The 55,720-nt window shown below is 58.2% G+C and carries 56 protein-coding genes, 1 tRNA gene and 1 pseudogene (2 of these 58 running past the window's edge); 28 read left to right on the forward strand and 30 right to left on the reverse strand.

Going from position 1 to position 55,720, the window contains the following annotated elements; translation table 11 throughout:
* On the reverse strand, positions 1-1,370 hold the 5' portion of the coding sequence (locus DXT96_RS08670) for a circularly permuted type 2 ATP-grasp protein (protein ID WP_153514317.1). The gene continues 1,036 nt to the left of window position 1, outside the view; the window shows 1,370 of its 2,406 coding nt (coding positions 1-1,370); it begins with the start codon at positions 1,368-1,370; its stop codon lies beyond the left edge, outside the window.
* 1 nt (position 1,371) lies between these two features.
* Complete coding sequence (locus DXT96_RS08675) at positions 1,372-4,698, reverse strand: DUF2126 domain-containing protein (RefSeq protein WP_153514318.1); 3,327 nt, start codon at positions 4,696-4,698, stop codon at positions 1,372-1,374.
* Positions 4,699-4,769: 71 nt separating this feature from the next.
* Between DXT96_RS08675 and DXT96_RS08680 the strand changes: the two genes are divergently transcribed.
* Together DXT96_RS08680 and DXT96_RS08685 are read left to right on the forward strand one after the other, a co-directional pair.
* Complete coding sequence (locus tag DXT96_RS08680; protein ID WP_153514319.1) at positions 4,770-5,006, forward strand: hypothetical protein; 237 nt, start codon at positions 4,770-4,772, stop codon at positions 5,004-5,006.
* Positions 4,991-6,799 (forward strand): ABC transporter ATP-binding protein/permease, encoded by a 1,809-nt coding sequence (locus DXT96_RS08685; protein ID WP_153514320.1) that lies wholly within the window; start codon positions 4,991-4,993, stop codon positions 6,797-6,799. Before DXT96_RS08680 ends, DXT96_RS08685 begins: the two co-directional genes overlap by 16 nt.
* A gap of 39 nt (positions 6,800-6,838) precedes the next feature.
* On the opposite strand, the gene DXT96_RS08690 is transcribed toward DXT96_RS08685, so the two are convergent.
* Positions 6,839-7,033, reverse strand: coding sequence for a hypothetical protein (locus DXT96_RS08690; RefSeq protein WP_174373942.1), 195 nt, complete (start codon positions 7,031-7,033; stop codon positions 6,839-6,841).
* A 173-nt stretch (positions 7,034-7,206) separates the two neighbouring features.
* Between DXT96_RS08690 and DXT96_RS08695 the strand changes: the two genes are divergently transcribed.
* From DXT96_RS08695 to DXT96_RS08710, 4 genes are all read left to right on the forward strand, one after another.
* Entirely contained in the window at positions 7,207-7,596 is a 390-nt protein-coding gene (locus DXT96_RS08695; RefSeq protein WP_153514322.1) for an acyl-CoA thioesterase, read from the forward strand.
* Between the two features lie 170 nt (positions 7,597-7,766).
* Positions 7,767-10,010, forward strand: coding sequence for a polysaccharide deacetylase family protein (locus tag DXT96_RS08700; RefSeq protein WP_153514323.1), 2,244 nt, complete (start codon positions 7,767-7,769; stop codon positions 10,008-10,010).
* A 238-nt stretch (positions 10,011-10,248) separates the two neighbouring features.
* The gene (locus tag DXT96_RS08705; RefSeq protein WP_371418816.1) at positions 10,249-11,289 is read left to right on the forward strand and encodes a four-carbon acid sugar kinase family protein; all 1,041 of its coding nucleotides are present in this window, start codon (positions 10,249-10,251) and stop codon (positions 11,287-11,289) included.
* 4 nt (positions 11,290-11,293) lie between these two features.
* A complete protein-coding gene (locus tag DXT96_RS08710) occupies positions 11,294-12,001 on the forward strand; it encodes a FadR/GntR family transcriptional regulator (RefSeq protein ID WP_149899745.1) in 708 nt (235 codons plus the stop codon).
* Between the two features lie 34 nt (positions 12,002-12,035).
* On the opposite strand, the gene DXT96_RS08715 is transcribed toward DXT96_RS08710, so the two are convergent.
* The 4 genes from DXT96_RS08715 to DXT96_RS08730 form a co-directional block, all read right to left on the reverse strand.
* A complete protein-coding gene (locus DXT96_RS08715) occupies positions 12,036-13,154 on the reverse strand; it encodes an iron-containing alcohol dehydrogenase (RefSeq protein ID WP_153514325.1) in 1,119 nt (372 codons plus the stop codon).
* A 6-nt stretch (positions 13,155-13,160) separates the two neighbouring features.
* A complete protein-coding gene (gene pdxA, locus DXT96_RS08720) occupies positions 13,161-14,117 on the reverse strand; it encodes a 4-hydroxythreonine-4-phosphate dehydrogenase PdxA (RefSeq protein ID WP_153514326.1) in 957 nt (318 codons plus the stop codon).
* Positions 14,114-15,310: an exo-alpha-sialidase gene (locus DXT96_RS08725; protein ID WP_153514327.1), complete on the reverse strand. Its 1,197-nt coding sequence runs from the start codon at positions 15,308-15,310 to the stop codon at positions 14,114-14,116. Before DXT96_RS08725 ends, pdxA begins: the two co-directional genes overlap by 4 nt.
* Before the next feature lie 87 nt (positions 15,311-15,397).
* Positions 15,398-15,646, reverse strand: coding sequence for a hypothetical protein (locus DXT96_RS08730; protein ID WP_153514328.1), 249 nt, complete (start codon positions 15,644-15,646; stop codon positions 15,398-15,400).
* On the opposite strand from DXT96_RS08730, the gene DXT96_RS08735 reads away from it, so the two are divergent.
* The 6 genes from DXT96_RS08735 (at position 15,634) to DXT96_RS08760 (ending at position 21,874) form a co-directional block, all read left to right on the forward strand.
* The gene (locus DXT96_RS08735) at positions 15,634-17,142 is read left to right on the forward strand and encodes an ABC transporter substrate-binding protein (protein WP_153514329.1); all 1,509 of its coding nucleotides are present in this window, start codon (positions 15,634-15,636) and stop codon (positions 17,140-17,142) included. The genes DXT96_RS08730 and DXT96_RS08735 overlap by 13 nt on opposite strands.
* Before the next feature lie 76 nt (positions 17,143-17,218).
* Positions 17,219-18,133, forward strand: a complete 915-nt coding sequence (locus DXT96_RS08740) for an ABC transporter permease (protein ID WP_153514330.1) — start codon at positions 17,219-17,221, stop codon at positions 18,131-18,133.
* 15 nt (positions 18,134-18,148) lie between these two features.
* On the forward strand, positions 18,149-19,072 hold the full coding sequence (locus tag DXT96_RS08745) for an ABC transporter permease (protein ID WP_153514331.1): 924 nt from the start codon (positions 18,149-18,151) through the stop codon (positions 19,070-19,072).
* A complete protein-coding gene (locus DXT96_RS08750) occupies positions 19,065-20,708 on the forward strand; it encodes an ABC transporter ATP-binding protein (protein WP_153514332.1) in 1,644 nt (547 codons plus the stop codon). Before DXT96_RS08745 ends, DXT96_RS08750 begins: the two co-directional genes overlap by 8 nt.
* The gene (locus tag DXT96_RS08755; protein WP_153514333.1) at positions 20,705-21,586 is read left to right on the forward strand and encodes a dihydrodipicolinate synthase family protein; all 882 of its coding nucleotides are present in this window, start codon (positions 20,705-20,707) and stop codon (positions 21,584-21,586) included. Before DXT96_RS08750 ends, DXT96_RS08755 begins: the two co-directional genes overlap by 4 nt.
* 198 nt (positions 21,587-21,784) lie before the next feature.
* A tRNA-Ser gene (locus DXT96_RS08760) sits at positions 21,785-21,874 on the forward strand.
* A 190-nt stretch (positions 21,875-22,064) separates the two neighbouring features.
* Here the strand turns inward: DXT96_RS08760 and DXT96_RS27175 are convergent.
* The gene (locus DXT96_RS27175; protein WP_246670547.1) at positions 22,065-22,259 is read right to left on the reverse strand and encodes a hypothetical protein; all 195 of its coding nucleotides are present in this window, start codon (positions 22,257-22,259) and stop codon (positions 22,065-22,067) included.
* Here DXT96_RS27175 and DXT96_RS27390 point away from each other — a divergent pair.
* Positions 22,183-22,425 (forward strand): helix-turn-helix domain-containing protein, encoded by a 243-nt coding sequence (locus DXT96_RS27390; RefSeq protein WP_371418838.1) that lies wholly within the window; start codon positions 22,183-22,185, stop codon positions 22,423-22,425. The two genes, DXT96_RS27175 and DXT96_RS27390, sit on opposite strands and share 77 nt — an antisense overlap.
* Positions 22,426-23,222: 797 nt before the next feature.
* On the opposite strand, the gene DXT96_RS27060 is transcribed toward DXT96_RS27390, so the two are convergent.
* Positions 23,223-23,378 carry a hypothetical protein gene (locus DXT96_RS27060; protein ID WP_210251586.1) on the reverse strand — a complete coding sequence of 52 codons (156 nt, stop codon included), beginning with the start codon at positions 23,376-23,378 and terminating at the stop codon, positions 23,223-23,225.
* Between DXT96_RS27060 and DXT96_RS26920 the strand changes: the two genes are divergently transcribed.
* The 4 genes from DXT96_RS26920 to DXT96_RS08795 all read left to right on the forward strand — a co-directional run bounded on the left by DXT96_RS26920 (position 23,377) and on the right by DXT96_RS08795 (position 27,046).
* Positions 23,377-23,610: a hypothetical protein gene (locus DXT96_RS26920; protein WP_194287607.1), complete on the forward strand. Its 234-nt coding sequence runs from the start codon at positions 23,377-23,379 to the stop codon at positions 23,608-23,610. The two genes, DXT96_RS27060 and DXT96_RS26920, sit on opposite strands and share 2 nt — an antisense overlap.
* 47 nt (positions 23,611-23,657) lie before the next feature.
* Positions 23,658-25,955: an AAA family ATPase gene (locus tag DXT96_RS08780; protein WP_194287608.1), complete on the forward strand. Its 2,298-nt coding sequence runs from the start codon at positions 23,658-23,660 to the stop codon at positions 25,953-25,955.
* 256 nt (positions 25,956-26,211) lie between these two features.
* Complete coding sequence (locus DXT96_RS26925; protein WP_194287609.1) at positions 26,212-26,733, forward strand: hypothetical protein; 522 nt, start codon at positions 26,212-26,214, stop codon at positions 26,731-26,733.
* Positions 26,734-26,743: 10 nt separating this feature from the next.
* Positions 26,744-27,046: a hypothetical protein gene (locus DXT96_RS08795; RefSeq protein ID WP_153514336.1), complete on the forward strand. Its 303-nt coding sequence runs from the start codon at positions 26,744-26,746 to the stop codon at positions 27,044-27,046.
* Positions 27,047-27,352: 306 nt separating this feature from the next.
* On the opposite strand, the gene DXT96_RS08800 is transcribed toward DXT96_RS08795, so the two are convergent.
* The 4 genes from DXT96_RS08800 to DXT96_RS08815 all read right to left on the reverse strand — a co-directional run bounded on the left by DXT96_RS08800 (position 27,353) and on the right by DXT96_RS08815 (position 29,576).
* Positions 27,353-27,646, reverse strand: coding sequence for a helix-turn-helix domain-containing protein (locus tag DXT96_RS08800; RefSeq protein ID WP_153514337.1), 294 nt, complete (start codon positions 27,644-27,646; stop codon positions 27,353-27,355).
* Positions 27,643-28,275 carry a recombinase family protein gene (locus tag DXT96_RS08805; RefSeq protein ID WP_153514338.1) on the reverse strand — a complete coding sequence of 211 codons (633 nt, stop codon included), beginning with the start codon at positions 28,273-28,275 and terminating at the stop codon, positions 27,643-27,645. The genes DXT96_RS08800 and DXT96_RS08805 overlap by 4 nt, the downstream gene beginning before the upstream one ends.
* Before the next feature lie 152 nt (positions 28,276-28,427).
* Positions 28,428-28,721 carry a hypothetical protein gene (locus tag DXT96_RS08810; protein ID WP_153514339.1) on the reverse strand — a complete coding sequence of 98 codons (294 nt, stop codon included), beginning with the start codon at positions 28,719-28,721 and terminating at the stop codon, positions 28,428-28,430.
* A gap of 579 nt (positions 28,722-29,300) precedes the next feature.
* A complete protein-coding gene (locus DXT96_RS08815; protein WP_153514340.1) occupies positions 29,301-29,576 on the reverse strand; it encodes a hypothetical protein in 276 nt (91 codons plus the stop codon).
* 68 nt (positions 29,577-29,644) lie between these two features.
* Between DXT96_RS08815 and DXT96_RS08820 the strand changes: the two genes are divergently transcribed.
* From DXT96_RS08820 to DXT96_RS08850, 7 genes are all read left to right on the forward strand, one after another.
* On the forward strand, positions 29,645-30,139 hold the full coding sequence (locus tag DXT96_RS08820) for a hypothetical protein (protein ID WP_153514341.1): 495 nt from the start codon (positions 29,645-29,647) through the stop codon (positions 30,137-30,139).
* Positions 30,140-30,185: 46 nt separating this feature from the next.
* Positions 30,186-31,613, forward strand: a complete 1,428-nt coding sequence (locus DXT96_RS08825; RefSeq protein ID WP_153514342.1) for a hypothetical protein — start codon at positions 30,186-30,188, stop codon at positions 31,611-31,613.
* Positions 31,613-33,283, forward strand: a complete 1,671-nt coding sequence (locus DXT96_RS08830; protein WP_153514343.1) for a hypothetical protein — start codon at positions 31,613-31,615, stop codon at positions 33,281-33,283. Before DXT96_RS08825 ends, DXT96_RS08830 begins: the two co-directional genes overlap by 1 nt.
* The gene (locus DXT96_RS08835; protein ID WP_194287610.1) at positions 33,280-33,792 is read left to right on the forward strand and encodes a hypothetical protein; all 513 of its coding nucleotides are present in this window, start codon (positions 33,280-33,282) and stop codon (positions 33,790-33,792) included. The genes DXT96_RS08830 and DXT96_RS08835 overlap by 4 nt, the downstream gene beginning before the upstream one ends.
* A gap of 80 nt (positions 33,793-33,872) precedes the next feature.
* Positions 33,873-34,490, forward strand: a complete 618-nt coding sequence (locus DXT96_RS08840; RefSeq protein WP_194287611.1) for a hypothetical protein — start codon at positions 33,873-33,875, stop codon at positions 34,488-34,490.
* A gap of 141 nt (positions 34,491-34,631) precedes the next feature.
* Entirely contained in the window at positions 34,632-35,651 is a 1,020-nt protein-coding gene (locus DXT96_RS08845) for a hypothetical protein (protein ID WP_153514345.1), read from the forward strand.
* A 56-nt stretch (positions 35,652-35,707) separates the two neighbouring features.
* On the forward strand, positions 35,708-36,139 hold the full coding sequence (locus DXT96_RS08850; protein WP_153514346.1) for a hypothetical protein: 432 nt from the start codon (positions 35,708-35,710) through the stop codon (positions 36,137-36,139).
* 164 nt (positions 36,140-36,303) lie between these two features.
* On the opposite strand, the gene DXT96_RS08855 is transcribed toward DXT96_RS08850, so the two are convergent.
* Positions 36,304-36,525 carry a hypothetical protein gene (locus DXT96_RS08855; RefSeq protein ID WP_153514347.1) on the reverse strand — a complete coding sequence of 74 codons (222 nt, stop codon included), beginning with the start codon at positions 36,523-36,525 and terminating at the stop codon, positions 36,304-36,306.
* Positions 36,526-36,796: 271 nt separating this feature from the next.
* Here DXT96_RS08855 and DXT96_RS08860 point away from each other — a divergent pair, with 271 nt between their 5' ends.
* Entirely contained in the window at positions 36,797-37,219 is a 423-nt protein-coding gene (locus DXT96_RS08860; protein ID WP_246670548.1) for a hypothetical protein, read from the forward strand.
* 452 nt (positions 37,220-37,671) lie between these two features.
* On the opposite strand, the pseudogene DXT96_RS08865 reads toward DXT96_RS08860, so the two are convergent.
* Positions 37,672-37,830 (reverse strand): annotated as a pseudogene (locus DXT96_RS08865) (transposase); the annotation flags it as partial.
* 29 nt (positions 37,831-37,859) lie between these two features.
* Between DXT96_RS08865 and DXT96_RS08870 the strand changes: the two are divergent.
* Entirely contained in the window at positions 37,860-38,309 is a 450-nt protein-coding gene (locus DXT96_RS08870; protein ID WP_153514349.1) for an SMI1/KNR4 family protein, read from the forward strand.
* Positions 38,310-38,387: 78 nt separating this feature from the next.
* Here the strand turns inward: DXT96_RS08870 and nadS are convergent, their stop codons facing one another.
* The 5 genes from nadS to DXT96_RS08895 form a co-directional block, all read right to left on the reverse strand.
* On the reverse strand, positions 38,388-38,681 hold the full coding sequence (gene nadS / locus DXT96_RS08875) for a NadS family protein (protein WP_153514350.1): 294 nt from the start codon (positions 38,679-38,681) through the stop codon (positions 38,388-38,390).
* A 12-nt stretch (positions 38,682-38,693) separates the two neighbouring features.
* The gene (locus DXT96_RS08880) at positions 38,694-39,104 is read right to left on the reverse strand and encodes an addiction module toxin RelE (RefSeq protein ID WP_153514351.1); all 411 of its coding nucleotides are present in this window, start codon (positions 39,102-39,104) and stop codon (positions 38,694-38,696) included.
* 405 nt (positions 39,105-39,509) lie between these two features.
* Positions 39,510-40,475 carry a DarT ssDNA thymidine ADP-ribosyltransferase family protein gene (locus DXT96_RS08885; protein WP_153514352.1) on the reverse strand — a complete coding sequence of 322 codons (966 nt, stop codon included), beginning with the start codon at positions 40,473-40,475 and terminating at the stop codon, positions 39,510-39,512.
* On the reverse strand, positions 40,460-41,440 hold the full coding sequence (locus DXT96_RS08890; RefSeq protein WP_246670549.1) for a macro domain-containing protein: 981 nt from the start codon (positions 41,438-41,440) through the stop codon (positions 40,460-40,462). The genes DXT96_RS08885 and DXT96_RS08890 overlap by 16 nt, the downstream gene beginning before the upstream one ends.
* A gap of 58 nt (positions 41,441-41,498) precedes the next feature.
* Positions 41,499-42,701: a site-specific integrase gene (locus DXT96_RS08895; protein ID WP_153514353.1), complete on the reverse strand. Its 1,203-nt coding sequence runs from the start codon at positions 42,699-42,701 to the stop codon at positions 41,499-41,501.
* Between the two features lie 505 nt (positions 42,702-43,206).
* Here DXT96_RS08895 and DXT96_RS08900 point away from each other — a divergent pair.
* Positions 43,207-43,569: a hypothetical protein gene (locus DXT96_RS08900; RefSeq protein WP_149899743.1), complete on the forward strand. Its 363-nt coding sequence runs from the start codon at positions 43,207-43,209 to the stop codon at positions 43,567-43,569.
* A gap of 123 nt (positions 43,570-43,692) precedes the next feature.
* On the opposite strand, the gene DXT96_RS08905 is transcribed toward DXT96_RS08900, so the two are convergent.
* The 8 genes from DXT96_RS08905 to DXT96_RS08940 all read right to left on the reverse strand — a co-directional run bounded on the left by DXT96_RS08905 (position 43,693) and on the right by DXT96_RS08940 (position 52,178).
* On the reverse strand, positions 43,693-44,799 hold the full coding sequence (locus DXT96_RS08905; RefSeq protein WP_153514354.1) for an agmatine/peptidylarginine deiminase: 1,107 nt from the start codon (positions 44,797-44,799) through the stop codon (positions 43,693-43,695).
* A gap of 286 nt (positions 44,800-45,085) precedes the next feature.
* Positions 45,086-46,015 (reverse strand): sugar phosphate isomerase/epimerase, encoded by a 930-nt coding sequence (locus DXT96_RS08910; protein WP_153514355.1) that lies wholly within the window; start codon positions 46,013-46,015, stop codon positions 45,086-45,088.
* Between the two features lie 53 nt (positions 46,016-46,068).
* Positions 46,069-47,010 (reverse strand): sugar phosphate isomerase/epimerase, encoded by a 942-nt coding sequence (locus DXT96_RS08915; RefSeq protein ID WP_153514356.1) that lies wholly within the window; start codon positions 47,008-47,010, stop codon positions 46,069-46,071.
* A gap of 82 nt (positions 47,011-47,092) precedes the next feature.
* The gene (locus tag DXT96_RS08920) at positions 47,093-48,265 is read right to left on the reverse strand and encodes a Gfo/Idh/MocA family protein (protein ID WP_153514357.1); all 1,173 of its coding nucleotides are present in this window, start codon (positions 48,263-48,265) and stop codon (positions 47,093-47,095) included.
* 82 nt (positions 48,266-48,347) lie between these two features.
* On the reverse strand, positions 48,348-49,250 hold the full coding sequence (locus DXT96_RS08925) for a sugar phosphate isomerase/epimerase family protein (RefSeq protein WP_153514358.1): 903 nt from the start codon (positions 49,248-49,250) through the stop codon (positions 48,348-48,350).
* A gap of 23 nt (positions 49,251-49,273) precedes the next feature.
* A complete protein-coding gene (locus DXT96_RS08930; RefSeq protein WP_149899592.1) occupies positions 49,274-50,095 on the reverse strand; it encodes an ATP-binding cassette domain-containing protein in 822 nt (273 codons plus the stop codon).
* 9 nt (positions 50,096-50,104) lie between these two features.
* A complete protein-coding gene (locus tag DXT96_RS08935; RefSeq protein ID WP_371418817.1) occupies positions 50,105-51,109 on the reverse strand; it encodes an ABC transporter permease in 1,005 nt (334 codons plus the stop codon).
* A gap of 103 nt (positions 51,110-51,212) precedes the next feature.
* The gene (locus tag DXT96_RS08940) at positions 51,213-52,178 is read right to left on the reverse strand and encodes a substrate-binding domain-containing protein (RefSeq protein WP_153514359.1); all 966 of its coding nucleotides are present in this window, start codon (positions 52,176-52,178) and stop codon (positions 51,213-51,215) included.
* A gap of 148 nt (positions 52,179-52,326) precedes the next feature.
* On the opposite strand from DXT96_RS08940, the gene DXT96_RS08945 reads away from it, so the two are divergent.
* Complete coding sequence (locus DXT96_RS08945) at positions 52,327-53,367, forward strand: LacI family DNA-binding transcriptional regulator (RefSeq protein ID WP_153514360.1); 1,041 nt, start codon at positions 52,327-52,329, stop codon at positions 53,365-53,367.
* Between the two features lie 10 nt (positions 53,368-53,377).
* On the opposite strand, the gene soxG is transcribed toward DXT96_RS08945, so the two are convergent.
* Positions 53,378-53,926 (reverse strand): sarcosine oxidase subunit gamma family protein, encoded by a 549-nt coding sequence (gene soxG, locus DXT96_RS08950; RefSeq protein WP_153514361.1) that lies wholly within the window; start codon positions 53,924-53,926, stop codon positions 53,378-53,380.
* A protein-coding gene (locus tag DXT96_RS08955; RefSeq protein ID WP_153514362.1) for a sarcosine oxidase subunit alpha crosses the window boundary here: on the reverse strand, positions 53,919-55,720 show its 3' portion. The gene runs 1,162 nt beyond the window's last position; 1,802 of the gene's 2,964 nt are visible here — the last part of the coding sequence; its start codon lies beyond the right edge, outside the window; it ends in the stop codon at positions 53,919-53,921. Before DXT96_RS08955 ends, soxG begins: the two co-directional genes overlap by 8 nt.

Consider the following 55,720-nt stretch of genomic DNA (forward strand, 5'->3'; position numbering starts at 1 on the left):
CGCGCGGCAAAAACGCGAAGGCTCATCGGGCGCGGCACGAGCTTGTTGTCGATATAGGCCGGCGTCGTTGAAAGCTTCACGACTTCCTGGCCCACCAGCCTGTGGCCGTCGGAGGCAAGCCAGTCGCTGATCGATTCCTTTGCCGTCTCGCGCAGGGAGGAGCCGAGCACGGATTGGCCGTTGTCGTCGAAAAAAGGCATGCGGGAATAGGCCGGGCCGATGACCATGCCTTCGATATTGCCGGCAACGTGGCGGCGTTCCGATTCCTGTCCGCACCACCAGGTCGCGATCGAGGGAAGTTTCAGTTCCTCGCCCAGAAGGTGGCGGCAGATGCGCGGCATGAAGGCAAGCAGTGCCCGCGTTTCGAGAATGCCGCTGCCGAGTGCGTTGACGATGGTGAGCGCTTCGTTGCGCAGCGCCTGCACCATGCCGGGCGTGCCGATATGGGATTGCTGGTTCAGTTCCAGCGGATCGGAATAGGAGGCGTCGAGACGTCGCCAAAGTACACCAATCGGCTTCAACCCGGCCACGGTTCGAACCATGACGCGGCCGTTGACGACGGTCAGGTCCTCGCCCTCCAGCAGCATGAAGCCGAGATAACGGGCGATATAGGCGTGTTCGAAATAGGTTTCGTTGGCGGGGCCGGGCGTCAGCACCGCGATGCGATCGTCCGGGTGCTTTCTGTGGGCCTGCAGCGTGTCGCGGAAAGCGCCGAAAAACGAGGCGAGACGGTGAACATGGGTTTCGGCATAGATATCGGACAGCGCGCGGGTGGTGGCTACCCGGTTTTCCAGCGCGAAGCCAGCACCAGAGGGCGCCTGAGTCCGATCGGCCAGCACCCACCAGTTTCCATCAGGTCCGCGTCCTATTTCGAATGAGCAGAAGTGCAGGTAGTGGCCGCTTGCCGGTTTTACCCCGACCATCGGCCGTAAATATTCCGGATTGGAAGCGATCAGCGCCGGCGGCACGTAACCTTCGTTCACCAGCCGGTTTTCGCCGTAAAAATCGGCAACCATGGCCTCCAGAAGATCGGCGCGCTGTTTCAGCCCTTCGGAAAGAACCGTCCATTCCCTGTCATCGATCAGCACCGGAATATGCGAGATCGGCCAGTTTCGTTCGCTGCTGCCCTTGCTGTAATCGCGGTAGAACACGCCCGCGTCGCGCAGATAGCGGTCCGTGCGGGCGAAGCGCTCGTGCAATTCGCGTTCCGACATGCGCGAGAGCGCGCCGAGCAGGTTCTTCCAGACCGGCCTGACCTTGCCGTCGGTATCGAGCATCTCGTCGGCCACCCCCGGCAGGGTGGAATAATCAAGCCCGCGCGGTGGCGCGCTCGTTTCCGTCTTGCGTTCCGTTGCCGGGGCTTTGGACAATTTAAACTCCGTATGGCCGACGCAGATCAAGCGTCAGCGGAAATTCTGGCGACATGGTTTCCGCATGAAGCGGATATTGCCCTGCCGTATGTCCCCATGGTTCGAAACGGGAGAGGCGGCGTGCCTCGGCCTCGTTGCCGTTGACGGGAAACGTCTCGTAATTGCGCCCGCCCGGATGAGCAACATGATAGATGCATCCGCCGATCGATCGCCTCGACCATGTATCATAAATGTCAAAGGTCAAGGGTGAATTGACGGGCAGAACGGGATGCAGGCCGGAGGAGGGCTGCCATGCCTTGAACCGGACACCGGCGACCGCAACGCTTCGATTTTCCGTCGGCGTCAGAGGCACCGCGCGTCCGTTGCAGGCCACGACATAACGGGACGGATTGGAGGTTTCAAGGCGCACCTGCAGACGCTCCACCGAGGAATCAACAAACCGCACAGTGCCTCCGATGGCCCCCTGTTCACCCATCACATGCCAGGGTTCGAGCGCCTGACGCAGTTCCAGTTTCGAACCTTCATATTCCACTTCGCCGAAGAACGGGAAACGGAACTCCTGCTGGGCGGTGAACCACTCGGGTTTCAGGTCGAAACCGTTTTCCCTGAGATCTGCGAGAACGTCCATAAAATCCGCCCAGACGTAATGCGGCAGCATGAAACGATCGGCAAGCGCCGTCCCCCAGCGCACGAATTTGCCGGCGGCTGGATTTTTCCAGAAGCGGGCGACAAGCGCGCGCACCAGCAATTGCTGCGCCAGCGACATGCGGGCATTCGGCGGCATTTCGAAACCGCGAAATTCCACAAGGCCGAGGCGACCGGTCGGTCCATCCGGCGAAAACAGCTTGTCGATGCAGATTTCGGCCCGGTGGGTGTTGCCCGTCACATCCGTCAACAGGTTGCGGAACAGACGGTCAACCAGCCAAGGCAGCGGTGGAGCACCCTCACTGGGGGCAGGCACCTGCGCGAGTGCGATTTCAAGTTCGTAGAGGCTGTCGTGGCGGGCCTCATCGATGCGTGGCGCCTGACTTGTCGGGCCGATGAACAGGCCGGAGAAAAGGTAGGATAGTGACGGGTGCCGCTGCCAGTGGAGAACGAGGCTTTTCAGAAGATCGGGCCGGCGCAGGAAGGGACTGTCATTCGGGTTGGCGCCGCCCACCACCACATGGTTGCCGCCGCCGGTGCCGGTGTGGCGGCCGTCGATCATGAACTTGTCGGCGCCGAGACGCGTCTGGCGCGCTTCCTCGTAAACCGCCGAGGTGATGTCGACGCAGTCTTTCCAGCTTGCGGCCGGGTGGACATTGACCTCGATGACGCCGGGATCGGGCGCGACGCGGATGACATTGATGCGCTCATCATTTGGTGGCGCATAACCCTCGATATGGACGGGCAGTCCAAGATCGGCGGCTGCGGCTTCCGCCGCGGCGATCAGCTCCAGATAATCCTCGATGCGTTCGACGGGCGGCATGAAAATGCAGAGCCGACCGTCGCGCGGTTCCACTGACATGGCGGTCCTTACCGCACCGCCGATTTCACCAATGGTCTGTTCGACACGTGCCTGGGCGGTACCTTCATCCGCATGGAACGAGGCTTCCGGCATGGCGCGGGCCGGCGCTGACGTCGGATCGGCAAGCGGGCCTCGCGGGATCGAAGGGTCGGCCTCGTGGATATAGGGGTAGGCAGATGGCGGCACATGGGGAAGGGTGCCGAGCGGCAGCCGATAACCGACCGGGCTATCGCCCGGAACAAGGAATATCTTGCCGCGCCGCGTCTTCCATCTCTCGCTGATCCAGCGTTCTCCGCCAGCACGGGCATTCCACGCCTGCACCGGCAGAATGTAACCCGTTGGTGTCGTCAATCCGCGCTCGAACACACGGGCGATACGGTTGCGCTCTTCCGGGTCTTTCAATTTCGAATTGGACGGATCGACATTTTCCGGAAGGCTTCCTTCCTTGATGATCCATTCGGCTGGATCCTCGTAAGCCGGAAGTACCAGATCCTTGTCGATACCGAGGTGGGTGGCGATGCCACCGAGGAGTTTTTGCGCATCATCGGTCTTAACGCCGGCATCCACACCTTCTTCGGCGATCAGCTCCGGTTTCTGCCAGATCGGCAGGCCGTCCTTTCGCCAGTAGAGCGAAAAGGTCCAGCGCGGCAGGCTTTCACCCGGATACCATTTGCCCTGCCCGTAATGCAGAAAGCCGCCCGGCGCGAAACGCTCGCGCAAGCGGCGGATCAGGGCATCGGCCTTTTCGCGTTTCGTCGGTCCCACCGCGCCGGTGTTCCATTCGTCGGATTCGAAATCGTCGATGGAAACGAAAGTCGGCTCGCCGCCCATGGTCAACCGGACGTCATGCGCGTTCAGCACCTGGTCGACTTTTTCACCGAGCGCGTTGAGGCTCTCCCAGCTGTCATCGGAAAAGGGCTTGGTGATACGTGGGGTTTCGGCGACGCGCCGGACCTGCATGTCGAACGCGAATTCCGTGTTGGCATGGCCGAAATAACCGCCGGAAATCGGTGCGGCGTTGCGGTAATGCGGTGTCGCCGCCAAAGGAATATGGCTTTCACCGGTCAGAAGCCCCGAGGTGGGATCGAGACCGATCCAGCCGGCGCCCGGCATATAGACTTCAGCCCAGGCGTGCAGATCGGTGAAATCCACCTCGGTGCCGGAAGGACCGTCCAGGGCCTTGAGATCGGGTGTCAGCTGGATGAGGTATCCTGACACGAAACGTGTGGCGAGACCAAGATGTCTCAGAACCTGCACGAGCAGCCAACTGGTGTCACGGCACGATCCCTTGCCGGAAGCCAGTGTTTCCTCCGGTGTCTGGACGCCCGGTTCCATGCGGATGACATAGCCGATTTCCTGTTGCAGACGGGCATTGAGGCCCACCACCATATCGACCGTCGGCTGCCCCGGCGTATGGTCCACGGTCGCCATGAAAGCGGCGAGCAGCGGGCCGGTTGGCTCCGGTTTCATGTAGATGGACAAATCGTCCCGCAATTCCTGCGGATATTCGAATGGCCATTTGGTTGCTTCTTCCTCGACGAAGAAATCGAACGGATTGTAAACCGTCATATCGGCGACAAGATCGACCTCGATCTTGAATTCCGTGGCCGGCTCGGGAAAAACGAAGCGGGCGAGGTAGTTGCCGTAAGGGTCCTGCTGAAGGTTTACGAAATGATTGGATGGCGAAACCTTGAGCGAATGGCTGATAACGTGGGTTCGGGAATGCGAGGCAGGCTTTAATCTGATGATTTGTGGTCCAAGGCGAACCGGATTGTCATATTTATAATGCGTCAGATGATAGATGCTCGCTTTGATCGCCATTAATCTGCCTTGCCCGGTTTTCCGGTCTATGCGGTTTATCCGCCCCTCTGAAATTATTCGGATTTTGTGCAATGCAGGAAAAGAAAGCAAGGATCATTTCCGGGGGCATCCGCATTGTTGGTGCAGGCCGCAATGTTTGTCCGCACGAAGATTTATCCGCGATTTTCAATCGTCGCCGCCGGGATTTCGCCGGGATTGTGGACAAGGTCGAAGGGCGTGTTATTGCTTGGCATCGCAAGGCGCAGATTCGCGACCCGCTTTCTTTGCCGACTGACGTTTCGGAATGGAATGAATGGCAACAACGGTGACCGACGACCAGCGTAAGAGCGCGGCTAACCCTGCGGGTTTTGATCTCGATTTTTCTGCGCAATTGCGCATGATGGGGAATGCCTTCTGGACGTCACCGGTGCGCAACCGGCTGATATTGCTGTCGATTGCCCTGTTGGTAGTGATATTGCTCACAGCCTACGGGCAGATCCGCCTCAACGAGTGGAACGCGCCGTTCTACAACGCGCTGGAACGGCGCGATCTCGATGCCTTCATTCACCAGCTTGAGGTCTTCGCGATCATCGCCGGGCTGTTGCTGCTCCTCAACGTCATCCAGACCTGGCTCAATCAGATGACGGCGCTGAACATGCGCGAGGGCCTTGCCAAGGATATGGTGGACCAATGGCTGAAGCCGGGCCGGGCTGCCCGTCTTGCCGGTTTCGGCACGATCGCGATCAATCCGGACCAGCGTTTGCACGACGATGTCCGCAACCTTGCCGAAAGCAGCACGGCACTGTCCATCGGTCTCGTGAACGCAACCATCCTGCTTATCAGCTTTATCGGTGTTCTCTGGGGCCTGTCGGCGGGTTTCTCCATCACCATCAATGGCGATCTTGTCCCCATTCCCGGATATATGGTTTGGGCGGCCATCCTTTATGCCGGTTCCGCGTCTTTGCTCAGCAACCTTGTCGGCTATCGTCTGGTCGGGCTGAACGCCGAACGTTATTCGAAAGAGGCCGAACTACGTTTCTCCCTGATGCGCGCCAGCGAAAATCTGGCGGCGATCGCTTTGGCGCGCGGTGAGAAAAACGAGCGGCGGCGGATCGGGGTCGATATCGATGCCGTGCTCGGTGTGATCCGGGGGCTGGCCATGGCGCTGACGCATCTGACCTGGGTTTCGTCGGGCTATGGTTGGCTGGCGGTCGTTGCGCCGATCCTGATCGCGGCCCCGGTCTATTTTTCCGGCAACCTCACCTTTGGCGGGCTGATGATGGCTGTCGGCGCCTTCAACCAGGTCAATACGGCGCTTCGCTGGTACATCGACAATTTCGGGCCGATCGCCAGCTGGAAGGCAACACTGCAGCGCGTCTCGGTGTTTCGCAACGCCTTGATCCAGATGGACAGCGTCGAACAGCACGGCCTTGCGATCGATCTGCAAAGGAGCGCGGAGAACGAAAAGATCCGTCTTCGGTCTGTCACGATCTGCCGCGATGCGGGTGGGCAGGATGTGGAACGCGGCTTCAGGCTGCGCGAGGCCGAGGTGGATATCGGGCCGGGCGAGCGACTGATGATCAATGGCGAGCAGGGCGTGAACCGGCGGCTGCTATTTGCCGCCATGGCGGGCCTTTGGCCCTGGGGGCAGGGCAGAATAGAAATGCCCGAACAATCCGACACGCTGTTCATCGCCCAGCACGGCTATCTGCCGACGGGTTCGCTACGGGAAATTCTGGCCTATCCGCGCGCGCCGCAGCGGTTTACGGAGGAAGATTATGTCGCGGCACTCACGGCATGCGGGCTTGGCGATATGGCGCCCCGCCTCGATGAAAACATCCGCTGGGACAAGAAACTGGATCCGGACGAGCAGGCCAGCATCCGTGTCGCCAATGCCCTGCTGCTGAAGCCGAAATTCGTCGTCATCGACGATTTGCTGGAAGGGCTGGAGAAACAGACGCAGGATACGCTGGCCGAGGTTCTGAACGGGATCGATGGTGCGGCGATCATCTATATTGGCCGGTCGGAGACGTTTCTATCGGTTCTTTCCCCGGCCGTGGCCCATCTCGACCACACCATGCCGAAGGAAAATATCGCCAGGCGCGATGGCAATCCGCAATAGCCGGCCTGTTATGTCATCCTTTGGTTTGATCGTGGCGGATCAAAGCCGCAAATGCCACTTTTCCAGGTCGAGCCGCTGCTGTTTGGCGAGATTTATTGTGGTCTCCGGTCCCGCCTGCAAGCGCAGGGCAATTGTTCCGGTCGCCAGACTAACGGCGATAACGCTTGCGACCACCACAATGATGCGGTCGTAACGTTGCTGTATCGTGTTGTTCCCACTCCAGTCATAGGCCATTCGCACGCCCTCGCGTTTTTTGGAATCGTGCCCCATCATGGTTAACCGAAGCTTACGATGGCTCTGTGATTCCTTGCTGTTTTGGAGGGGCTGCCGCGAAAAATCGGCTATTGGCTGATGAAGCGCGGTTGTCTAAGTCCGGCAGCGGGAGGTTTGTGAAAGGAATTTGACATATGGACCAGCAACCGCCCGCCGATATGGAAATGACCCTCAGAACGCTTGCCATGCCCGCCGACGCCAATCCGGCCGGTGACATTTTCGGTGGCTGGGTCATGTCGCAGATGGACCTTGCCGCTTTCGTCCGCGCCAATGATGTGGCCGGCGGCCGCACCGTGACCGTGGCTGTGAATGAAATCGTCTTCAAGAAACCGGTCAAGATCGGCGATACATTGTGCGTCTATACCCGGATAGAGAAGGTCGGGCGCACCTCCGTCACACTCAAGATCGAGGCCTGGACCCGAAGGCATTATCAGGATTCACGGGAAAAGGTCACGGAAGCCGTCTTCATCATGGTCGCAGTGGACGATAATGGCGAGCCGCGCGCCGTCCGCAAAGAGGCGTGACGCGGCTCCCGTTGAGTTCGAAGCAAATTCCGAAGCGCGAAAAGAAGCTCAGAGAGCAAGAAGCGCTTCGGCTCCGGCAATTCGATCGTCGGCCGCTCAATACTTTAGAAATATCCAATTTATTTATCAATTTTTGCGATCAAGGTAGGGAATAGGACGGGGATCAGGCTTTGACCATTCCAGGTGTTGTTATTGTCGGCGGCGCTCACGGCACGCTTGCCCTTGCCCGCAGCCTCGGCGCCCTGAATGTGCCTGTCTATTATCTCACCCATGATTCACCGTTGCCGGGCTGGTCGCGCTTCGTGCGGGAAACCATCCGCTGGGCCGGTCCGCACGATGCCGGGGCGTTGCCCTTTTTGCGGGAAATGGCCGAAAGGCATCATCTGAAGGGCTGTCTGCTCGTGCCATCCGGGGATGGCGAGGTTCAGCTCGTTTCGCAACATCGCGAAGAGCTTTCCGCCCTTTACAAAATCATCCTGCCGGATTGGCCATCCCTGCAATGGTTGTGTGAGAAGCCGCTGCTCTACAAACGCGCGGCGGAGCTTGGCGTCTCCTTCCCCCGGACCTATGCGCTGACATCGACCGATGACATCAATGCGCTGGACGTGACGTTTCCCGTCATTCTCAAACCGAATATGGGTGGCGGTGACACCGTGATTTCCCGCGCGAAGGTGATCCGCGCCGATGATCGGCAGGCGTTGAAAATGGCCTTTGCGGATGCGAGCGCGGAGATCGGCGCAGGCAATGTCGTGGTGCAGGAACTCATTCCCGGCGGTGGAGAAAGCCAGTTTTCCTATGCGGCGCTGTGGCACAACGGAGAACCGGTTGCCGAATTCACCGCCCGTCGCGCCCGCCAATATCCCGTCGATTTCGGATATACCAGCACCTGCGTCGAGGTTGTCGACAACCGCCAGGCCATCGATGCGGCCCGGACGATATTAAAATCGGCCGGTCACAGTGGTCTCGTCGAGGTGGAATTTAAACTCGATGGCAGGGATGGTTCGCTGAAGCTTCTCGATGTCAATCCGCGCCCCTGGTCGTGGTTCGGCCTCAGTTCGGCGGCGGGCGTCGATCTCGGCGCGTTATTATGGCAGGTTGCCAACGATGTGCCCGCCGGCCAATCCCGGGCTGCGCGACAAGGCGTGTCGTGGTCTTATCTTGTCCGTGATGCGGTTGCCGCCTTTACATTAAGCCGGCGCGGCAAGGCAAATATGGGAGACTACTTTGCGTCTCTGGGCAAAATCCGCAGCTGGGCCGCCTTTGCGCTGAATGATCCCCTGCCGGGTCTTATCGATCTGCCGCTCACCGCGTGGAGGGTCGTCAAAAAACGGGTTCTGCCTGGCCTGAAGTCAAAACAATCAGCGATGGTTTTCTCGCCGCCGGTAAAGCGTCTCTTGAAATACGGAGCCATAAGGGCCGGGCTGGAGTTAAGTTCTCTGCCGATGGTCCGCGCCGCGTTTCCGTCCCTTGCCGGGCGTGGCGTGATTTTTACGCTTCATCATGTGCGCCCCGGGGAGGCTATCTCGCCTTTTGCGCCCAATGTGCAATTGTCCGTCACGCCGCAGTTTCTGGAAGAGGCGATACAGGCCGCGCTAGAATGTGGTCTCGTTCCCGTCCATCTGCATGATTTACCGGCACTGCTTGCCGACAATAACGAAGGTCGGTCGTTCTGTGCCTTCACGCTTGATGACGGTTATCGCAACAATGCCCAACACGCCGCGCCAGTTTTCCGCAAATATGCCGTTCCCTACACGATTTTCATCACACCGGGTTTTGTTGAGCGGACGCGCAGCCTGTGGTGGGAAACCGCAGCTGCACTGACGCAGAAAGCTGCATCGTTTGACTTCGATTTCGGCTCTGGTCCGGAACATGTTGCATCCGCCACGCCTTCGCAGAAGGCGGAAGCATTCACACGCCTTGAAAATTTCGTGCAGAACTTTTCAGAGGATGAGGCAGTGGAAAGGATCGACCGCGTCGCGAGGCAACAGGGCATCGATCCCATCGCGATCGTGGGTGAACTCGTGATGGACGCGGATGAGCTCAGGGCGCTGTCGGACGATCCTCTGGTGCATCTAGGCGCACACACCATGACGCATGTGAACATGCGCAAGATCGATCTCGCGCGGCTGGCTCACGAAATCGAGGAATCGACACGTCGGGTAGAGGCTTATGTCGGCCATCGGCCGCAATCTTTTTCCTATCCCTATGGCTGGACGAAGGCCGTAGCGGAGCGTGAAGCAAAGGCGGTGCTTGAGGCGGGATTTTCCGTGGCGGTCACCACGCAGGCTGGTGTTCTTGGCCCTTATAATCTTGAAAAGCCAACGCAATTGCCCCGCGTATCACTGAACGGGCGCTTTCAGAAGAAGCGCTTTGTCAAAGCGCTTATCTCAGGGCTGCCTTTTCGGTTCATCTAGTGGCGACACCCTGTTCGTCATCTTTCGCCCGCCCTGCCGAACTGCATGTGGGCGGGCCGCGTTTGCCGCTTGTCTTCATCATTTCTGAATTCGGCGATTGGCCGGCAGGCCTCTTTGTGGCGAGTTGGGCAGTCTGAAAGTCTGCATAATAATTTTTGTTATTCACATCTGTTTATCTATTGATTATAAATAAATTTATTGAGGTAAAACATTACAACTTTTTTTGAAGGCTCCGCCCGTGCTGTTGATTTTCGCCGATGATCTGACAGGCGCTCTAGATGCGGCCGCACCCTTTGCCGGGCGCGGGCTGGCGACCGAGGTTGCGATCGGGCTTGACGGTGTACCCGCAGCCCTCGCGGATGCGCCTGCGGTCCTGAGCGTCAATCTGGGTTGTCGTGACGGTGATGCGGATGAAGCCGGTCGTCGCACGCGGTCGTTATTGGCGCTGGTTCCAGCGGATACGATCCTGTTCAAAAAGGTCGATTCCCGGCTGAAGGGGCATATTGCGGCTGAAATGGATGCGATTTCCTATCGGCACGCGCTTGTCGCGCCCGCCATTCCGGATTTTGGACGCGTTGTTACTTGCGGGGCCGTATCCGGCTTTGGCGTTGACGCCGCCATTCCGGTCCACGAAAAGCTGGGCGGGCACGCCAGTCGCTGCAAGATACCGGATACGCGATCGCAGGCCGACATCAGGGAGGCTCTCGTTGCCGCGCAGGCTAAAGGCGTCGATCTTCTGGTCGGCGCGCGGGGTCTTGCCGAAGCGCTGGCTGAGGAGATGACGGCGTGGACTGTGCTGGAGGCGGCGACCATTCCGCCCGGCAAGGGGCTATTCGTCGTCGGTTCCCGTGATCCGATTACCGTTGAGCAAATCGAAGTCCTCAAGAGCACCGGGTTTGTGTCGGTCATCGATGCACCCAATGGTGTCGTGCCTTCCCATACACAGGATGGTTCCGGCGTGACGCTGGTTCAGGCGACGCAAGGGTTAGGCGATCTTTCACCGCTTGCCGTTTCCGACCGGCTGGCGGAAGGCGTCGTGCCGCGCTTCACGGCAGGTGCTGGCAGGCTGCTTTTGTCGGGCGGGGCGACGGCCGAAGCCGTGCTGCGCGCCATGGGCATTTCGCGGCTGCGTCTTGCCGGCGAATGCCTGCCGGGTCTGGGCGTCGGCTGGTCTGGAGACCAATGCGTCATTGCGAAGTCCGGCGGTTTTGGGCAAGCTGACACGTTGAAACGGATTGCGAAAATGATGCTTGGCGTAAACGACGCTGGAGAGAGCTGACCAGATGGGGCTGATGAAAGAAACGGCGCGTAAGGCACTTCCGGACATTATTTTCGAGCGAATGCACCGGGCGATCAAATCCGGCGCCTACAAGCCGGACGAACGGCTGCCGACCGAACATGAACTCGCCATGGAATTCGAAGTATCGCGACCAGTGGTGCGCGAGGCGCTGCGGCGGCTGCGTGAGCAGGGGTTCATCTATTCCCGCAGAGGCTCCGGCAGCTACGTGCGGGCTGTCGGTATGCGTGAGCCGCTTGGTTTTGGCCAGCTGGAAAACGTCGCCGATCTTCTGAATTGTTATGAATTCCGGCTGACGCTGGAACCGGCAGCGGCTGCCGCGGCGGCTTTGCGTCACGATGGTGAGAGGCTTGCGGCGATCAAAAAGGCGCTCGAACTGATGCGCGACGCCACCAATCGCCAGTCCCACCGTGAGGACGCCGATTACCAGTTCCATCTGGCCATCGCGCGGGCGGCGAGGAACAGCTATTTCTCTACCGCGATGGAGGCCCTGAAAGATCATATCGCGATGGGAATGAAGTTCCACGGCATGTCGGTGAAGCGTGAAGCCTCTGGCCTGACACGCGTTTTTGCCGAGCATGAGGCTATTGCAAACGCTATCGCCGATGGGGATGCGGAGGCGGCCCGCGAACTGATGCTACAGCATCTGACGGGATCGCGCGAGCGCCTGTTCGAATCTTCGCACGCGGATTGAGGCCGATGCGCCCGAAGGCGCACCGGACTTTCTTTCAGAAGGCGCGGCGGTAGATGCCGAGCACGTCCTCAAGGCTCATATCGACGGGGTTATTGTCCATCAAGCGGCGGATGGCGTGTGCGTCCTCGGCATAACGGGGAAGATCGGTCTCGGTTGCTCCGTGCCTTGCCAGCGACATTTCAATGCCGAGCCCGGCACAGAAATCCGTTGCCGCCTTGCGAAGATCATCCGGCGAAAGATGCTCCCGAAGCCCGAGCGCGCCTGCCACTTCCGCCGTCTTTGCTGAAACCGCCGGCTGGTTGAAGGCCAGAACATGCGGAAAGACGATGGCATTCGCCAGCCCATGCGGTAGGTTGAGAAGCGTGCCGAGCGGATAGGCGATGGCATGACCGGCGGCCGTATTGACCGGCCCGAGGCAGATGCCGCCATAATAGGAGGCGAGCATCATGCCTTCGCGTGCTTCGGTATCCGTGCCATCGCGGACGGCGCGCGCCAGATATTTGCCGACGAGTGCAAAGCCCATGCGGGCAAAACCGTCGATCATCGGGTGGGCCTTGCGGTTGGTGAAAGCTTCCACGCAATGGGCCATGGCGTCCACACCCGTCGCCGCCGTCACGGCAGGCGGTACGGAATAGGTCAGTTCCGGATCGAGAACCGCGAAATCCGCAATCAGATAAGGGCTTTCGACCGCGATCTTGTTGCCCTTGACGGGATCGGTGATCAGCGAGCGGATGCCGGCTTCCGAGCCGGTGCCGGCGGTGGTGGCGATCTGCACCAGCCTGGTGTCGCGCCCGGCAACCCGGTTGGGTCCGGCCACATCGCCAAGCGTCTGGTCGGAATTCCACAATGCCGCCACCAGCTTTGCCACATCCATTACCGAACCGCCGCCGAGGCCGATGACGAGATCGGGTTTGGCATTGCGTGCCGCAGCCAGTGCTGCATCGAGCGTCGCCGTGTTCGGCTCGCCGGGAATGGCGTCGAATACCGTGAATGGACCCTGCAATTGCAAACGGTCGACGAATTTTGCCGTCAGCGGCGTGGCGATCACCAGCGTCGATGCGGTTTTGCCGGCGAACGCGCCAACCTGCGCTATGGTGCCAGCGCCAACGGCGAGCCTGCGCGGCTGATGGATGAGAATGGGAGCTGTGGACATGGTTGCTTACCCTTTCGCGCTCTTGCCCGCCACGAGCTTGCGGGCGTAGGCGATGGCCTCTTTCATGTTGCCGTGATTGGCGATGCCCTTGCCGGCAATGTCGAAAGCCGTGCCGTGATCGACGGACGTGCGGTCTATCGGCAGATCGACTGAAACGTTGACGGCGGTATCGAAAGCGACGAGCTTGATCGGGATATGGCCCTGATCGTGATATTGCGCGACGACGAGATCGAAAGCGCCGGAATAGGCCCGGTGGAACACGGTATCGGCGGAAATCGGTCCCTGTACCTCGATGCCTTCGGCACGCGCAGCGGCAACCGCCGGCGCAATCTGGTCGTCATCCTCCGTGCCGAACAGGCCGTTTTCGCCGCAATGGGGATTGATGCCGGCAACTGCGATGCGCGGCCGCTCGTAACCGATGCGCTTCAGATGGTCGTTGCCCGCGCGGATGGTCGCCAGCACCCGCTCCGTCGTCGCCCGACGAATGGCTTCCTGCAGGGAAACATGGGTCGAAACATGGATGACCTTCAGCCGTTCGGAGGCAAGCAGCATATAGGCCGCAGACGAGCCGGTGAGGCTGCGCAGCATGCCGGTATGGCCGTCATAATGGTGGCCCGCAAGGTTAAGCGCCTCCTTGTTGATCGGCGCGGTGACGATACAGCCGATTTCGCCCGCCTCGGCATCGCGCACGGCCTTTTCGATGAAACGGAAAGCGGCGTCACCTGCGACCGGCGACAGCGTACCCCACGGCAGCGGTGCGCCCTCGATGGGCAGATCGACCACATGCGGCGTGATATCGATGTCGACGCCGAGCGCATCCCGCGCTGCCTGAAGCGTGGCGAGGTTGCCGTAAATCCGCGTGGCGGCCTGATCCGGGGCGGACATTTCAGCAAGCGCCCTAACGGTGATCTCGGGGCCGACGCCGCAGGGGTCGCCCATGGTGATGCCAATGATGTTGCTCATCTTTTTCTCCCGTCCCTGGCCTCGGCCCAGCCGGGCGCCAGCCGGACATATTTGATTGCGCGGCGATGATAGGTGTAACTTGCGTGCAGCGTACCGTCCGGCGCTTCCAGAAGCCATGGATAGGACATTTCCAGATTGCGGCCGTCCGTCGAATCGTTCGACAGGCAGGTGCCAGGACCGTCCTCGATCAGGATACGGGTGGGGAAGCTGCGCCCATCGTCTTCGGAGATGCAGATGGACACCGGCGCGCGCGTCACGCCCCAGACAGGCACACATCCGCCTGTCGGATCGGCGTCCGGCCTGCCGTCATCTTCGCCCAATTCGTCATAAAGCGAGGCGCGCCGGTCGCTTGACTGCGCGGCATTGATGGGGTTGCAGATCATCGCCAGCCGGCCGTCACCGAGCCTGATGGCGGCGATGGAGGAATTGTTGTTCGGCACGTCGGTTGGCTGCGGCTTTGACCACGAGTGGCCGCCATCGGCGCTTTCCGTGCGGTAGACGAAGTCGGCCTGGCGGCGGCGGAAGAACGCGGAGTAGTGCGCATCATCGCCCGCAACCGGGCTCATATGCACACAGCCGGTCGAATCTTCCAGCTCCTGCAATTGCCACGTCAGGCCATTGTCCCTGGATATGCCAAGCGCTGCCGTATCGTGGCTGCCGTTCCATTTCTGGCCGGGGCGCTGGATGCAGCGGAAGATCGGCAGCAGCCAGGCGCCATCATCACGAATGCGCAGCGGCGCGCGGACAAAGCAGCCTTGCGGTAGGTCGAGGAAACGCCCTTCTTCGGAAGACAGCTTTTCCGGCGCCGCCACATCGCGGGTGACCCGCGCCATACGGATACGGCATTCATCCTGATTGCCTGATGGTTGGGCGGTGTGAAACAGCCACAAAGCGCCATCCGGCGCGGTGAAGAGAACCGGGTTCTGTTCGGAATGGTCTGGATCGTGGCTGAGGCGCTGCGGCGCTCCCCACCGGTTTGCGCCTGGCATCAGCACGGATGCGAAGATCGAAATATCCGATTTTCCCTCCAGCGTGCCGCCGAACCATGCGCAGAGCAAAGCGCCGTCATCAGCGAGATGCAGGAAGCTCGCATGGTTCTGGATCATCTGCGATGGCAGAAACGCTTCCTGCCGGCTTTCTGACGTGGCGTGGACGGCTCCGGTCATGGCGTGAGCGATGTCATCAGGGGTCATCATGGTCTCCTCTTAGCCTGATGAAAATGACATATTCGAAAAGTTGTCAAGTTTATTTCGATAAAAACAGCGACTTTGAATTTTTGATTAGTTCGAATAAATATTTGTTTTATAATGATAAAAATGAGTATTGCGACGCAAATAAAAAATGCTAAAGAAAAATAAATTGACAAAAAATGTGATAGCGTCGATGCTCTGTTCACGGGTGGAGGAGACAATCATCCGCACACCATGCTCCTCGATGCGGGGAGACGGGGATTTTTCAGAAGCCCCTTGCGGCACGCCGCCATGTTGCTGAATTTCTGATCTGGGAGGAGAACGGAATGAAGAAGTCATTGATTGCGGGCGCCCTTGTTTTGGGTTCCCTCAGCGCAGCGGTTTCGCCGGTGCTTGCGGCGTCGGGGCCGATCAAAATCGTGCTGGCGGAAGAAGCTGACCTGCTTGAGCCCTGCATGGCGACCCGCTCCAACATCGGCCGCATCATCATGGAAAATGTCAGCGAGACGCTGACCGAGCTTGATGTGCGCGGCAAAAACGGCGTTCAGCCACGGCTTGCCGAGAAATGGGAGCAGAATGCCGACGGCAGCTGGCGCTTTCATCTGCGTCAGGGTGTGAAGTTTTCCGACGGCACCACCTTTGACGCCAAGGATGTGAAGCACAGCTTCGAACGCATCATGAGCGACAAGAATGCCTGCGAATCCCGCCGTTATTTCGGCGGTATGACGGTGACCCCCACGATCGTTGACGACCAGACCATCGACTTCAAGACCGACCCGGCTCAGCCCATTTTGCCGCTGTTGATGTCGCTCGTCACCATCGTTCCCGAAGAAACCAAGATGGAGTTCATCCGCGAGCCTGTCGGCACCGGCCCTTACAAGCTGACCAACTGGACGCCGGGCCAGCAGATCGTGCTGACGGCGCGCGACGATTATTGGGGCAAGAAGCCGCAGGTGACGGAAGCGACCTATCTTTTCCGTGCCGATCCTTCGGTTCGCGCCGCCATGGTGCAGACCGGCGAGGCCGATCTTTCGCCTTCCATTTCCCAGCTCGATGCGACCAATCCGAAGACCGACTTCTCTTATCTCGACAGCGAGACGGTCTATATGCGTCTCGATCATAACATCGCGCCGCTGAACGATGTGCGGGTGCGTCGCGCGCTCAACCTCGCCATTGACAGGCAGGCCTTCCTCGGCACGCTGGTTCCTGAAGGCGCGGTGCTGGCCACGGCGCTGGTTCCGCCGACGACGCTTGGCTGGAACCCCGACGTCAAGGTCTTCCCTTACGACCCTGATGGCGCAAAGAAGCTGCTCGAGGAAGCCACGGCTGCCGGCGTGAAGGTGGACACACCGATCACCATCATTGCGCGCACCGCGAATTTCCCCAATGTCACCGAGATCATGGAGGCGATCCAGCAGCAATTGCAGGAAGTCGGCTTCAAGATCGACCTGAAATTCGTGGAAGTGGCCGAACACGAGAGCTATTATTCCAAGCCGTTCAAGGAAGGTCGCGGCCCGCAGATCGTCGCTGCCATGCACGACAATTCCAAGGGCGATCCATCCTTCACCATGTTCTTCAAATATGCCACCAAGGGCACGCAGTCCGGCTTCTCGGACCCCAAGGTGGATGACCTGATCGAACGTGCATCCGCAGCCGTCGGTGAGGAGCGCGCCAAGCTCTGGTCTGAACTCATCGCCTACCTGCATGATGATGTCGTGGCGGATGTGTTGCTGTTCCACATGGTCGGTTTCTCCCGCGTTTCCGAACGTCTGGACTTCAAGCCCACCATCGCCACCAACTCGATGCTGCAGCTTTCGGAAATCGGCATCAAATAAAGCCGGTATCTTATAAGCCAAAGAGCGGCGGCAGGGCGAAAGCCTTGCCGCCCTCGTTGAAAAACCGGAGGCAACCATGCTGAGCTTCATCCGAAAACGTTCCGTTGCGAGTCTGATCTCCCTGATCGGCCTGCTTGTGATGGTTTTCTTCCTGTCCCGCCTGACGGGAGACCCGGCGGCGCTGTTTTTGCCGGTGGAGGCTTCGGAAGAGTTGAAGCAGCAGTTTCGTGCGCTGCACGGGCTGAACGATCCGCTGATGGTGCAGTTCCTGCGTTATGCGGGCGATGTGATGACGGGTGATCTCGGAGAGTCGCTGCGAAAAGCAAGGCCTGCGCTGGATGTGGTGCGTGAGGCTTTCGTCTGGACGCTCTGGCTTGCGGTCATCACCATGTCGCTGGTCACAACCGCTGCCATCGTTGTCGGTTCGCTTGCGGCTTTCCGCTCCGGCGGCTTTTTCGACCGCATGGCCTCGACCATTTCGCTGATCGGCGCATCGGTACCGGATTTCTGGCTGGCGATCGTCGCGATCGTGCTTTTTTCCGTCAATCTCGCCTGGCTGCCGACGTCAGGCACAGGCTCGGTGCTGCACTGGATCCTGCCGATCTCGGTCCTGTTCGTGCGCCCCTTCGGTATCATTGTGCAGGTGGTGCGCGGCTCGATGATCGGCGCTTTGTCGTCGGCTTACGTCAAAACGGCGCGTGCCAAGGGCGTGAAATCCGGGCCGATCATCTTTGTCCATGCCCTGCGCAACGCCATGCTGCCGGTCATCACCGTCATCGGCGATCAGGCGGCCAGCCTTCTCAATGGCGCCGTCATCGTCGAAACCATTTTCGGCTTTCCCGGCGTCGGCAAGCTGATGATCGATTCCATTCTTCAGCGTGATTTCAATGTCGTGCTGGCCGCCATTCTCGTGACGGCGCTGGCGATCTTCCTGATGAACCTTCTGATCGATATCGCCTATGCGCTGCTCGATCCGCGTATCCGGCACTGAGGAGATCATCAAGCCATGAGCCTTTTGAACGCCGATACCCAGATCATCGATGAGCCGTCCTTCGCAACGCGCATGCTGCGCATGTTGTGGGCCGATAAATTCGCGCTCTGTGCCGCGATCTTCCTCATCATCATCGTCATACTCGCTTTCGTCGGTCCGGCCTGGCTCGGCGATCTGGCGACCAAACAGAACCTGCGCGGGCGCAATCTCGCCCCGTTCGACTGGCAGCGCGAATGGTATTTCTGGCTGGGGGCGGATGCGCTCGGGCGCTCGCTTTTGGCGCGCATCGTCGCCGCCACGCAAAATACGCTGATGATCGCCGCCGGCGCCGTGCTTCTCTCCGCCGTCACCGGCACCGTGCTCGGCTTGATCGCCGGTTTTTCATCCAACCGTGTCGGCCAGATCATCATGCGGCTGGCGGACGTGATCATGTCGTTTCCGTCGCTGCTGATCGCGGTCATCGTGCTTTTTCTGCTCGGCTCCTCCATCCTAAACCTGATGCTGGTTCTGGCGATCACCCGAATCCCGGTTTACATCCGCACCACAAGGGCGGAAGTGCTGGAGGTGCGCGAACGCATGTTCGTGCAGGCGGCAAGGGTGATGGGCGCATCGGGCAAACGCATTCTCTTCCGCCACATTCTGCCCGTGGTGCTGCCGACGCTGACGACACTTGCGACGCTCGATTTCGCCTATGTGATGCTGGCGGAAAGCGCGTTGTCCTTCCTCGGCATCGGCATTCAGCCGCCGGAAATCACCTGGGGTCTGATGATTTCGCAGGGGCGGCAATATCTCACCAATGCCTGGTGGCTATCCTTCTGGCCGGGGCTTGCCATCATCCTCACCACCCTGTCGCTCAATCTGCTGTCCAACTGGCTGCGCATCGCGCTTGACCCGGTGCAGCGCTGGCGGCTGGAAATGAAAGGCCGCAAGCATGGCTGACCATCTTCTCGACGTGCGCAACCTTTCCGTGGAATTTCACACCGCAGGCGGTGTCGTCCATGCGGTGAAGGATGTTTCCTACCATATCGACCGTGGCGAAACGCTGGCGATCCTCGGCGAAAGCGGCTCTGGCAAGTCGGTATCGTCTTCCGCCATCGTGAACCTCATCGACATGCCGCCCGGATATATCAACAGTGGCCAGATATTGCTTGAGGGTAAAGACCTTCTGACGATGCCGGCAGAAGCCCGCCGCGAGGTCAACGGCCGGCGCATCGCCATGATCTTTCAGGATCCGCTCAGCCATCTTAACCCCGTCTATACCGTCGGCTGGCAGATCCGCGAGGCCATGACTACCCATGGCATGGCCAAGACGGAAGCCGAAACGGAGGCGAGGCGCCTTGTCGCCCGTGTCGGCATTCCCGATCCCGACAGTGCATTGAAGAAATATCCGCATGAATTTTCCGGCGGCCAGCGCCAGCGCGTCATGATCGCCATGGCGTTGGCGCTGCGGCCCGACCTTTTGATCGCTGACGAACCGACCACTGCGCTTGACGTGACGGTGCAGGCCGAAGTGCTCTCACTGCTCAAGGAATTGCAGCGGGAAACCGGCATGGCCGTGCTCATCATCACCCACGATCTCGGCGTCGTCGCCGAAATAGCCGACAGGGTGGTGGTGATGGAAAAGGGCGTGCTGGTAGAGGCCGGCACCGTTCGCGACGTTTACCGTAATCCGCAGCACCCCTATACCCGCAAGCTCATCAGCGCCGCACCTGGCAGGGGCGACATGCATGAGCCGAAAGCGGCGGGCGAACCGCTGCTCAGCGTGCGCGATGTGCGCAAGCGTTACGGCGCATTCGAGGCGTTGAAGGGTGTTTCCTTCGACCTCATGGAAGGCGAAACCATCGCCGTGGTCGGCGAAAGCGGCTCCGGCAAATCGACGCTCGCCCGCATTTTGCTGCGGCTCGACGAACCGGATGCGGGCAGTGCGTTATGGAAGGGACGGGACCTCTTCAAGCTCTCGCCTGCCGAACTCTTTGCGCTGCGGCGCGATCTGCAGATGGTGTTTCAGGATCCCACCCAGTCGCTCAATCCGCGCATGACGGTGTTCCAGTTGATCTCCGAAGCCTGGGTGATCCACCCGGATATATTGCCGAAAGCAAAATGGCGCGAACGGGTTGCGGAATTATTGCAGCAGGTCGGCCTCTCGCCGGATCATGTGCGCCGTTATCCGCACCAGTTTTCCGGCGGTCAGCGGCAGAGGATCGCGATTGCCCGCGCGCTGGCGCTGGAGCCGAAGCTCATCATCTGCGACGAGGCGGTCTCGGCGCTCGACGTGTCGGTGCAGGCGCAGGTCATTGCGCTGCTGGACAAGCTGCGCCGCGAAATGGGCCTTTCCTTCATCTTCATCGCGCATGACCTGCCGGTGGTTCGGGATTTTGCCGATCACGTCATGGTCATGCAGCGCGGAGAGGTGGTGGAATTCGGCACCGTGCGGCAGGTTTTCGAGGCACCGCGTGAGGAATATACCCGCGCGCTGCTCTCAGCCAGCCTCGATCCCGACCCCGATATGCATTCTGCGCGCAGCCCGGCGGGTGCCGACCATGCCATCGGAAATTCAAGTGGAGTTCTTTCATGACCAAACAAGCCTTCGTCGCGCTCGTCACCTGTTTCAACGAGGACGAAACCATCAATTACGAGGCGACCCGCGCGCAGGTGCGCCGCCAGGTGGCGGCCGGCAACAACATCATGTGCGCCGGCACCAACGGCGATTTCACCGCGCTGACCCATGAAGAAAAAATCCGCCTGACGGAAGAGGTGGTAAACGAGGTGGCTGGCCGCGCTAAAGTCATCGTCAATGCCGGCATGCCCGCCACATTCGAGACCATACAGCTTGCCAAGGCCTTCGACCGCATCGGCGTGGACGGCATCGCCGTCATCACGCCCTTCTTCATCGCCTGCACGCAGGAAGGCCTGATCCGCCATTTCTCGACGGTGGCCGACGCCGTTGAAACACCGGTCTATCTTTACGACATTCCCGCCCGCACCCAGAACCACATAGAACCCGAAACGGCGCGCAAACTTGCGACCCATGGCAATATCGCCGGTATCAAGGATTCCGGCGGCGCGCAGCAGACGCTGGAGGCCTATCTTCAGGTGGCGAAGGAAACGCCCGGTTTCGAGGTTTATTCCGGCCCTGACCACCTCGTCTTGTGGTCGTTGCAGAACGGTGCCGCAGGCTGCATTTCCGGCCTCGGCAACGCCATGCCGGATGTGCTCGCCGGCATTCTCAACGCGTTCAACTCCGGGGATATCGCTGAAGCCGAACGCCAGCAGGCGATCTACGCGGCCTTTCGCACCGATCTCTACGCCCTCGGTTTCGCGCCCGCCATGGTCAAACGCTCGCTCTACCTCCAGGACCCCTCCGTCGGCGCCAGCCGCCAGCCGGCCCTGCTGCCGGATCAGGAACAGGACGACCGGATTGTAGAAATCCTACGTCGTTATCAATTGCTCTAACACCATTGCCGCATGTGACACGCATCGACCTCCAGCCGTGCGCGTCACATGAAAAATGCCTGTAAAAACCGCCAAAAGCCGACGCATTTCTCCAGTCTCTTCCATGACGAACAATTTGTGACACAAACGCGAAATTTCCCTTGTCAGCCCGGCCATTGATGTTTATGAGGAGCGCGCAACGCAAGCGTTCGCGCATGCGGAGAGGTGGCAGAGTGGTCGAATGCACCGCACTCGAAATGCGGCATACCTGCAAGGGTATCGTGGGTTCGAATCCCACCCTCTCCGCCATAATACACTGAAATCATTATGAAATTTTAGGAATTTAGGGCGGCGCCCTAATGATTACCCTAACGCTTGTGCGCCGTCGCTCCAAGCAGACGGTTACAAAATGTGATCGCTTTACCATAGTGCAGCATCCAGTCTCATTTTGTCTCATGCTGTCAAAAGCTTGAGCTTGTTTGGCGTATTACATAACGTATTACATACGTAATACATTGATTTTACAATGATTTTTATGTTTGACGTTCAGTGGGGCAGCAATATCCTCCGCAGCATATTCGCTAGTGGAGATATCAATGGAAAGTTTTCCTGCTGCAATGTCCGTCGCTACCGCCGCAAAATACATCGGCGTGTCGAGATCACACTTGTATCGCTTGATAAGTGGCGGTGCCATCACCGTAGCCAGACTCGGACACCGGACCATAATCCGACGAGCCGATGCTGATCGCCTTCTAGAAAATGCGTTGAAGCCTACGCCGCTAAACCTCGCATTCGTTGGTTCAGGCGGTGTCAAGGACGGGTCTACCCCGAGGGGTAAGGGTGGTGGTGTATTCGGATGACTATCACTCCGCACCAACATAGCTTTTTGGCGATCGCTTGTTTGGCACAAGAGCATTTTGAGTTCATGGACCACCGCATGTCGGTCGATGGCTCGGTTTCTCTTCCTGACGAAGCGGCTGCAGCGCGCGTCCAACGCTACTACAACGACGCCGAGGCGGATTTACACGCTGGAGCAGTATGGCTCGTACAGAGCCAGCTTGGCACGTTCGTTTCGCAAGAGGCGTTATCTGTCCCAGCAGCTCAGTCGTTTATTGCTCAGTGTGCAGACGACGTAAAAAAAGTGAACCGATACCAGCGACACCTAAGAAGCTCTCGTAAGTTTCACGATAAGGCGCCGGCAATCTCAATCGATAACACGGACCCAGATCGCCCAAGGGCGGCTTTCCGGCCAATTCGGGAAACGCAGGTGAGCATCATAATCGGTGCATACTTGTCGCTACCTGATGGTTTCAGGACATGGGCTCGGACCGCTGATCTTCTTAACAGAGGAATACCAACAGGCGATCGCGGCGGGCTGAATGACGGACATGTTCGGAATGCGCTGTACAGTGGCGTAAGGCATGCGCGAAGGCTTTTCGCCACAAATTCGGAGGCTCTGGCGTGGTCAAGGGCGCTGCTTGATTGGGCAGTGCTAGAGCACGTTTGGGCGAGGGCGCGATCCCATCAACAGCCTCGAAAAATCGACGTTGCAGGTCTGGATGCGTTGCGCGCTACCGGATTGCTAGAGGAATGGCGAGGCGAAATTGAGCGAACGGTGCAGTTGCGTGTTCCATCGAATTCCGGAAGCCTCGCCATGCTACAGATGCACATCAAAGATCTCAAAAGCCTCCAGCGAAAACTGTTGCGGAGACGCGCCAATTGATCCGCGTTTGCTTGCCTGTGACAGGCGCTTTTTTCGCGGTTCTTCAAGACGCAACATGGCAATCTGACAATGCGGAAGTTTTACGGTCATGAAAACAATGCCAGAAAAACCGACATCGAACGCCTACCCAATTAAAGAAGCAGCGAAAATCGCCGGACGGTCCATAACCTGGCTACGTCAGCAACGGCGCTTCGGCTCGCTTGTTCCAACAGAGATCAACGGTCTGCAAGCCGTAACCGCCGAGAGCCTGCACGCCCTCATCACGCGGGATAGAGCTGCGCGTGAGCCGCTGATCAGGCTCGTTATCGATAACACCAAATAAACAAGCCGGCGCACTCGTCACAGTGCAGCCGGCTGGAGATTTTCTCAATGCTTGATCATGATATCAATCGCGGTCCTTTCAGGCAACCCGCCCGGAGCTTTGCCCAGTTGCGTGCGGCGGACATCGAGCGGCGAACAACCCAGGTTTCCGCGCGCCCCAATGAGGCGCCGGCTGAAAAGCCTTCTCATAATGCAATCGAGTTTCTGAAATCTCTCGATCCTGATGGCTGGCACAATCTCACCGCATTGGACCCGAAGCGAGAGGCACCGCCGGAAGCACGGACCTTTGCACCCAATGACTGGACCGCGATGGCGGGTTGGATCGACCAGCGCGAGGGCCGACTGAACCTGTATTTCAGTGTGAACGAACCGGCAGCTATAGCGCCCAACAAGAAGCTCTCCAAATCCGATATATCGGCTGTTCGCGCGTTGTGCATCGACATCGATATTGAGAAACCTCCGTCAGGCGCGGATCTCGCGACGCACTTCGAAAACGAGCGCTCTCGCCTTCGCGGGATCGTGCGTCAGCTGCGAGCCGAGGCGTGCCCACCCACAGCCGTCCTGGATAGCGGTGGCGGTATCCAGGCGTTCTGGATCCTATCTGAAAAACTCGATGCCAAAACGCACCAGGCGGCAGCAGAGGCGCAAGGCCGCGGCCTCGTTCACCGCTTCGGTGGAGACAGCGTCGAAAACGTCGATCGCATCATGCGCCTACCAGGAACAACGAATATCCCCACCGCTGAGAAGGTGGCTCGCGGTCAGCAAACACGCCGGGCATCCGTAATGTGGTGCGGCGCGCGGTACGCTTTTCAAGAGGTAGGCAACCAATACCCTCCTGCGTCAAAAGCCGACGCTGTCGATCGAAATCCGGAAATTGAGCAGCTGAAGCAGGCGATCGACATCCACAAGGTTTCGGCCGCCGTCGGCTTTGACGAATTGCCACACGACCTTCGACAGAAATTCGAGCTAGCATGTGCCGAGCGGCCAGCGCTGGCGAGGTTATGGGCATCCGGCCAGGCCAACGGCGCAGACAAGTCGGCATCTGCTGCACGCTTCAATCTCGCGCTTCGATTGAAGACAGCATCTTTCTCGATTGATGAATTCGGCGCGCTGCTGTTCGTCTGGGAGCACGCCACGAGCCCCCACAAGGCGCGTATAGAGGAATGGGACGATCAAGAGCTCCGAAGAGAGCTTGCACGCTGCTGGGCGAACACCCGCACCGAGCCGGATCCACTCGATTTTTTCGAAGAAATCCCCGACGACATTATGGAGAGCCCGCCGAAACAGCCCAAGCCGACGAAGCTGTTGGATCTCGTTTCGTTCAACGATGCGGCCGGCTCCGCTCTCGACCATTCGACGAAACCGCTCATCAAGGGCCTATTGGACGAGGGAGCGCTTTCAGTTCTCTATGGCGAAAGCAATGTGGGCAAAACCTTTGTTGCCATGGATCTCGCATTTCATGTCGCAACGGGTATGTCTTGGGCTGACCGAAAGACGGCGCAACGAGGCGTCGTTTACGTTGCCGCCGAGGGCGGGCAAGGTGCCCGGCGCCGTGCGAGGGCTTTGCAGCAGCGGTTTCAAGGGCAATACACCGGCGACCCACGTTTTCAATTCCATCTGTCAGGCGTCAATCTCCGCAGCGCCGACGCGGATCTCGTCCCGCTGATCGAAACTGTCCGCGCGTGCGAGGGCGTCGGCCTTATCGTGATCGACACGCTGTCTCGCGCGCTCGCCGGCGGCGACGAGAATGCGTCGACGGACATGGGAGCGCTCGTAAAGCACATCGATCATTTGCGGCTGCAGACGAAGGCCCATGTGATGCTCGTCCACCACTCGGGGAAAGAAAGAGCGCGGGGTGCGCGAGGCCACTCCCTCCTGCGTGCCGCTACTGACACGGAGATCGAGATCGCGGACAACGAGATTAACGTCACCAAACAGCGTGACCTCGATGGCAACTTCCGACGCGCTTTCGTTCTCGATCGTGTCGAGCTTGGCCGAGACAACGACGGCGACGCGATAACATCGTGTGTCGTCCGTCTTGTATCACATACAGAGAAACCGGCAGGCGAGCCGACGGATGCCGAATTGGAAATTCTGGCGATCCTGAACAGCCTTCAAGACAAAGAGGCTTCGGCCAATGGTTTCAAAGAAAGCGCGATCGTCGATGCGTACGCAGCGACCTACGCTCCGTTGAGCAAGGAAGCGTTGCGGTCACGACTTCGCACCATGCTTAAAAAGCGTCTCATTGCGAAGCCGAAAACCGGTCTTTGGTGCGTGCGGCGGGACAACCTGTCCGAAAAAGAGAAGGTTGAGGCCTGGTTCGAGCCAATTAATGAAGATGACTGATGCGGTGGGTAGCGGTGCAAATCTGGTGGAATACGAAACCCAGTATTTTCAATAGGATAGCTAAATCGGTGGTGTTCGGTGGGGAGCGGTGTTTTCGTTCCGGCCCAAAACGGTGGAGCGGTGGGGGTATATATATACCCACCACCCCACCGGTCCCCGAACCACCGGTGAACCGTAGAGGTTATTTTCGCCGCGGATGGCTGCGCAGTCTAAGCGATACCTTAAGGGCGTTGAAATTGAAGTTGGGGTTTTATCTATGAAATACCCTGGACATATCGAGCAGGCGCGCGCCGCTATCCTCCGCTGGCACCGGAACCTGCGGACGACCCGTAAGCAGTGCGGCGCAAAGCGGAAACATGATGGGAAACCCTGCCAGCAGATCGCCATGGCGAACGGGCGATGCTGCTACCACGGCGGACGGACGCCGAAGGGCGATGCCTGGCACAAGCCGCGGTGGCCTAACCGCGACGCGGCAGACGCCGAAAAGAAACTGGTAGGAAAGCTCCGGGATATGGAGAAAGCGCAGCGCGCGAGAGACAAGAGGCTCGCGAACATGACGCCCGCGCAGCGAACACGTTACGATCGGTGGCTAGCCGCGCACAAGGCAGTTTCCGCGACGGGTCGGGCAGAGGTACGCAAGCGGCGGAAACAAGCGAAAGAAGCCCGAGCCTTGATCGAGCTGCCACAGTCGGCGGCCAGTGAAGAGGTGGAGAGAATTCAAACGCTCATAGACGAATTGGAGCGACGCGCTAAGCCGCGTTTCGATGTATTTGATTAAGGAGAGCGCCATGGCCAAGCAGCCGAACGCAGACGATGTACAAAGAGATCTGCTTACCCGGATCCGCACAGAGGGCGTACGGGCCGCTTATGAAGCGAGCCTTGCAGTATGCAGCGATGTAAAAGCTCCTGCGCCGGCGCGCGCCACAGCTTCCGCGACGTTGTTCCGCGTCGCTGGCTACTTCGACAAGCAGGAGCGAGACAACGCAAAAGAGCCACATGAAATGACGAGCGAAGAACTGAACGCCGAGATCGCTCGTATCACCCGCCAATCGGGAACAGCAGCTGCCGACGATCCTGACGTGTTCGACTAGCGAGATCCCCGCCGAAGGAAGACGACGTTGTCACAGGGCTGACCTGCACACCTGTGTTCAGCTGGCTTTGGGGTGATACCTGGTCGCAACTCAGCGCTTAGAATTCTCGCGCTCTCACATATCAGTTCCGCAAGCTCTATGTTCCGGTCTGCCGCGCCGGGCGTCAGATCAGACGAGCGCAACTGATCCAACAAGGTCTCCGCAGCGACGGCGAGATAATGCGCCTGGCAGTCAGCAGGTAGCGGCATCGGTATTTCCTTGTCGGTTGGGTCGGGACCGCAGACTACGCTGCTGATCGGCCAGTGGCTAGGGTTTTACAGGAGCGCGCTTTCCTTTTCGCTTCAGCAGGACAGCCTGCATCGCCCACTTGCGAGCGTCTTCAGCGCTCAAGTTTATGTCTGACTTCTTTTCGCGCTTTCCCGTCGAGCTGGCGAGGCGCGAATTCTCCGCGATGAACGCATCGAGGTCCGTCTGCGCGATGAGAACCGGACGGCCAGGGAGATACGCCAGCCGCCCGGAAAGGCGCAAACGTTGCACCTTCTGCCGAGAGCATCGCAGTATTTCGGCCACTTCCGGCTCCGTGAGAAAACGATGGGTCATGCTGTGGCCTGCGCCTCTTCTTTGATACGCCGGGCAAGGCGGAAGAGCGTAGATCTGGAGCATCCGGTCGCGGTGACGATGTCATTCCAGCTCATTTTAGATTTCAGCATGCGTATAAGTGCCGCGTTGCGGTCCGTGTCCTCTGGGCGCCCCTTATATCGCCCCGAGCTCTTCGCCTTCTCGACACCCTGCGCCTGCCGCCGGCGACGGTCTTCGTAATCCTTGCGCGCGATTGCGGCCAGCATGTCGAGCATCATCGCGTTGACGGCCTTGAACATGCGGCCGGTAAACGGGTCTTCGGTGGCGGCCAACATCATGTGTGAAGTGGGAAGATCAAGCGCCACGACGCGCACCTGTCGCGCGTCTATCTCGCTCTTGAGCGCCTCCCAATCCGCTTCATTCAAACGCGACAGCCGGTCAACCTGCTCGGTCAGCAACACGTCGTTCGGGCTGCAGTCCGAGAGTAGCCGAAAAAGCTCCGGACGCTTCAGCGACGCGCCGCTTTCATTTTCGACATAGAACGCAGCGATCGAAAATCCCTTATCTTTGGCGAAGCTTTCCAGCTGTGTTTTTGCGCGGCCTGCATCCTGTTCCTGGGTGCTGGCACGCAGATAAGCGCGGACAAACATGTTTGAAACCTCCACGGTTCGATTTGACTAGTTCCTAAAGCAGTAGTCTGTTTTGAGTGGTTCGAATAATCGAGCCCTGTCGGTTCTTGAGGCTGTGAAAGCGGTTCGATTGAGGTACACCCAAAAAATGCGCCCTAACGCTCGCGACAACGTCACCCTACCGCCGCTTTAAGAGCTTCAAGAGCCCGGCACCGGATATCCGGGAACTCCGTATGGAGAACCATTACTTCCAAGTCGTCACGCGCTTCATAAATCTCGTCCGCGTCATTCAGTGCCTGTGCTCGCAATAGCGCTGCGCTCAATCTCAAGAGCATAGCCAACTCCGCCTCCCTGTCTGTTCGCCTCGGGGGTTCGAAGGCGACCACGTCAGCGGCGGCAATGATGTCCAAGGCCCGGCGCTCCTTTTTAGTATTGGCGTAATCTGCGAAATTCACGACGTTGTTCATAGCAGCACCCTTTGAAACTGGTTGTGCTGCTAGCTTCTTTTACATGGTTCGATATGTCAAGTGTATTTCTTTCATATTTCTGAACTTCCTTTTGGCCGATTAGTATATTCAACTATTGTAGGTCAATGTATTTTTCGTCTTGATACATTGAGACACGCTTTGCTTGCATGATTACCTCTTACCCCTGCAAAGTGCTGTATTTATTATATCAACTGTGTATGCCCGGCTGCGATACCGGACCCACCCTCCGGGTATAGTCCAAATAATATTTTCAAAGCGACGTACGACGCTCGCACAAAATCGCGCCGCGCTGGAACTTTTCGAACAGCGGAGCGCCTCCAACCGCGAAAGGGAGCATGTTTTGGGCCAGTAGTTTCGCGGTTGGCGTGAGCGTATTTTCGCACCATGGAAAACGCTCATGACGATCAATACGACGGTCTCCCGCCCCGCGGTTTCGAAGTCTCGCGCAGAGAGCCCGAGATCGAGCATGCGGTGGGTGTGCTTTCGGATTTTTTCGCCCGGATCGCAGCCGGGGAGGATCCCGCCTTCAATTTATCCGAAGCGTTGTGCTGCCTCCAATCAGAGACTTCCCGCCGCACCGCCCGCATTGACAGAGATCAGCGCGACAAGTTGTTGCGATCGATTACGATCGCCCATAGCAAAATACTCAATTTGTTCCCGTCCCTGCCAGAACAGACGCTTGCGGCGAAAGCGTTTTACGCAACGGTTGGCCTCATCTGCTGGTGGGCAGAAACCGATGAAGAGCGTGATGCGCGGCACCGGCATTTCTTGACTGATGTTCGCGCTTACGTGCGCTGGCTCCGAAATGCTTGTCACAATATGTGCCTGCTTCAAGAAATCGAAACTCGGGCGGACGCGAGACGGAACGAGACCGTGTCGGAAATTATGCGGAGCGCGGCCGCATGACAAACGAACCCGGCACACCAGCAGGCGCAAGTGGGTTCGATACGGGCACCGCAAAACAATGCCTCGCTCAGGCGCTGGCCGAGTTGCGGCAACTGTGCATCGACAGCGACCCGATCGCGCGGGCTATCTTCGCGCTTGATCAGATCCAGACAGCTGCCAGTCTCTCGGCGGAATTGCCGCGGGTCTTTCCGGCAGCATGTGACGAACTCACAAAAATCATACCGCATGCAGCAATAGCATTGGGGCCGGCGTTGGAGCGGTGGCGCCCTGCTGACTACGTGCATCTTCGAATGTCCGCTTTAAGCGGGGTTCTTTCAGAATGTGACGCCCCACTCCATTACGATCGTCGCCTCTACATATCGGCGTTTCTGAATGAGCTGCGCGCGATAGCGCTTAACCGCGCAATTGCCCAACGGGGAGACCCCTTGGTTCGTCATATCCTGATCAGGAGAGCCGCGGACACAGACCGCACCTCCTGCATCGTTCAATAGCCGCTGCTCCACGTTCCATTCGATCCTATTTTTGAGGGTGCTTAAAATGGCCGGTATTAAAAATAATCGCTATTTCAACGACCCGGCTCTCGGGCAAGCGTTTTCCAATTTGGCTTCGCTGTTCGCTCCGCCAGATAGCGCCGACCTGGTCAATTATGCGACGGCCAACGCCAAGAACCAGGACGCCGCGAGGCGAGCGAAGTCCTTCACGTATATCGACGATCCCAATTACTCCCGCGATTACGCGGATCGGATGAATTACGCGATTAACGGCAACGCGAACGATACCTTCTACAAGGTTGATCTCGGCGCAAAAACCGACCTCGAAAAGCAGCGTATCCAGGAAGCCGGAGCCCTGTCACGTCATTTCCTGACGCCTGTTCCAGTGAAGGAAGGCGAGACTGTCTACATGCCCGAACAGAACCAGGCGGCGACAGGTCTTCCTGCGGTGCTCGGCGGAAACATAAAGATCGGGCAAGGAGAACGCGTCTACCGGCCGGACGGCAGCGTGCTGGCGGGCGCTGACAAGCCGATGTCCGAAGAACAGTTGAAGGGCCTCATTCTGCAGGGTCTCCCCGAAGCGGATCAAAGGGCAGCAGTCGTCGGTAGCGTTCCGGTCGAAACGATCATTCAAGACGGCGCGCCTACCATCGTGCGTCGAAACGATGCGTATGGGAAGCAGCCGTACACCGAACCCACCACCGATGTCCGCAATTACGAAGACTATTCAGCACGCGAAATCGCTCAAGGGCGTCAGCCGCTCAACAGGCTCGACTACGAAAAAGAGCTCAAGAAGGCAGGATCGTCGCAAACGACCATCAACACCGGCTCAAATTCTTCGAAGTTTGTCGAGGAAAGCGACAAGGCAGCGGCTACTCGGTTCAGCAACTATATCGATGCGGCTCACACCGCTACTCAGTTCACGGGGGATCTGAAAGCCCTCGCTGACATCGGCAGCAAGATCAGCACCGGCAAAGGCGCGCAATTGACTGCAGCGCTTGGCCCATACGCAAAGGCTCTCGGCGTCGACATAGACCAGTTGAGCGAGATCGAGGCTTATGACGCTATCGTTTCCAGGTTGGTTCCTGCGATGCGGCCGGCGGGATCCGGGGCAGCTTCGGATTTCGACGCCAAGCAATTTTTGGCGAGCTTGCCGAGTATAGGTCGGACCCCCGACGGAAACAGAATTGTTCTCGAAACCCTCGATGCTCTTCAGGCGCACCGTATGAAATCTGGCGAAATCGCATCACAGGCTATGCAACCGCATGAGGCAGGGGGTCTCTCCTGGCAAGACGCAGAACGCCAGATCCGGGAACTCGGCGACCCATACGAAACGTTCAACGCATATCGCCGCCGCGCGGGCGACGACCAGGCAGGACGCGGGCTCTCTGGCGTGACCTCTGGTCAGCAGGGAGCCGCACCGTTCGGGGCCAAGCGCACCGCCGGCGGCATCAGCTGGAGCATTGAACCCTGATGGCAACTATCAACATCAACGGCCGCCGCATCACGGTGGAAGACCGGTTTCTAGAGCTCTCACCAGATGAGCAAAATGCTGCTGTTGATGAGATCGCACATTCTATGTCGCAGGATCCGGGGCCCTCCGACGGTGCAGCTTCGACGGCATGGGACGCAGTAAAATCCGGTGCCGCCGGCGCGGCGCGAGGCGCGCTTGATCTGGTTGGCCTGCCGGGCACAATCGGCGACGCAATGCAGTCCGGCGGCGAATGGGCAATGCGCAAGGGATATGAGCTCGCAACCGGCGAACCTCCGTCAACCGACGGCGGTTTTGTTGAGCGCATCTTTGCCGGTCCTAGTGAAGACACGCGTAAGGTTATGCCGTTCGGCGGCCGCAGCCCCTTGAGCGGTGAAGTCTTGAAGGAGGGTGCGGCCTCGATAACTGACGGCGCTACCGATTATCAGCCAAAGACCACCGCCGGAGAATATGCCCGGACAATTGGCGAATTTGCCCCGTCGGCTGCAGCATTCGGCGGGCTTCGATCTGCCGGCACGCTCGCGGGCAATTTGATCGCCCCGGCTGTCGCCAGCGAGACAGCGGGACAGTTGACGCAGGACACCTGGGCCGAACCGATCGCGCGTGTTGGCGGCGCCTTGGTCGGTGGCGCTGCCGGATCTAAAATCGGTGCTCCGGCCGGTCAGCGCCTTCCCACGTCTGCAGAGATCAAAGCCGCTGCGGGTTTCGACGATCTGAAGCCAGCGATGCAAAACGCGACAATCGACAAAAACGCTTATCGCGCAGTTATCGATCAGCTCAAGACCGTTGCTGACGACTTCGGGATGGTTCCCGAGCAGCATGGCGCTTTCAATACGATCCTCGCACGCCACCTAAAGGCGTCAGCCAAGAATGGCGCAAGCTTGCAAGATTTGGAGATCCTGCGACGGTCTCTCCAAAACGCCGGCGCCAGTCCGACCAATCCTTCAGCTGGTGCGTTATCCCGCCGGCTTACGGACACCTTGGACGAAGCGCTCGGCGGCTTGGAAAACAGCATCGCCACGGCTGGCGGACAGAATGCGGGCGAAACCTTGGATGGATTGCGTCAGGCGCGGGAAGCGTGGCGCACCGGTTCGAAGGCGCAGATTGTCGAGACAGCGATCGAAAAGGCGCGGCTCGACGCAGGCGGTTTCGAAGCTGGGTTGCGAAATCGTTTTCGCACCATGTTGCAAAATCCGAAGATCGCTCGCCAGTTCAGCGATGCAGAGCGGGCAGCGATGGAGGACGTTGTCCTCGGGGGCTTCAAGGCTAACGCCGCCCGTTTCCTGGGCACATTCGGTGTTCCTGTCGACCAGGCCCGCAACTGGCTCGGCGCGTCAGCCGGTGCACATGCGGGCAGTTCGGTTGGCGGCGCACTCGGCGGACCGGCGGGCGCCTTTATCGGTGGTATCACTGTTCCAGTTGTCGGAACTGCCTTTAAAGCGATGTCTGCGCAAACCACCCGAAACGGCGCTGCGCTCGCGGAAGCTCTGGTGAAAGGTGGCCCTCGCGCTTCGCAGCAATATACCGACGCAATGAGGGCCGGTCAGGTCGCAGGGCGCCAGGCATGGCTCCGGACTGTTCAGCAAGCGCGGCAGGGCGGACAGAACGGCAATGAAGACGATATCGTGAACGCAATCATGAGGGCGAAGTGACGGACACTCCAAAAAATGGCGCGAAGCGCGACGCCGCCAGCGGTCTTGAACGCAGAAATGTTGTCATGACCGAATTCCCCTGGGCCGATCTTGAGCCGCGGGATTTTGGTGACGGCCTGCTTCAGCTTCTGCAAACTGCCTTGCAGGACGGCGCCGACGCCGGCGACGCGTTTGCGCGGGCTCTTGAAGGGCTGGAGATCATGGGCTTGCATGGGGTTTCTCTTGCTCCCGGCGTCACAGACGAAGCGACACAGCTGATTGGAGAGCTGCGTGAAGCCGTTTCGGCCGCCCACAAAGACCTGAACGGCGAGTGGCTACATTGGTGCTTGGGGGCTGCCGCTCTGATACTCAAGCGCGATGAGTTAAAACTGCGCGCTGACAGCGAGGAAGTTCTTTTTGTTCGGGCTGGACGGTACGCGTTCGAAGGGTTTTGCATTGGTCGCCGAATTCGCGAAGCCCGGATCGCCGACGGTAAGTCGGCAGTGCTCAACCCCAAAAAGCTCAATTGATTGACGGGAGGTGTACCATTTGTGACCCTTTGACCATTGCCGGCGTCGCCCTCACAGCCGGATCCACTGTCGCCAACAGCATGGCCGCGAGCAAAGTCGCCCGTGCCCGTGATGACGCAATGGCGGCCGAGCGTATCCGACAGAACGGCCTCGATCAGGAGGCGCAGGCGCTGAACACGCAGTCGCAGGATCGGTATCAGGACTTTTCCGGGCAGGAAGAGAAGGCCGCCACAAAGCTGGCCGACTATTTTACCGGTCAACAGGTAGCCGAACCGAGTGCGGAAGCCGCCCTGCCGACGTCGGCGAGCAACGTCGTTGTTGCCGAAGAGCAGAAGCAGCGCGCCAAGGCTCGCGACTTCACGGACAAGACAGGTACGGCGCTCGGCAAGCTCCGGGCCTTCGGCGACGTTCTTGGCGAGAACAGTCGCCTGCAGGCGCGCGACGCAGGCCAGATCGGCCAGATCGGCGGTTTCAAACGCGGCTCTTCGAACGTGATGGCTTACGAACTGGACGCGGCGAACCAGAAGGGTAACGGTCTGAAGCTGTTCGGCGATGTCCTGGGGATGGGTGGCGGACTTTTGACGAACGCTGGCTTGTCTCGCCCAAAATTTACTCAAACAACGTTGGGCGACTATCTCGGTTACAAGCCGGCGACATCCTATTTTCCGGATGCGCCGAAGCGTAAATTCAGCGTTTAGGGGCTCGTCCCAGGTGGCGGCGGCTGAACTCGTCGCTGAAGCAGTGGCCGGTTTCTCGGGTTTCACGGATGGCCAGTCTTACGATTTCGGGAGTGTCGCCACCGCGACCACGTATTTTAACCAGAATTGGGGCACGCTCTAATGACTACAGAAATTCGTTTCCGCCGCGGTACTACCGCACAACATGCGGCGTTCACTGGCGCGCTGGCTGAAATCACCGTCGACACTGATAAGAAAACTGCGGTCGTCCATGACGGCGCGACGGCTGGCGGGTTTCCGCTGGTTTCGTCCGCCGAAATTGACAACATGATGAACACGCAAGTTTACGATCCGCAAGGGATTGAGGACGACGCGTTCGATCGGGACAATCATACCGGGCAGCAGGCCATTTCAACGGTAGCGGGCTTGCAGGCACTGCTCGATATAATGGGTAAGGGCTATCTAAAGGGCCTGACGCTTTCCAACAATGTGGCCGACGCGACGAACGACATTGATTTCGCAGCGGGCGTATGCGCATCGGAAAGCGCTGTTGCCGGTATAATGCAGCACGCGGCAGGAACTGCACAGTTGGACGTCGCTTACGGCGCTGGAAACGGCGGACGTTTTGACGCGGCTATCTCCGACGGCACTTGGCATTGCTTTGTTATCAGCGATGGGAACACGATTTCACGGGGCTTTTCGAAGTCCCCGGACCCGACCACGCAGCCGAATTATCCGGCGGGCTTTACACGATACCGTCGCGTGTTCTCGATCGTCCGCGTAGCCGGGACTATCAAGGCTTTTGACCAGAATGGGGACGATGTTCTGTGGAAGGCGTCGGTCAACGATGTGACTGACACGTCGCCTGGAACGGTAGCCAAGACGAGAACTTTGACCGTGCCCGTCGGCTTCCCCGTGGATGTCAGGATCCGCGTGCTGGCAGTCGGTGTCAACGTGAACTTCCGATCGGTCATAAGCAGCCTTGCTCAGAATGATGAAGCTGTTAGCAACAATGCGAATGCCGGTGGCCTCATGTCTGGCATCCCGAACGGGCAGGTAGCGAACGCGCTTACCGTTCGGACCAATAGCGGCGGCCAGATACGGAGCCGGGGCGAAAGCGCGTCCGGCTGCGAGCTGTACATTACGACCGAAGGTTATACCGATGGGCGGGGGAAAATCTGATGCCTTATATTGAAAGGAAAGACGGAGAAATAACTGGTGCTTACGCAATGCCCTAGGTGGGCTATGCTGAAGAGTTTGTTTCGGACGATAACGCCGAGCTACTGACCTTTTTCAATCCCGTTCCAGAAATAAACGCTGCGAAGGCGTCGGCAACGCAGCAGATCGACGCCGACGTAGAAGCGGCCCGCTTGCGCTACATCACGGGCGGCAGCGGGCAGGCCATGACCTACCAGCAGAAAGCGGCAGAGGCCGATGCAGCGCTCGCAGCGACCGATCCGGATCCTGCAGATTATCCGTTGCTCGTCGCCGAGATCGGCATAACCGCGCCCACGCTGCTGGAAGTGGCAACTGTCATTAACGGCGCCTATCAGCAATGGCGCGTCGTCGGCGCGGCGATCGAGGCGCTTCGGCTCGGGGGCAAGGCCGCCGTGGCTGCGGCCATGACGGTCGAAGACGTGCAAGCCGCAGCCGATATCACCTGGCCTTAATCCTCCCTCTATCGCTTCCCGCGCCAGCCGCCTGCCGGCAACGGCAGGCCTTTCGCCCATGCCGGCGGTTCGCAAACCTGCCATGACTGACATCTAGTAACGAAACTAAAATGTCGGTCGATACTGAGGTGGTTTCCAAGGTGTACTCAAGCGCCAAGCGCGGTTTAGTTACCTTGAATGTCGGACTTCCACCGCTTGATCACATCAGGATCGTGTAACCAAGAATTGACTTCGGTTGCATTATCTTTCGCTGCGGCGGTGAAGACGTGGGCAATTGCGCCTATCGCTTCAAGCTTGCTGATCTCGTCGTTTTTATACAAATCCAAGACTTCGCCCAGAAATGCATCAAGCTTGTTATGATCTTTCTCTTTTAATGTGATTGCCATGCTATTCTCCTTCGTTGTCGACCTAGAACAATTGGTCGCCCGAAGGACGGTTATCAACTTCTTCTCGCAAAATATTTTTATATCCTTGCACCGCTCCCGCTTTGCTGTTTGGCGTGACGCTCATCTGCTCGTTGTATTTGGCTGGTGGGCGGATCTTTGGTCTATTCATCGGAGGTAATTTTATACTTTCTAATGAAAATTGTAGTTGAGGAGACTCGACTCCAATCTCTCCGCGTGTTTTGTATTAGCGGGGACTATATTGGGGGATTTCTTGACGATTGTTTATTTACGGGTGCTCGGCGCCCTGTTGATTTCGTGCGCCTTGAGCGCGTGCACCACCTCGCGCGAAGCGTTCAATGCTAACCCGAAGTCGATCGACAAACCAACGCTCTGCCGCACGTACTTGCAGAGCCAAGATCCAGCATTCCAGCAGGAGCTCGCGAAGGAACTCAGCCGGCGAGGCGTGCAATTCTATCAATGCCCGGAAATGGTGAGGAACCAAGACGCCGCGGCGGCGGCGCTGGTTGCCGTTGCGCTGGTCGGAACGGCGGTGGCTGTCTGCGCCAACAACAATTGCGGAGGCGGCTACCCAACAAGAAGCTACCCAGGGAACTGCTACTCCTACTACGACCGAGCGGCCGACGGCAGCCTCTGCGGCCATCGTAGCGCAATGTCGAGGCCTGGCGGGTGGTAATTTATACTAGGATCGTTTCCGCTGGAGCGAGCGCTAGGTCCCAATCCGGCAAGTACGCCGCCGATGTGCCAGTTTAAGCAGCCAGCGAGTCGTTTCACTTCTTGTATGGAGCATGCACAAATGAAATTTGTCTCTTCGACTATTTTTATCCTGATGTGGAGCGCCAGTCTCGCGAGCGCCAGCGAGTGCTCATACGCGGTCGATGCCTACAACAACGCAACGTCGGAAATATCTTCTAACCTCCGCCGCTACGTAAGCTGTCTAGATGGTAGCCAGGGGAACGACGATTGCTCGTCTGAATTCAGGCGACTTAAAAACGCTCAATCTGATTTTGAAACAGCGGTGTCTAACTATCGCAGCCACGACTGCCGATGAAAAAAAATGCCCACCATCTGATGTCTACTGAGCGGGTGCCTGCTTCCGCGATATTCGAACGAGCAAAAGTCACATTAGCGTTTGGGCAGGTCGCGCCACGGCGCACCGGATCGTAGCACCCAGAAGATTCCATTCAGCACGCGACGGTCATCTACGCGCGGCACCCCTCTTGGCTTGTTGGGTAAAAGTGGCTCAACCACTCGCCATTCAAAATCGGTCAGGTCATATCTGTTCATACTGGCGCTGAATCAGCTTTTGATCTGTAGTGAAAGCCGTCATCATTCAGGAAAGCGAAAGTGGAGGCCGCGTGCTGCAAAATCGAGAATGGCATAAAGTCGATGGAGCCTCCGCAGGCGCAATCGCTGCGCTCAAATCGCTGGCTCCGGTAGATCTTCCTGAGAGTTATTACGCATTGCTGACTTTCAGCAATGGCGGGGAAGGACCGCTGGCGGTTCAGCCGCTTTGGTTCCAACTCTATCCCGCCGAGGAAGCTGCTCAGATTGAACGGGACGGGACTTTTCGAGAGTTTTTGCGGGGGTTGTTCGTGATCGGCGGCAACGGTGGCGGCGAAGCCGTGGCATTCGACTTGCGGGAAAATGCGCCATATCCCCTCGTCGCCTTCGACATGACCAACGTCGACCTGGTAGAAAGCCTCAAACCGATAGCGCCATCCTTCGATATAGCGCTGGATTTGATCGGTCGAGACAATCAGTAATCCGGTACCCAGTTTATGGGTTCACGGTCTAGTAATTTAAAACAGAAAGGGCGCCGTTTGGCGCCCCCATTCTTTATCTCAGCCGGCCTTTAGAACCTTTTCAGCCGTCTCTGGTGCTTCTTCGATAATTCGAAGCAACATTCTGGCTGAGCCTTCTGGTTTCCTTCTTCCTTGCTCCCAATTTTGAACAGTAGAAAGTGGGAAGCCAAAAGCTGCTGCAAATTGCCTTTGGCTCATATTGAGATTGTCCCGGATAGCTTTCACGTCAACTTGGTCGGGGACTTTGACGACGCGAACCCTAGCTTTAGAACGATCTCCACCGGCGTACTCAAGTGCTTCATTCAGCCCTACAAGTATTTTACGACCGGACATAGCGTATTCCTCTCAAGCGAGTTGACCTTTGGTGAAAGTCTCCTCCCATTTCAGACGATACTGTTCAGTCAGTTCACGCACTAGCTTTGACATCAACTGCTCCTCCCGCTTGCTGAGTCTAAGCCGCTCTCCCTTGGAATAGACTGCCAAAATGAACAGCGGCATATTTAGATCATGATAGAAGTAACAGATCCGGATACCCTTACTCTGCCCTTTCCCCTGACCCTTCCATCGTAATTTCCTGATACCACCGGTTTCAGGTATTACGTCTCCACTTTCTGGGTTGACGGCCAAAAAGTCGAAAAGCTTGTTTGCTTCCTCTTCGCTCAAAATCCGCTGCAGATCTTTCTGCGCGCTTTTGAGTTCTGCGATTGTTATCGGATATGCTGAGCCGCCGCGCTCAAGTCTTATAACCTCAAACAATGGATGTCTCCCTCGCCTTCGGACGGTTGCGCTTCCCCGCTGGGCAAAGAGATACGCCAATGGCGTACACCAGTCAAGCCATCAGAACGTTAAAATATCGTGAAGGTTCCAATAGTGCCGTAGCAGGAGACTCGGATATGATGGCGGAAGCGACGACGGTGCGGCATAATTCTTATGCGAGGTGAAGTGTTTATGACAGTTTATGACAAGAGACAAAGCCAACTTTGGCAGCGCGGCTGTAACTGCGCGGAGCTTAGGCAAGACTGCGAATATCAACCTGATCCGCTTGAAGAACCGGACGATGCCAAGATTTGGCTTGCTGGATATAATGAAGGCTTAGCCCGCCGGCGCTTGCGGGAAGAGGGTCGTACTACGCGCTAAAGGTGAACGCTACGGAATGATGCGCTAAAACAATTCCGATGTAACGGCCTGTATTCGTCCGCGAAAAGCGAGTTGATCTTCCAACTTTATAAGCCAAACTGCGCTAATATCAGGTTCGTAGTTTGTTACATTGAATGTAGTAGCTCGCAGCTCAACAGATTTGTCGTATATTTTTATACCACTTTGTGATGTTTGGTTGATGTAAACTTTGAACACTCTATCCGGCGGCGAAAAGTCAGTTGGGAAGTTGAAGGTAAGACTTATTGTCGTAGCGACGAAACTTAGGTCGTTTAAATAAAGCGCTCTTGCAAGGAAAAGCGTGCCGCGGGCGCGTTCGACGAACCTCTTGTAGGGGCACTGGATACCCGCTTCCGATAGGAGGTACTCGAAGGTCCGCATATCCGACTGAGTGCGGAACACAATAGCCCTGAGGTGTGGACCCAAAGGCACTTTGTTTTCGACGCTGACTTCAGACATCCGCATGTTTGCGATGTAATCTCGATTGGTACTGTTGGTAGGCGCGTCGTGATAAACGGCATCGAAATCTATTGAGTCAAACGATGCATCGCCGTCCAAAAACGTTCTGGATCGCTGTATATTTCCGTTGCTGAATCGCGCGCCGTTCAATGTAATCACCGAAACAAAATCGAAGACAAACATTACCGGTATCGACATATGGTTTGGCAGGCGATACTGGTCGGCGATGCACTTAATCCCCTCCGTTCGAAAGTGAAATCCGTTCTTTGGCCGGAAATATAACCTTGCGCACGAGTGTGCGCCGTCAAATATGTTCAGTGCGCCTCCATTCGCCACGTCTAAAAAATCTTCGGCGTCGTTCCGGCACCTCAGTTCATTGTGGCGAATAATGTTGATCGCGGTCGTCACGTCACACGCGTGATAAAGATACTGCGGCCATACCGCCCGGTTTGCAGTCAGGCGATTAGCCTGCTCTTTTACATGACGCTCAGCTCGGGCTAGAGAGATAGGCACGCCTGCTCCCCAAAGCCGTTCGCCACTGCGTCGTGTTGCGGGCTGCTCCTTCGATCTTCACGGCTGATGTAGAGTGCGTGGCCTGGATTACCCTCAAGCCAGCCAGGCTTGCTTATCTCTGCCACTTTTACGTAGGAAAGGGACGCCAAAATCGGGAAAAGATAAGACTTGAGTTTTTTGGACGGCTCATCACCGAATTGCTCGCCCGTCAACATGCCATTTTGAAGTGACGACCAGGCAGCTTCAACCAGCTCATGATCTATCACCTCGGTTCTTCCCGTTGGCTTCTCGATCACGATATCCCCATCATCGACCCAACGAGCGATAAACTCCGATGTCCGTTTCAGGGTGGAGAAGTTCGAACTTCTTTCGATTTTTGACATAATGTCGTGCCGAAACTCGTTGAAGCTAATGGGAACCCTTTTCTCTTCCCAACGGTGGTGCTCTGCGACGAAGCTTTGAGGCACCTGGCGATCATGGATGTACACGGGGATGTCAATTTTTGAGAGATATCTTTCCATAACAGGACGCACGTCGCGCCAGTCAAGATTTCCGTTTCCGCAGCCGAGCGGAGGAAAGGACACGGACGCGATGCCCATTTGTTTGTAAGAACGAACAAATGCCTCCAATCCGGCTTCGATGTACTCAAGCTTTGATGGCTGGCGCCAAGTCGTCTTCGTAGGAAAATTTAGGATCCAATGTTCGGGCGCACGCCACAAATGGAGCTTACCAACGTCCAGGGAATGGCTGTCGCACAATTTCTTGTAAGCTTTAAACATATCAGGGTATCGCTGCTTAAATTCAAGCGCGATACCCTTTCCCATCACTCCGACAATATTTACGGTGTTCACGAGAGTTTGGGCGGGAGAGTCAAAGAGGCTGGTTCGGACATAAGTTAGCAAAGGATCACCCCAATGTTCTCTTTTCGTTCTGTCAATAGTAGCATGTTGGATATAGCGGGTCATTGTGTTTCTGTTAAGCCGGGATCACGTCTTGAGGTGAAGTTTAACACCCAAATCGACGTCACGGTCTATCCGCACTTTCTACCTTCTTAGCGGAACTGCTGCCGCAATAATTGGCCCATCCGGTCATGAGCTTCCTGCGCTTCTCAAGAGCGTCACCCCTGCGGTAAGCGCGTTCCGTTTTGTCGCCGACGACATGAGCCAGCGCAGCTTCCGCTACGTCGCGCGGGAAGTTTGATACTTCGCCACACCAATCTCGAAACGACGAACGAAAGCCATGTACGGTCACGTCCACTTCCATTCGGCGCAATACCATGTCCATTGCCATCACAGACAGCGGCTTCCCAGGCCTCTGCCCTGGGAAAACGAATGAGTTTTCATCAGCGCCAAATTCCGCAAGTTTCTTGAGGATAGTAATTGCGCGAGGAGACAGGGGCACACGATGCTCTCGACCCGCCTTCATCCGCTCGGCCGGTACCGTCCAGATTTTGTGTTCCCAATCTATTTCATGCCATTTCGCGCCCAGTGTTTCACCGGATCGGGCAGCGGTCAGGATTGTGAACTCCAAGGCGGTAGCCGCAACGGCCTCACGTTTGCGCAACTCGATAATGAACGCTGCGACGTCGGCATAGGGCATCGCTTTGTGATGCCCGCGCGCCAGCTTCCTGCGCTTGGGCAGCAGTTTGTCGAGATGACCGCGCCATAGGGCCGGGTTCTCGCCAGTCCGGAGCCCCTTTGCCTTTGCTGCGTCAAGCACGCGTTCTATTCTACCTCGAACGCGTGATGCTGTCTCCGATTTCGTGAGCCAAATCGGCTTCAATACCCCAAGGACATCTGCAGTCGTCACATCAGTGATCAGCTTCTGACGGAGGGGTGCGGCATACTCACGCAACGTCATTTCCCACTGCGCGATGTGCTTCGCATTTCTGAACTGGGGCTTCATGGCTGCGATAAAATCGTCTGCCTCATCGCCGAAGGTTGGAACGAGTGGCGCTGCGGTGTGTTTTGCTTGGATTGGATCGATGCCGGCTTGTAAGTTCGTCCGCGCTTCTTGGGCCAGTTCGCGTGCCTTTGCGAGTGTGACGGAATTTACTCCACCCAAACCCATTTCCCTGAGCCGGTCGCTACGACGGTAGAGGAATACCCATCTTTTCGCTCCGCTCTTGTCTACCACCAAATAAAGGCCGCCGCCGTCTCCGTGGCGGCCAGGCTTACTGATTGTTTCTACCGTCCGCGCAGAAAGCTTGTTCATGATAATAGCCATGGCACCCCAACATTTACCCTAACGAGAGGCCCGCATTGTATGAGACAAGATGCGACAAGCCAATAAGGGCGCCGACCTAAATACCTTTGAGATAAGGGCCATTGGGGACGGCATGAGACGGCATGACACAGGCGTATGGCGGACACCCTCTCCGCCATAACATGTCTTAGACAGGCAAGATTTCCCCGCAACTTTTGAACTTGTGTCGTTTGATGCTAGTGCCGAAAGTGGCTGTGGCGAGGCCCCCGGGCACTTCCATACACTGGCACTATATGAAGCCACTGATGGGACGATGCGTCATATCCCTTAGTGAAGATCGTCGCCGCGCCAAGGCGTTTGATGCAGATCTTCAGTATCATTTGGAGATCATGCGGCGTCGATCCGCAAGAATCCGGAATGCTGGTACGGGCAGGTTCATATCCGCCATTGCCTCTCGCGGTGGAGGCGCTATCATTATTGTGTTGTAAAGGACGGCGAGCTTTGGGAGGAGTGATACGTGAGACGGATGTGGCCAGACGAATTTGCCTTTCTGCTGGACGGCGCGGAAGAGGTTGACCTGCATATTCCACCGATGGAACAAAAGGATGGTTCTCCCGGAGAAGCGATATTCAGGAAGGCATTGAAAGCCCGTATCAGCCAGCAGGATTTTGAGAAGATTTGGCCCTTGGCAGAGGCTCGCTATCGGCTGAACGGCCGGCTTTCGGGCAAGGCGATTACGCTGATTGCCAACAACCCTCATTACCAGAAATGGCACCCTTCCGACGGTGGCAGCGTCGAGAGCGTGTCCGATAGCGGTCAGAAATACACGACACGTTATGTGATCGTGCATTTTCTTCTGGATGATGTTCACGAGCCTGTCGAAGCCTGACGTTCGCAGGGGTCGGTTCTTGCCAGTGATTGGTCGAGTGGCCTCGGAGTCATTTCAGTCTCCGAGGCCATTTTCAATCTTCCGGCATATTCCGGCCGTCAAAGGCACATGAGTCCCAAACGATCAGACTTTGGGTTGCTCGTGGGTGGCGCAATGGATGCCGCCGCCTACCTCACCTACCGGGTCGATATTTAACGTGATGATCTCACGGCCGGGATAAAGCTTGCCAAGAATGGCTGCGGCTCGTTCGTCGGCTTCCCGGTCGCCGAATTCGGCGGCGATGACCGCACCGTTGCAGACATAATAATTGACATAGGAAGAGACAAAATCGGCGCTGTCGGCACGAATGTCGTAGGGTTCCGGCAAAATGACCATGTCCAGCTTGCGACCCTCGGCATCGGTGGCGGCGGCCAGAATATCGTGGGTCTCGAAGGCGGCGATTGACCACGGGTCATCGTGGTCAATCTTGTCTCCCATCTGGATCAGCAATTGGCCTGGCTTGACGAAACGGGCGAGCGCATCGATGTGGTAATCGGTGATGTCGGCGCCGATGATTCCGGGCGCCCACACCATCTTGCGTGCGCCCATCGTGTCGAGCAGCAGTTGTTCGATTTCGGCCTTGTCGCCCCGGTTGCGATTGATATTGATGAAGCTGCTTTCATGGGCGATCAAGGTGCCGTGGCCGTCGGTTTCCACCCCTCCAGCCTCGCCCACCAGCCCTGCGTCAAAAATCGGAAGGCCCATACGTTCGGCTATCCGCGCGGCAATTTTTCCGTCGGCATTATGGGTTTGCTTGTTGCCCCAGCCGTTGAAGTTGAACTGTGTGATGGCGAGCCCACCCTTGCCATCCACAACAAAGGACGGCCCGGAATCACGACACCACAGATCATCGGTCGGAATGTCCCATAATTCGACGTTGCGCGACACCTGTTTGCGGATTGCGCCATGGTGCTGCGCAGCGGCCAGCATCACGACCGGTTCGAATTCCGCGATGGTGTTGGCGATTTTCGCGATGGTTTTCTGAAGATCATCGAGGAAATCGGGATCATCATGCACGGCGGGGTTCACCGGCCATTGCATGAAAGTGCGTTCATGCGGTTCGGTTTCCTCAGGATACCAAAAACCGGCGGCACGGGCCGATGGGCCAGCCGTCCGGCCCTGTTGGGACGATGTCGAAAGGCCGGCGGTGGCAGCAGCGGCAAAAAGCAGTGTCTGGCGGCGGGTCATCATCGTATCACCATGAAATACAAAGAAAAATATCTCTTTAGCTTATGGATGCGCACCTTGGGTTTGCCCATAGGTGCTGTCAACCAAGGCCAAATCGTCCTGCAACTTCAGCTCATATTCCAATGTGGCTTTTACATGGATGTGACGGATAAATGCATGTGTTTTTAGGCTGAAGGCGTTTATGTGTCGTGTGCCAGCGTCGCCTCGGGTTCAGGGGCGATTCTCAGCCCTCACTGCCATTGTGTCGGCTCGATTCTTCGGGAGGTACAGTGATTTTACCCCGTTTGGTTCAGAAACCGCTTTTTGCGAGAAACGCCCTGCTGGCTGCCAGATCGTTTAGAATACTGCCGGCGTTGCGCGGGTCGCGTTCCTGCTCGATGGTGATGTAGCCGCCGTAACCGAGTTCCGTTAGAAGGCTACGGATCGCTGGGTAATCGATAGAGCCGCGGCCGATCGGGCACATCACGCCCTTGGCGCAGGCCTCGAAGAAGCGGATGTGTTCGCCCATCACCTCTTCAAAAACTGCGGCGTCGATATCCTTGAAATGAATATAGTCGACGCGGTCCCAATAGCGGCGAAGCGTGGCGACCGGGTCCATGCCTGAATAGGCCATATGGCCGGTATCGAGGCAGAGGCCCGCGAGGTCGGCTGGAATATCCTCGATGATCTTTTTCAACTCGTCGGCAAATTCGATGTAGCCGCCGGCATGGGGATGAATGGTGGCGCGCACGCCGTATGTGTCACGGGCAAGCGTTGCAATGGCGCAGATGTTTTCGACCATCCCCCGCCATGCGGCTTCATCGAGGCGCGGCGCACGGTCGGAATGTCCGGCGGCATAATCGCGCTCGTCATGACCCCAGTCCATCACCGTCAGATAGGGGGCGGGAAAACGCTGGCCGGCATGGGTTTCCGGTTTTGGCAAGCGGGTGATCAGCGCGCAGATCTCGTCGGTCTGGCGCAGCAGATTGTCGCGGTTTTCCGGTGAGACCAGATCGTCAAAGATCGTGCCGGCAACGATCTTCAGGCCACGTTCGTTCAGCGCCTGCGAAACGCGCTTGAGATCAAGCGGCAGATAGCCGTAAGGACCGAGTTCCAGACCGCCGAAGCCGGCGGCCTTCGCCTCATCCAGCACCTTTTCCCAATGGGGCAGATGGGGATTTTTGACGTCATCGACGCCCCAGCAGCAGGGAGCGGTGGTGATGGTGATCTGGTTGGTCATGGTGTCCTCGTCGCGTAATCGGTGCCGGGCCATTGTGCGGCCCGGTTCGGGTCTCAGCGGCTGATGGTGGCTTGCAGGGCGTCGATGGAGGACTGGATGCCCGCCTCGGTGGACATGGTGAAATCCTCCATTTCCAGGCTCACCCAGCCATTATACCCAGCCATGCGCACCACGGAGAAAAACTCCTTCCACCATTGCAGGTCGCGGCCGGCGCCGACAGCCACATAGTTCCAGCTGCGGTTGGCAACATCCGTCACCTCCTTTAGTTCCAGCAGGCCGTTCACATCCGCCAACCCGCGCTCGATGCGGGTATCCTTGCCATGGCAATGGTGGATTGCGCTGCCCAGCGCGCGGGCAGAGGAGATGGGATCGGCCCCCATCCACATCAGGTGCGAGGGGTCGAGATTCATGCCGACCGTCGGGCCGACCTCGTTGCGCAGGCGAAACAGGGTTTCCGGGTTCCAGACGAGCATGGCCGAGAAATTCTCAAGCGCATATTTCTCGACGCCCGCGTCCTTGGCGAGTTTGACAAGCCCGTGCCAGAGCGGGAAGGCGCGGTCTTCCCATTGGTAACGGTCGCGTTCCGGCATCTCGTTCGGCCAGCTCTTGGTGTAGACAAGCCAGTTCGGCACCGTGTCGCCGGGCGCTGCCTCCGGCAGGCCGGACATGGTGACGATCTTCGTCACGCCGATTTCGCCCGCCAGCCGGACGGTGTCTTGCATTTCCTTAAGATGGCGTTTGCCCATATCGCCGGGATCGAGTGGATTGGCGGAGCAATTCAGCGCAGCGATTTCGAGGCCGCGGGCCTCGATTTCCTTCAGCTTGGATTTGAGCAGACCTCTATCCGCCAGAAGCTCGTCGGCCCGAAAATGCGGGCCGCTGGACCAGCCGCCGCCGGTCATCTCGATGCCCTCGACGCCGAGGGCGACGCATTTGTCGAGCATTTCGGTGAAGGGCAGGTTTGCCATGACGTCGGTACAAATTGCGAGTTTCATCGTGTCGTCTTTCTAAAAAGGCATGGGGACGCGCTTGAGGAGGAGGAGGACGGGAGAGTGGTCCGGCGCGCCCCCAAACGGGTTATGCGAAGTCAACCCAGGCGGCGCCGGCATCGGCCGAGCGGACGCAGTTTTCCAGCCAGCGAACGCCTTCGGTGCCGGCCGTGATGCCGGGATAATGGTGGGTCTCCAGGAAAGTCCTGTCACCGCGATTTGCCGCGTCGATCGCCTGGGCGATCCAGAGATAGATGTTCGACCAGCTGTCACCGAGGCCTTCGGTATGCAGCGCGCCCATGCGGTCGATGGCGAGGCTTTCCTGTTCCAGATAGGGCATGCCGTGGTGCAGGATACGGCCGGGTTCGCCCTGAACTTCGTAGATCAGCTGGTCGGGATGGGAATCGGACCATTCAAGCGAGGCCCTGGAGCCGACGAAACGGTAACGCTGCGATCCCATATTGCCGGCATTGACGGAGGAGACCCAGAGGCGACCGCGCGCGCCATTGTCGTAATGCATCAGAACGGTGGCGTGGTCTTCCAGCGGTGCGCGGGTGGGGATGAAGGCCTTGCGGTCGCAGAGCAGGCGTTCCACCTTCATATGCGGCAGCACGACTTCCGAGAGATAATAAAGATGTGTGCCGATATCGCCCAGCACGAAGGTCGGGCCGGCGGTGCGGGGATTGGTGCGCCATTTGACAGCCTCACCCGCGCCCACATCGTCACCGGAATTAAAGCCGTGGGTATATTGCAGGTCGACGATACGGATGTCGCCCAGCATTCCCTTATTGACCATGGCCGCCATCTGGTGGACGAGCGGGTGCCCGGTAAAGCCATAGGTAACACCGACGATCAGCCCTTTCTGTTCGGCAAGCCGCGCCACCTCGTCGCATTCCGCCACGGTGAAGAACAATGGCTTTTCGCAGATGACATGCAGCCCCGCCTCAAGGCAGGCCTTGGTGATTTCGTAATGGGTGAAATTGGGGGTGGCGATGGAGACGACGTCCACGCCGTCTTCGCGCGCCGTTTCGCCGGCAATCAGCGCCCTGTAATCCGCATAGCAGCGTTCCGCCGCCACGCCGAGATTGACGCCGAAGTCACGGCCTCTTTCGGCATCGAGGTCGAATGCGCCGGCGACGAGCTGGTAGTTGCCGTCGCGCAGGGCGCCGGTGCGGTGCTTGTAACCCACCTGTCCCGTGCGTCCGCCGCCCACCATGGCCCAGCGCAGCGGGCGTGAAATCAGTCGTTCTCCGTTGATCATGTCAATCATCTTTCCATTTGATGTTGCGAATGGCCGTAGCCGGAGGCAGCGTCTGCCTCGGCCTCAGCGCCGGTTTGCCGCGTTATTTCTTGAAATAGAGGTCGATATAGTCCTGCATCTTGGCGCGCATGAACCGGCTCGATTCATCCGCCCTGTCCTCCCAGGCAAAGACGCAGGAGGTCATGATGCCGTCGAAGCCGATTTCGGAAAGCGTGCCGAAGAAGTCGTCCCATGGCACTTCGCCCTGACCGATATTGAGATGCTGATGCACCCGCGCCTGCGTGCCCGGCGGGTTGAGGATATAACGCAGCCCGGAGCTGGCCTTGTGGTTGAAGGTATCGCCGACATGCACATGTGCCAGCACATCCTTGGCCTCGCGCAGCATCGCCTTGGTGTCGTCACCGAAATAGAAGGTGTGCGGCGCGCAATAGAGGAATTTGACGTTCTTCGAATTGACGGTGCGGATGATGTCGAGCGCCGGCTGCAGCGTTTCGCACCAGTCTTCCGGATGTGGCTCGACATGCAGGTTGATGTTTTCACGCTCGAAGATCGGCACCAGTTCTTCCATGGAGCGCCACCATGCATCCTCGCAGGCCTCGATCATCGAACCGGTGTGGCAGCAATAACATGACCCCTTGTCGGGATGCGGTCCGCGGCCAAATTCGGAGTTCATCGTGTCGACCTCCAGTTCGATGGCGATCTCGATGGCGCGTTTCCAGTGTTTCACCGCCGCCTGCCGTTCCGTCTCGTCATTGGAGGCCCAGCGATACATCGGCAGCAGCGAGGCGATGCCGACATCGGCGTGTTTCAACGCCTTCTTGAAGGACCTGATGCGCTCGGGAAACACGCGCGGCGCTTTGAACCATTCGAGGAAATCTGCGCGGGGGCTGAGTTCGATCCAGTCGAAGCCAAGCTCCTTCACCTTGGCGGGCAGTTCATCAAGGCTGGTGAAACGGTGCATGTGGGGGTCGATGGCGATTTTCATCTGTCTTGATCCTTCTTGACGTCTTAATTGGATGGAGGCTGCGGCGGGTGGCCGTCATGGCTGGCCATGTAATTTTCCACCTCTGCGCCGAGGTCGGCGAGCGCTTCGCCGCCGGCCATCAGATCGGTGATTTCCTCGCGGGATTTCTCGCCCTTGCGGAAGTTGGCGGCGACCGCACCGCGGATGAGCACGGCGAAATGGTCGCCGACGGCGATGGCGTGGGTGACCTGGTGGGTGATGAAGATCACCGCGATCCCCCGCTTGCGCGCTTCCAGCACGATGCGCAGGACGTGGGACGCCTGTTTCACGCCCAGCGCCGCCGTCGGCTCGTCGAGGATGAGAACGCGCGCGCCAAAATGAACCGCGCGGGCGATGGCGAGCGATTGCCGCTCGCCGCCGGAAAGCCCGCCGATCAGGCGGTCGCCGTCATCGATGCGGGTGATGCCGAATTCCTGCACTGCCTTGACGGCGATTTCATTGGCCTTCTTTCGGTCGTAGACCCGGAAAGGCCAGAAGCCTTTCGTGGGTTCTGCGCCGATGAAGAAGGAGCGGCCGATGCTCATCAGCGGAAAGGTTCCGCCAAACTGGTGCACGGTGGAAATGCCCATGCGCTGCGCATCGCGTGGTCCGTCGAAATTGACCGGCTGTCCGTCCATCAGCACTTCGCCAGAACTGGGCTGGTAGACACCGGCCAGTGTCTTGATCAGCGTGGATTTTCCAGCACCATTGTCTCCCAGCAGGCAGAGCACTTCGCCGGCGTGGACCTTCAGCGAGATATCATGCAGAACATCTATCGGGCCGAAGGATTTGTTGACGTTTCTAAGTTCGAGAATGGGTGTCGACATCGTCTTGCCTCACTTCTTCTTCGGCGAATAAGTGAGCGCCATGACGCGGAAGGTGTTGTTCATCAGCACCGCCAAGAGCAGCATGACGCCGATGATGAGGCTCGACCAGTTGCGGTCAAACGCGGTGAAATAAATGCCCTGGTTGACGATGGCGAAGGTGATGGTGCCGAGAAATATACCGATCACCGAACCGAAGCCGCCGGTCAGCAGCACCCCGCCGACGACGACCGCGATGATGGAGTTGAAGATGAAGGTCATGCCGGCCGAGACCTGGGCGACATTGAACAGGATCGCCTGACAGACGCCGACGAAAGAGGCGCTGACGGAGGAAAGGACGAAAAGTGTCACCGTCAGCTTGTCGGTGGGAATACCGGCGTTACGGGCGCTCACCCGGTCGCCTCCCATGGCGAAGATCCAGTTTCCGAAAGGCGAATAATGGACATAGAAGATATAGATGGCCGTCAGCAGCAGCCACCAGACGATGCTGACCTGAAAACTGCCGCCGATGAACTGTCCGAACAGGAATTTGGCGATGGGGCCGGATTGCGCCGGGCTCAGCGCCACGCTGGTTGTGCCGGTCAGCAGCACCGAAAAACCGAGGATCAGCCCCTGCACGGCAAAGAGCGTGCCGAGCGTAACGATCAGGGATGGCACCACGGTTCTTATGACCAGAAAGCCGTTGATCAGTCCGACAAGCACACCAAGGCTAAGCGCGCCGACGATGCCGAGCCAGATTGGCATGCCGTAATAACCGGTGATAATGGCGACCGTCAGCGCGCCGGCCGGGATCATCGCGCCGATGGAAATGTCCAGCTCACCGGAAATCATCAGCAGCCCGACGGGAATGGCGACGATGCCGAGATTGGCGGCGACATTCAACCAGCTTGCCGCGCCTGCGGGTTTGAGAAATTCGATGCTGCCGAAGACAACGAAGAAGGCAAGAACGAAAACAAGGCCAAGAAAGGCGCCTGATTCCGGGCGACGCAGAAGGTCGCTCAAAGAGAGATTTTTCACGTCGTTCACTCCACTATTGACCCTGGGTTTTGCGGCAATGTCCTCGCCTGCCGATCCCGAACGCCGGTATTGCCGGGTGCCGGGATCGGGCGTGGATCACCGCTCAGCGCGCACCCTTGGCAACGCCGGCAAGCGTGGCCTCGATGTTGGATTTGTCGACGATGCTTGGCCCCGTCAGCAGCGGCGCGGTCGGCAGATCGGTTCCGAAATCGATGGCCGAGGCGAGCAGCGTTACCGCCAGCAGCGACTGAAGATAGGGCTGCTGGTCGATTGCAAAACCTTGCGTTCCATCCTTGATGCGATCGAGGCCGGACTGGTTGAGGTCGAAGGTGCCAAGCAGTACCGTTTCGGTCTTGCCCGCCTGCATGACGCCAATGGCGGCTGAATCCGCATCGCCCGCAGCAATGGTGAGAACGCCATCGATCTTGCTATCCTGAAGCAGGGTGGCCTTGATGGCTTCGGCGACAGCTGTGGCATCGCCGAAACTGGTGGCGGGAAGCGGCAATTGCTTGCCGACGCCGCCGACCTTGGTGATGCCGTCGATGACGCCCTTGCATCGTGCTTCTAGATTGGCTGCACCCGGAACGGTATTGACGCAGATGACGTTCTTCTTACCCTGTTTGGCGAAATATTCGCCGCCGGCGACACCCGCCAGATATTCGTCGGAGCCGACATAATTGATCGCACCGAGTTCTTTCGCCTTTTCATGGCCCCCGGCATTCATGAGAATGACCTTGATACCGGCCTTGATGGCTTCGCGTATCGCCGGATCCTCGCCTTCCGGCACCCAGTTCGGGATCACGAGGCCGTCAACCTTCTGGCTGATGGCGGTCTGGATCAGCTGCACCACATCCGGCGCAAAATTGTCATAGGTCTGCAAACGAAGATAATTGACCTTGCCGCCATTTGCCTCGACCACGAGGCGTGCGTCATCCAGACCTTTTTTGATGAGGTTCCAGAACGCATCGTCATTCTTGCCGCCGATGACGGCAATATTGGCGGCAAACGCACTGGACGCCATTATGAGCGATGCGGCGCCCGCCATGAGAAATTTCGTGAAATATGCCATTGTTTCCTCCCTGCCCATTCTCCCGATGGGCCAAAATGACAAGATGATTTATATCTTTCATTTTTCTGAGAATGGAATTTATATTTCATTTGATGTTGCATTTCGTATCATCACAGGTCATTCATGAATGATACGATTGTGAGGCGCCATGAACCGACCGACCATTACCGATCTCGCCAAGGCAGCCGGTGTCAGCATCTCCACGGTCAACCGGCTGCTGCACGGTTCGACCGCCGTGCGTCAGGATACGATCGACCAGATTCTCAAGGCGGCGGAGGAGATCGGTTTTTATGGTCTCGGCACCATCAAGGACCGGCGTCGTGAGGCCATGCCCCATTACAGGCTCGGTTTTCTGCTGCAGCAATCCCATCGGCCGCTCTACCGGTTGTGGGCGGAGGGGATCGTCGCCGCTGCACGCCAAAGGCCGGACAGCATCATCGAGCCGGATGTCGTGTTCGAGGACGACCTCTCACCGGAGGCCGTTTCCGCCAATCTCCTGAAGATGGGGCAATCCTGCAGTGCGATCGCGGTGGTGACGGCCGATCATCCGCTCGTCAGCCAGGCGATCGACGAGCTGCGGGGCAGGGGTGTTCCCGTGGTCACCTACGTGTCCGATCTGTCGGCGGCGAGCCGCGCGGGGTTTGTCGGAACCGATAGCTGGAAACGCGGACGCACGGCGGCATGGTTCCTCAGCCAGACGGTGAAGGGTGAGGGCATGGTTGTGCCGCTGATCGGCAGCAACCGCTATCAGTGTCAGGATGTTTCGGATGCCAGTTTCCGCTCTTATATGCGGGAAAACACACCTGAACTGCAGGTGGCAGAAACGCTGCTGACACACGAAGAGCCGGAAAATGCCTATGTCATCATCCGTGACATGATTGCCTCCGAACCCGGCCTCAAGGGGATTTATGTCAATGGCGGCGGCATATCCGGCGTTCTGCGGGCACTAAGGGAGCTGCCCGCGGAGAAGCAGCGCGGCATAAAAATCATCTGTAACGATATCGGCCCGGAAACGCGCAAGGGTTTGAATGAAGGGCTGATCACCGCCTCGCTGCCGCTTCCCCTCGACAGGATGCCGCAGCAATTGATCGACGTGATGTTACGGCGCGTCGAGAATGGCGACACATCCTCCGTCGAACAGCGGATCGTTCCCTTTGAAATCCTGACGCCCGAAAGCATCTGGACCTAGGCCGATAGGATCACTGGAATTCAAGGCTCATCCGGGCAAGATCGTCCCACAGGCTTTCGGCAAAGCCGCGCAAAACGATGACTTCGAACACCTGCCCGTCAAGCCGGGTGAGATGCGCGGCGATATGGCCGATCAGCGTCGTGGCGGAGTGTCCCGTCGGAAAAGCGGCGATGGAAAGATCGGCCGCCGTTCCTTTTGCCAGCACCCGCTCGGCCATCCTGCCTTCGATACGAATACGCACGCGTCCCTGGCTCTGGTCTACACCCGTTGCCTGTGGCTCAAGCACCGCAAGAAACGCCTTCATCTCCGCGTGAGACAGCGGCTCTTCGCCGACGATGAACCATTGGCCGGGAGAGACCGCCCGCACATCGCCTTTTGCGAGGCTGCGCAGGCGAACTTCCATATCCGCTGCGCCGGGCGCGGCCAGCACATGAATGATCGCGCCTTCCGGCAGGGGAGAGAGCTTGATGGCGGTGGAAGCAATCGCTCCCTTTTTTCCCAGTACCGGGCGGAGGGCCGGCCGGAAACCAGATTTGAAATCAGGCTTGAAATCAGACATGGAGCTTCTCGTTCTCAGGGTCGAAGAAAACCGGATGGCACAGGCGGGCGGCGGTGAATTCATTGCGCAGGCCGTTCCACACAACGACTTCTTCGCCATGTCTGCCCGGGCCGTTCTTGACGAGCGCGAGACCGATGGTGGAGCCGAGATGGGGTGAAAACGCGCTTGAGGTCACATAACCCTGATCGTTCTCCAGCGTTGCCGGAGCGTCTTTAGCAAGAATATGCGAGCCGCTTCGGAAGGACTGGCTGGGATCAAGCGGCAAGACACCAACAAGACTTGGCCGGTCTGCTGCGGAAAGCCCCTCACGCTCCAGCATCCGCCGGCCGATGAAATCGGCCTTGGTGGCGGAGACCATTTTGCCAAAGCCGAGATCGGCGGGCACCACCGTGCCGTTAATCTCGTTATGTGTGACGTGGCCCTTTTCAATGCGAAGCACGCCGAGCGTCTCGACGCCGTAGGGCATGATGTTTTCGGGCTTGCCGGCCTCCATCAGGGCATCGGCAACACTTTCGCCATAACCGGCCGGAACGGCAAGTTCGTAAGCCAGTTCGCCGGAGAAGGAAATCCGGAACAGGCGTCCGTGCAGTTGCCCGCCGAAGAGCGAGACTTCTCTTGCCGCAAGGAAGGGAAAGGCGTCGTCGGAAATATCCTCATCGACGATTTTCTGGATAATGGTGCGTGCCTTTGGTCCGGCAATCGCCATCTGCGCCCATTGATCGGTGACCGAGGCAAGCCGCACGTCGAGATCGGGCCAGAGCGCCTGGGCGCAGAATTCCAGATGGTTCATGACACCTGCCGCATAGGCTGTGGTGGTTGTCATGAAGAAGCGGTTTTCCTCCAGCCGGCTGGTGGTGCCGTCGTCATAGATCATACCGTCTTCGCGCAGCATCAGGCCATATCGCGCCTTGCCGACCGGCAGCTTGAGAAAGGCATTGCAATAGACCCGGTTGAGGAATTCGGCAGCGTCGCGGCCGCAAATCTCGATCTTGCCGAGCATCGAAACATCGCAGAGGCCGGCATTTTTGCGAACGTTCAGAACCTCGCGGTCAACGCTTTCCCGCCAGCCGTTTTCGCCGCTGCGGGGAAACCAGGAGGAACGATACCAGAGACCGGTTTCAACGAAGATCGCCCCGTTTTTCTCGGCCCAACCATGCAGCGGCGATTTGCGCGCCGGCTGGAAATGATGGCCGTGATAAGCGCCGGTGAGCGCGCCAAAGGAGACGGGCGTGTAGAACGGCCGGAACGTGGTGGTGCCGACATCCGCTGGGGAAACGCCACGCGCCTCGGCCAGCAGCCCGATGGCGTTGACGTTGGAAAGCTTGCCCTGATCCGTCGCCATGCCGTTTGTTGTATAACGCTTGGCCAGTTCGACATGGCCGTAACCCTCGCTGACGGCAAGGCCAAGATCCTTGCGATGAACATCGTTCTGGTAATCGACAAAGGCTTTTGCCTTGATGCCGGGAATTGACCAGAGCGGTTTTGTCGGCGAGGCCACGATATCGTTTTCCACCACGCCGAATGTGGCTGGGGTCGCGGCAAAGCCGAGATCCTGTGCGAGTGTTACTCCCTTTCTCGCACCGTCCTCAAGGCAGGCGGCGATGCCGTTTACAGCGGAAACCGCGCCAGCAAGCTCGAGTCCCTTGAGATTGCCGGGTGCAAGGAAAGCGGCCTCGTCTTGCGACCAGACCGGTCTGCCGCCACGGTGGCAGGCGAGATGGATGATGGGGCTGAAGCCGCCCGACATGGCCAGCGCGTCGACATCAAGGCTTTCCGTTTGGCCATCGGCATAAA

It is taken from the genome of Agrobacterium sp. ICMP 6402 (assembly GCF_009498615.1).
GTDB classification, from domain to species: Bacteria; Pseudomonadota; Alphaproteobacteria; order Rhizobiales; family Rhizobiaceae; genus Agrobacterium; species Agrobacterium burrii.

What these genes read in the sequence shown, in the direction of transcription:
- DXT96_RS08795 (WP_153514336.1), top strand. Translation starts at nt 26,744, where the DNA reads ATGGCCAAGCAGCCGAACGCAGACGATGTACAAAGAGATCTGCTTACC.
- DXT96_RS08690 (WP_174373942.1), bottom strand. Translation starts at nt 7,033, where the DNA reads ATGGCCTATGACTGGAGTGGGAACAACACGATACAGCAACGTTACGAC.
- DXT96_RS27175 (WP_246670547.1), bottom strand. Translation starts at nt 22,259, where the DNA reads ATGGCACCGCCACTTATCAAGCGATACAAGTGTGATCTCGACACGCCG.
- DXT96_RS08745 (WP_153514331.1), top strand. Translation starts at nt 18,149, where the DNA reads ATGAGCCTTTTGAACGCCGATACCCAGATCATCGATGAGCCGTCCTTC.
- DXT96_RS27060 (WP_210251586.1), bottom strand. Translation starts at nt 23,378, where the DNA reads ATGACCGTAAAACTTCCGCATTGTCAGATTGCCATGTTGCGTCTTGAA.
- DXT96_RS08900 (WP_149899743.1), top strand. Translation starts at nt 43,207, where the DNA reads ATGTGGCCAGACGAATTTGCCTTTCTGCTGGACGGCGCGGAAGAGGTT.
- DXT96_RS08680 (WP_153514319.1), top strand. Translation starts at nt 4,770, where the DNA reads ATGCAGGAAAAGAAAGCAAGGATCATTTCCGGGGGCATCCGCATTGTT.
- DXT96_RS08845 (WP_153514345.1), top strand. Translation starts at nt 34,632, where the DNA reads ATGACTACAGAAATTCGTTTCCGCCGCGGTACTACCGCACAACATGCG.
- DXT96_RS08675 (WP_153514318.1), bottom strand. Translation starts at nt 4,698, where the DNA reads ATGGCGATCAAAGCGAGCATCTATCATCTGACGCATTATAAATATGAC.
- DXT96_RS08800 (WP_153514337.1), bottom strand. Translation starts at nt 27,646, where the DNA reads ATGACCCATCGTTTTCTCACGGAGCCGGAAGTGGCCGAAATACTGCGA.
- DXT96_RS08905 (WP_153514354.1), bottom strand. Translation starts at nt 44,799, where the DNA reads ATGATGACCCGCCGCCAGACACTGCTTTTTGCCGCTGCTGCCACCGCC.
- DXT96_RS08750 (WP_153514332.1), top strand. Translation starts at nt 19,065, where the DNA reads ATGGCTGACCATCTTCTCGACGTGCGCAACCTTTCCGTGGAATTTCAC.
- DXT96_RS27390 (WP_371418838.1), top strand. Translation starts at nt 22,183, where the DNA reads ATGTCCGTCGCTACCGCCGCAAAATACATCGGCGTGTCGAGATCACAC.
- DXT96_RS08830 (WP_153514343.1), top strand. Translation starts at nt 31,613, where the DNA reads ATGGCAACTATCAACATCAACGGCCGCCGCATCACGGTGGAAGACCGG.
- DXT96_RS08915 (WP_153514356.1), bottom strand. Translation starts at nt 47,010, where the DNA reads ATGAAACTCGCAATTTGTACCGACGTCATGGCAAACCTGCCCTTCACC.
- DXT96_RS08810 (WP_153514339.1), bottom strand. Translation starts at nt 28,721, where the DNA reads ATGAACAACGTCGTGAATTTCGCAGATTACGCCAATACTAAAAAGGAG.
- pdxA (WP_153514326.1), bottom strand. Translation starts at nt 14,117, where the DNA reads ATGAGCAACATCATTGGCATCACCATGGGCGACCCCTGCGGCGTCGGC.
- DXT96_RS08940 (WP_153514359.1), bottom strand. Translation starts at nt 52,178, where the DNA reads ATGGCATATTTCACGAAATTTCTCATGGCGGGCGCCGCATCGCTCATA.
- DXT96_RS08825 (WP_153514342.1), top strand. Translation starts at nt 30,186, where the DNA reads ATGGCCGGTATTAAAAATAATCGCTATTTCAACGACCCGGCTCTCGGG.
- DXT96_RS08740 (WP_153514330.1), top strand. Translation starts at nt 17,219, where the DNA reads ATGCTGAGCTTCATCCGAAAACGTTCCGTTGCGAGTCTGATCTCCCTG.
- DXT96_RS08890 (WP_246670549.1), bottom strand. Translation starts at nt 41,440, where the DNA reads ATGACCCGCTATATCCAACATGCTACTATTGACAGAACGAAAAGAGAA.
- DXT96_RS08930 (WP_149899592.1), bottom strand. Translation starts at nt 50,095, where the DNA reads ATGTCGACACCCATTCTCGAACTTAGAAACGTCAACAAATCCTTCGGC.
- DXT96_RS08710 (WP_149899745.1), top strand. Translation starts at nt 11,294, where the DNA reads ATGGGGCTGATGAAAGAAACGGCGCGTAAGGCACTTCCGGACATTATT.
- DXT96_RS08920 (WP_153514357.1), bottom strand. Translation starts at nt 48,265, where the DNA reads ATGATCAACGGAGAACGACTGATTTCACGCCCGCTGCGCTGGGCCATG.
- DXT96_RS08855 (WP_153514347.1), bottom strand. Translation starts at nt 36,525, where the DNA reads ATGGCAATCACATTAAAAGAGAAAGATCATAACAAGCTTGATGCATTT.
- DXT96_RS08715 (WP_153514325.1), bottom strand. Translation starts at nt 13,154, where the DNA reads ATGTCCACAGCTCCCATTCTCATCCATCAGCCGCGCAGGCTCGCCGTT.
- DXT96_RS26925 (WP_194287609.1), top strand. Translation starts at nt 26,212, where the DNA reads ATGAAATACCCTGGACATATCGAGCAGGCGCGCGCCGCTATCCTCCGC.
- DXT96_RS08910 (WP_153514355.1), bottom strand. Translation starts at nt 46,015, where the DNA reads ATGACCAACCAGATCACCATCACCACCGCTCCCTGCTGCTGGGGCGTC.
- soxG (WP_153514361.1), bottom strand. Translation starts at nt 53,926, where the DNA reads ATGTCTGATTTCAAGCCTGATTTCAAATCTGGTTTCCGGCCGGCCCTC.
- DXT96_RS08820 (WP_153514341.1), top strand. Translation starts at nt 29,645, where the DNA reads ATGACAAACGAACCCGGCACACCAGCAGGCGCAAGTGGGTTCGATACG.
- DXT96_RS08730 (WP_153514328.1), bottom strand. Translation starts at nt 15,646, where the DNA reads ATGACTTCTTCATTCCGTTCTCCTCCCAGATCAGAAATTCAGCAACAT.
- DXT96_RS08925 (WP_153514358.1), bottom strand. Translation starts at nt 49,250, where the DNA reads ATGAAAATCGCCATCGACCCCCACATGCACCGTTTCACCAGCCTTGAT.
- DXT96_RS08805 (WP_153514338.1), bottom strand. Translation starts at nt 28,275, where the DNA reads ATGTTTGTCCGCGCTTATCTGCGTGCCAGCACCCAGGAACAGGATGCA.
- nadS (WP_153514350.1), bottom strand. Translation starts at nt 38,681, where the DNA reads ATGTCCGGTCGTAAAATACTTGTAGGGCTGAATGAAGCACTTGAGTAC.
- DXT96_RS08735 (WP_153514329.1), top strand. Translation starts at nt 15,634, where the DNA reads ATGAAGAAGTCATTGATTGCGGGCGCCCTTGTTTTGGGTTCCCTCAGC.
- DXT96_RS08945 (WP_153514360.1), top strand. Translation starts at nt 52,327, where the DNA reads ATGAACCGACCGACCATTACCGATCTCGCCAAGGCAGCCGGTGTCAGC.
- DXT96_RS08895 (WP_153514353.1), bottom strand. Translation starts at nt 42,701, where the DNA reads ATGGCTATTATCATGAACAAGCTTTCTGCGCGGACGGTAGAAACAATC.
- DXT96_RS08840 (WP_194287611.1), top strand. Translation starts at nt 33,873, where the DNA reads ATGGCCGCGAGCAAAGTCGCCCGTGCCCGTGATGACGCAATGGCGGCC.
- DXT96_RS26920 (WP_194287607.1), top strand. Translation starts at nt 23,377, where the DNA reads ATGAAAACAATGCCAGAAAAACCGACATCGAACGCCTACCCAATTAAA.
- DXT96_RS08685 (WP_153514320.1), top strand. Translation starts at nt 4,991, where the DNA reads ATGGCAACAACGGTGACCGACGACCAGCGTAAGAGCGCGGCTAACCCT.
- DXT96_RS08780 (WP_194287608.1), top strand. Translation starts at nt 23,658, where the DNA reads ATGCTTGATCATGATATCAATCGCGGTCCTTTCAGGCAACCCGCCCGG.
- DXT96_RS08755 (WP_153514333.1), top strand. Translation starts at nt 20,705, where the DNA reads ATGACCAAACAAGCCTTCGTCGCGCTCGTCACCTGTTTCAACGAGGAC.
- DXT96_RS08695 (WP_153514322.1), top strand. Translation starts at nt 7,207, where the DNA reads ATGGACCAGCAACCGCCCGCCGATATGGAAATGACCCTCAGAACGCTT.
- DXT96_RS08725 (WP_153514327.1), bottom strand. Translation starts at nt 15,310, where the DNA reads ATGACCCCTGATGACATCGCTCACGCCATGACCGGAGCCGTCCACGCC.